This window comes from Vibrio sp. qd031 (assembly GCF_002100145.1).
Lineage (GTDB): Bacteria > Pseudomonadota > Gammaproteobacteria > Enterobacterales > Vibrionaceae > Vibrio.
In genome coordinates this window covers 805537-863207 of sequence record NZ_JXQD01000025.1, presented here as the reverse complement: position 1 = coordinate 863207, position 57671 = coordinate 805537, and the positions used below count along the sequence as shown (strand labels likewise).

Annotated in this window: 50 protein-coding genes and 1 pseudogene (2 of these 51 only partly in view); 32 read left to right on the top strand and 19 right to left on the bottom strand. The window is 44.3% G+C overall.

Translation table 11 applies throughout. The features are described 5' to 3' along the window. Positions 1–254, bottom strand: partial view of a class I SAM-dependent methyltransferase gene (locus ST37_RS15855; RefSeq protein ID WP_084888104.1) — the 5' portion only. The gene continues 940 nt to the left of window position 1, outside the view; only the first 254 of its 1194 coding nucleotides appear in the window; it begins with the start codon at positions 252–254; its stop codon lies beyond the left edge, outside the window. A gap of 71 nt (positions 255–325) precedes the next feature. Between ST37_RS15855 and yccX the strand changes: the two genes are divergently transcribed. Further along, a complete protein-coding gene (gene yccX / locus ST37_RS15850) occupies positions 326–598 on the top strand; it encodes an acylphosphatase (protein ID WP_084888103.1) in 273 nt (90 codons plus the stop codon). Between the two features lie 47 nt (positions 599–645). Here the strand turns inward: yccX and ST37_RS15845 are convergent, their stop codons facing one another. The 6 genes from ST37_RS15845 to ST37_RS15820 form a co-directional block, all read right to left on the bottom strand. Beyond that, positions 646–975 (bottom strand): TusE/DsrC/DsvC family sulfur relay protein, encoded by a 330-nt coding sequence (locus ST37_RS15845; RefSeq protein WP_084888102.1) that lies wholly within the window; start codon positions 973–975, stop codon positions 646–648. 93 nt (positions 976–1068) lie between these two features. Further along, positions 1069–1731 (bottom strand): Bax inhibitor-1/YccA family protein, encoded by a 663-nt coding sequence (locus ST37_RS15840; RefSeq protein ID WP_084888100.1) that lies wholly within the window; start codon positions 1729–1731, stop codon positions 1069–1071. 193 nt (positions 1732–1924) lie between these two features. Then, a complete protein-coding gene (locus ST37_RS15835) occupies positions 1925–2674 on the bottom strand; it encodes an amino acid ABC transporter ATP-binding protein (protein WP_084888098.1) in 750 nt (249 codons plus the stop codon). A 21-nt stretch (positions 2675–2695) separates the two neighbouring features. Continuing rightward, positions 2696–3793: an amino acid ABC transporter permease gene (locus ST37_RS15830; protein ID WP_084888096.1), complete on the bottom strand. Its 1098-nt coding sequence runs from the start codon at positions 3791–3793 to the stop codon at positions 2696–2698. 12 nt (positions 3794–3805) lie between these two features. Then, entirely contained in the window at positions 3806–5008 is a 1203-nt protein-coding gene (locus ST37_RS15825) for an amino acid ABC transporter permease (RefSeq protein WP_084888095.1), read from the bottom strand. 75 nt (positions 5009–5083) lie between these two features. Beyond that, positions 5084–6112 (bottom strand): amino acid ABC transporter substrate-binding protein, encoded by a 1029-nt coding sequence (locus tag ST37_RS15820; RefSeq protein WP_084888093.1) that lies wholly within the window; start codon positions 6110–6112, stop codon positions 5084–5086. 452 nt (positions 6113–6564) lie between these two features. Here ST37_RS15820 and ST37_RS15815 point away from each other — a divergent pair, with 452 nt between their 5' ends. After that, positions 6565–7512, top strand: coding sequence for a bifunctional precorrin-2 dehydrogenase/sirohydrochlorin ferrochelatase (locus tag ST37_RS15815; RefSeq protein ID WP_084888091.1), 948 nt, complete (start codon positions 6565–6567; stop codon positions 7510–7512). Between the two features lie 55 nt (positions 7513–7567). Here ST37_RS15815 and ST37_RS15810 read toward each other — a convergent pair whose 3' ends face one another. Beyond that, positions 7568–8050 (bottom strand): YajQ family cyclic di-GMP-binding protein, encoded by a 483-nt coding sequence (locus ST37_RS15810; RefSeq protein WP_084888089.1) that lies wholly within the window; start codon positions 8048–8050, stop codon positions 7568–7570. 11 nt (positions 8051–8061) lie between these two features. Further along, positions 8062–9117 (bottom strand): 3-deoxy-7-phosphoheptulonate synthase, encoded by a 1056-nt coding sequence (locus tag ST37_RS15805; protein WP_084888087.1) that lies wholly within the window; start codon positions 9115–9117, stop codon positions 8062–8064. Between the two features lie 175 nt (positions 9118–9292). On the opposite strand from ST37_RS15805, the gene ST37_RS15800 reads away from it, so the two are divergent. Together ST37_RS15800 and ST37_RS15795 are read left to right on the top strand one after the other, a co-directional pair. After that, positions 9293–9961 (top strand): hypothetical protein, encoded by a 669-nt coding sequence (locus ST37_RS15800; RefSeq protein WP_084888086.1) that lies wholly within the window; start codon positions 9293–9295, stop codon positions 9959–9961. Between the two features lie 87 nt (positions 9962–10048). After that, a complete protein-coding gene (locus ST37_RS15795) occupies positions 10049–10525 on the top strand; it encodes a DUF4442 domain-containing protein (protein ID WP_084888084.1) in 477 nt (158 codons plus the stop codon). Between the two features lie 23 nt (positions 10526–10548). Here the strand turns inward: ST37_RS15795 and ST37_RS15790 are convergent, their stop codons facing one another. Next, positions 10549–11919, bottom strand: a complete 1371-nt coding sequence (locus ST37_RS15790) for a hypothetical protein (protein WP_084888082.1) — start codon at positions 11917–11919, stop codon at positions 10549–10551. A 207-nt stretch (positions 11920–12126) separates the two neighbouring features. On the opposite strand from ST37_RS15790, the gene ST37_RS15785 reads away from it, so the two are divergent. Beyond that, positions 12127–12969 carry a S1-like domain-containing RNA-binding protein gene (locus tag ST37_RS15785; protein ID WP_084888080.1) on the top strand — a complete coding sequence of 281 codons (843 nt, stop codon included), beginning with the start codon at positions 12127–12129 and terminating at the stop codon, positions 12967–12969. Positions 12970–13177: 208 nt separating this feature from the next. Here the strand turns inward: ST37_RS15785 and rsmF are convergent, their stop codons facing one another. The 3 genes from rsmF to ST37_RS15770 all read right to left on the bottom strand — a co-directional run bounded on the left by rsmF (position 13178) and on the right by ST37_RS15770 (position 18620). Next, positions 13178–14605, bottom strand: a complete 1428-nt coding sequence (gene rsmF / locus ST37_RS15780; RefSeq protein WP_084888079.1) for a 16S rRNA (cytosine(1407)-C(5))-methyltransferase RsmF — start codon at positions 14603–14605, stop codon at positions 13178–13180. Positions 14606–14718: 113 nt separating this feature from the next. Next, entirely contained in the window at positions 14719–17352 is a 2634-nt protein-coding gene (locus tag ST37_RS15775; protein WP_084888077.1) for an MlaD family protein, read from the bottom strand. Further along, positions 17349–18620 carry a paraquat-inducible protein A gene (locus ST37_RS15770; protein WP_084888075.1) on the bottom strand — a complete coding sequence of 424 codons (1272 nt, stop codon included), beginning with the start codon at positions 18618–18620 and terminating at the stop codon, positions 17349–17351. Before ST37_RS15770 ends, ST37_RS15775 begins: the two co-directional genes overlap by 4 nt. A gap of 130 nt (positions 18621–18750) precedes the next feature. Between ST37_RS15770 and ST37_RS15765 the strand changes: the two genes are divergently transcribed. From ST37_RS15765 to rmf, 14 genes are all read left to right on the top strand, one after another. Next, positions 18751–19218 carry a GAF domain-containing protein gene (locus ST37_RS15765; protein ID WP_084888074.1) on the top strand — a complete coding sequence of 156 codons (468 nt, stop codon included), beginning with the start codon at positions 18751–18753 and terminating at the stop codon, positions 19216–19218. 131 nt (positions 19219–19349) lie between these two features. Beyond that, complete coding sequence (proQ, locus tag ST37_RS15760; RefSeq protein WP_084888072.1) at positions 19350–19970, top strand: RNA chaperone ProQ; 621 nt, start codon at positions 19350–19352, stop codon at positions 19968–19970. A 17-nt stretch (positions 19971–19987) separates the two neighbouring features. After that, positions 19988–21982 carry a carboxy terminal-processing peptidase gene (gene prc / locus ST37_RS15755; protein WP_084888070.1) on the top strand — a complete coding sequence of 665 codons (1995 nt, stop codon included), beginning with the start codon at positions 19988–19990 and terminating at the stop codon, positions 21980–21982. Positions 21983–22220: 238 nt separating this feature from the next. Beyond that, a complete protein-coding gene (locus tag ST37_RS15750; RefSeq protein ID WP_084888068.1) occupies positions 22221–22886 on the top strand; it encodes a hypothetical protein in 666 nt (221 codons plus the stop codon). 150 nt (positions 22887–23036) lie between these two features. Further along, complete coding sequence (gene pepN / locus ST37_RS15745) at positions 23037–25655, top strand: aminopeptidase N (protein WP_084888066.1); 2619 nt, start codon at positions 23037–23039, stop codon at positions 25653–25655. A 236-nt stretch (positions 25656–25891) separates the two neighbouring features. Next, positions 25892–26110 carry a DUF2835 family protein gene (locus tag ST37_RS15740; RefSeq protein ID WP_084888160.1) on the top strand — a complete coding sequence of 73 codons (219 nt, stop codon included), beginning with the start codon at positions 25892–25894 and terminating at the stop codon, positions 26108–26110. Positions 26111–26279: 169 nt separating this feature from the next. After that, a complete protein-coding gene (locus ST37_RS15735; protein ID WP_084888065.1) occupies positions 26280–31121 on the top strand; it encodes an NAD-glutamate dehydrogenase in 4842 nt (1613 codons plus the stop codon). 46 nt (positions 31122–31167) lie between these two features. Next, the gene (gene pyrD, locus ST37_RS15730; protein ID WP_084888063.1) at positions 31168–32178 is read left to right on the top strand and encodes a quinone-dependent dihydroorotate dehydrogenase; all 1011 of its coding nucleotides are present in this window, start codon (positions 31168–31170) and stop codon (positions 32176–32178) included. Between the two features lie 152 nt (positions 32179–32330). Continuing rightward, on the top strand, positions 32331–32873 hold the full coding sequence (locus tag ST37_RS15725; RefSeq protein WP_084888061.1) for a cell division protein ZapC: 543 nt from the start codon (positions 32331–32333) through the stop codon (positions 32871–32873). A gap of 504 nt (positions 32874–33377) precedes the next feature. Then, on the top strand, positions 33378–35513 hold the full coding sequence (gene rlmKL / locus ST37_RS15720; protein WP_084888060.1) for a bifunctional 23S rRNA (guanine(2069)-N(7))-methyltransferase RlmK/23S rRNA (guanine(2445)-N(2))-methyltransferase RlmL: 2136 nt from the start codon (positions 33378–33380) through the stop codon (positions 35511–35513). Continuing rightward, entirely contained in the window at positions 35513–35749 is a 237-nt protein-coding gene (locus ST37_RS15715; protein ID WP_084888058.1) for a glutaredoxin family protein, read from the top strand. Before rlmKL ends, ST37_RS15715 begins: the two co-directional genes overlap by 1 nt. Then, a complete protein-coding gene (locus ST37_RS15710) occupies positions 35727–37658 on the top strand; it encodes an ABC transporter ATP-binding protein (protein ID WP_084888056.1) in 1932 nt (643 codons plus the stop codon). Before ST37_RS15715 ends, ST37_RS15710 begins: the two co-directional genes overlap by 23 nt. A gap of 12 nt (positions 37659–37670) precedes the next feature. Continuing rightward, positions 37671–39605, top strand: coding sequence for a DUF3466 family protein (locus tag ST37_RS15705; RefSeq protein WP_084888055.1), 1935 nt, complete (start codon positions 37671–37673; stop codon positions 39603–39605). A gap of 137 nt (positions 39606–39742) precedes the next feature. Next, positions 39743–39916, top strand: coding sequence for a ribosome modulation factor (rmf, locus tag ST37_RS15700; RefSeq protein ID WP_084888053.1), 174 nt, complete (start codon positions 39743–39745; stop codon positions 39914–39916). A 227-nt stretch (positions 39917–40143) separates the two neighbouring features. Here rmf and fabA read toward each other — a convergent pair whose 3' ends face one another. Both fabA and ST37_RS15690 read right to left on the bottom strand, forming a co-directional pair. Beyond that, entirely contained in the window at positions 40144–40674 is a 531-nt protein-coding gene (gene fabA, locus ST37_RS15695; protein WP_084888051.1) for a bifunctional 3-hydroxydecanoyl-ACP dehydratase/trans-2-decenoyl-ACP isomerase, read from the bottom strand. A gap of 65 nt (positions 40675–40739) precedes the next feature. After that, complete coding sequence (locus ST37_RS15690; protein WP_084888049.1) at positions 40740–42398, bottom strand: S16 family serine protease; 1659 nt, start codon at positions 42396–42398, stop codon at positions 40740–40742. Between the two features lie 176 nt (positions 42399–42574). Here ST37_RS15690 and matP point away from each other — a divergent pair, with 176 nt between their 5' ends. Beyond that, entirely contained in the window at positions 42575–43024 is a 450-nt protein-coding gene (gene matP / locus ST37_RS15685) for a macrodomain Ter protein MatP (protein ID WP_084888047.1), read from the top strand. Between the two features lie 57 nt (positions 43025–43081). After that, positions 43082–43393, top strand: coding sequence for a DUF3634 family protein (locus tag ST37_RS15680; protein ID WP_084888045.1), 312 nt, complete (start codon positions 43082–43084; stop codon positions 43391–43393). Positions 43394–43606: 213 nt separating this feature from the next. Here ST37_RS15680 and ST37_RS15675 read toward each other — a convergent pair whose 3' ends face one another. The 3 genes from ST37_RS15675 to ST37_RS15665 all read right to left on the bottom strand — a co-directional run bounded on the left by ST37_RS15675 (position 43607) and on the right by ST37_RS15665 (position 46934). Then, on the bottom strand, positions 43607–45256 hold the full coding sequence (locus ST37_RS15675) for an ATP-binding protein (RefSeq protein WP_206780100.1): 1650 nt from the start codon (positions 45254–45256) through the stop codon (positions 43607–43609). A gap of 103 nt (positions 45257–45359) precedes the next feature. Beyond that, positions 45360–46568, bottom strand: coding sequence for an FIST N-terminal domain-containing protein (locus ST37_RS15670; RefSeq protein ID WP_084888041.1), 1209 nt, complete (start codon positions 46566–46568; stop codon positions 45360–45362). 12 nt (positions 46569–46580) lie between these two features. Next, complete coding sequence (locus ST37_RS15665) at positions 46581–46934, bottom strand: hypothetical protein (RefSeq protein ID WP_084888039.1); 354 nt, start codon at positions 46932–46934, stop codon at positions 46581–46583. Between the two features lie 277 nt (positions 46935–47211). Between ST37_RS15665 and ccoN the strand changes: the two genes are divergently transcribed. The 11 genes and pseudogenes from ccoN to ttcA form a co-directional block, all read left to right on the top strand. Next, entirely contained in the window at positions 47212–48639 is a 1428-nt protein-coding gene (ccoN, locus tag ST37_RS15660) for a cytochrome-c oxidase, cbb3-type subunit I (protein ID WP_084888037.1), read from the top strand. Between the two features lie 12 nt (positions 48640–48651). Then, positions 48652–49272: a cytochrome-c oxidase, cbb3-type subunit II gene (gene ccoO, locus ST37_RS15655; RefSeq protein WP_084888035.1), complete on the top strand. Its 621-nt coding sequence runs from the start codon at positions 48652–48654 to the stop codon at positions 49270–49272. 9 nt (positions 49273–49281) lie between these two features. Beyond that, entirely contained in the window at positions 49282–49455 is a 174-nt protein-coding gene (locus ST37_RS15650; protein WP_084888033.1) for a cbb3-type cytochrome c oxidase subunit 3, read from the top strand. Beyond that, positions 49452–50432: a cytochrome-c oxidase, cbb3-type subunit III gene (gene ccoP / locus ST37_RS15645; RefSeq protein ID WP_084888031.1), complete on the top strand. Its 981-nt coding sequence runs from the start codon at positions 49452–49454 to the stop codon at positions 50430–50432. The genes ST37_RS15650 and ccoP overlap by 4 nt, the downstream gene beginning before the upstream one ends. Positions 50433–50521: 89 nt before the next feature. Beyond that, positions 50522–51001 (top strand): FixH family protein, encoded by a 480-nt coding sequence (locus ST37_RS15640; protein WP_084888030.1) that lies wholly within the window; start codon positions 50522–50524, stop codon positions 50999–51001. Between the two features lie 3 nt (positions 51002–51004). Continuing rightward, on the top strand, positions 51005–53362 hold the full coding sequence (locus ST37_RS15635; RefSeq protein WP_084888028.1) for a heavy metal translocating P-type ATPase: 2358 nt from the start codon (positions 51005–51007) through the stop codon (positions 53360–53362). Continuing rightward, the gene (gene ccoS / locus ST37_RS15630) at positions 53362–53517 is read left to right on the top strand and encodes a cbb3-type cytochrome oxidase assembly protein CcoS (RefSeq protein ID WP_084888026.1); all 156 of its coding nucleotides are present in this window, start codon (positions 53362–53364) and stop codon (positions 53515–53517) included. Before ST37_RS15635 ends, ccoS begins: the two co-directional genes overlap by 1 nt. Then, positions 53517–54167 carry a sulfite exporter TauE/SafE family protein gene (locus tag ST37_RS15625; RefSeq protein ID WP_084888025.1) on the top strand — a complete coding sequence of 217 codons (651 nt, stop codon included), beginning with the start codon at positions 53517–53519 and terminating at the stop codon, positions 54165–54167. Before ccoS ends, ST37_RS15625 begins: the two co-directional genes overlap by 1 nt. Before the next feature lie 112 nt (positions 54168–54279). Beyond that, the gene (locus tag ST37_RS15620) at positions 54280–55029 is read left to right on the top strand and encodes an FNR family transcription factor (RefSeq protein WP_084888023.1); all 750 of its coding nucleotides are present in this window, start codon (positions 54280–54282) and stop codon (positions 55027–55029) included. A 127-nt stretch (positions 55030–55156) separates the two neighbouring features. Further along, the gene (gene uspE, locus ST37_RS15615) at positions 55157–56101 is read left to right on the top strand and encodes a universal stress protein UspE (RefSeq protein ID WP_084888020.1); all 945 of its coding nucleotides are present in this window, start codon (positions 55157–55159) and stop codon (positions 56099–56101) included. Positions 56102–56247: 146 nt separating this feature from the next. Further along, a pseudogene (ttcA, locus tag ST37_RS15610) lies at positions 56248–57099 on the top strand (tRNA 2-thiocytidine(32) synthetase TtcA); the annotation flags it as partial. Between the two features lie 156 nt (positions 57100–57255). Here ttcA and ST37_RS15605 read toward each other — a convergent pair. Then, on the bottom strand, positions 57256–57671 hold the 3' portion of the coding sequence (locus ST37_RS15605; protein WP_172401013.1) for a DUF2987 domain-containing protein. 223 nt of this gene lie beyond the right edge of the window; the window shows 416 of its 639 coding nt (coding positions 224–639); its start codon lies beyond the right edge, outside the window; the stop codon is at positions 57256–57258.

Genomic DNA, 57671 nt, shown 5'->3' with positions numbered 1-57671 from the left:
GCTTGTTGGATGCGATATTCAAAGAAATCGATATCAATATCACAATTATCAAAGCTCCAAACACGCGCACGAATTTGAGAATTAGGAGAGTAAGCGGCCTTTGCGAGCCAGCGTCCTTTAAAATCTAATACGTCTACGGTGTCGCCTAATTGAGGTTCGCCAATTAATTTTTCAATAGCACGAGAGAAAATCCACGGATGTCGACGGAGCAGTGATTTTTCACGTCCCTTGGCTAGTTTTATTGCTAAAGTCATGTTTGGATGCCTAAATTAAAGTGTCGCCATTTTTAATGAAAGGGCCAACAAAAGCAACTTTGGGAGGGAATATGACACAGAAAACAGCAAAAGCATGGGTGTCGGGCCGTGTCCAAGGAGTCGGATTTCGATATTTTACTGCGCATCAGGCGCAGACGTGGGGTCTTACAGGCTATGCAAAGAACCTTAACGATGGACGCGTTGAGGTTCTCGCAAGCGGGGATGAGCACTCTGTAGAGTTACTGCTGGACTGGTTAAAGACCGGCCCGCCAACCTCAACAGTCACCGAGATTGCTGTTGAGTACGTTGAATACGCACCAATGACTCGTTTTAGCATGTATTGAGGTCATATGCGGGGTGGTTAAACTGAAAAGGTCATGAGTTGAATATCCTATAAACACTTGGCAGGCTTGGGCAGTCCGGCAAGTTTCGTAGCTTGTTTCGCAGGGCCTTCTCTAAACAATGTAAACAAATATTTACTGCTGCCTTTCTCAGGACCATGGGCTTTGGCTACGGCTTTAACAAGCATTCTTACGGCCGGAGAAGTCTTAAATTCCAGGTAAAACTCACGCACAAACAAAATGATTTCTAAATGGTCATCGGTCAGAACAATGCCTTCTTGCTCGGCAAGCACAGGTATCATCGCTTCTTCCCATTGTGTGTAGTCTTTTAGGTAGCCTTCGGCATCGGTGGCTATTGACGTGCCATTGTAATCAAACATAGTCTGCTCATGTCATTTTTGATGGCCGATAGTGTAAACGAGAGCAAAAAAAAAGCCTAGACTAAGTCTAGGCTTTCTATGCAGTTCGACAAATTAGTCGTTGTTCATTACGCCAAGAATGCTCAGCAGGCTAATGAAAATGTTGTAGATGGATACGTACAGCGATACCGTCGCCGAAATGTAATTTGTTTCTCCACCTCGAATGATGTTTTGCGTTGTCAGCAAAATAACGCCCGTTGAGAACAGAATAAACATTCCGCTCATTGCTAGGTACAACATTGGCATTTGTAGGAAGATATTAGCAACCATACCAACAAGCAGTACCACAAGACCAGCCATTAGCATGCCGTTTAAGAACGATAGATCACGCTTGGTTGTTAGAGCGTAAGCAGATGCACCTAAGAAGGCTAGGGCAGTACCACCTAGTGCAGTGACGACGACGTCACCCATACCAGCGCCAACGTAAGCATTGAGAATTGGCCCGATTGTGTAGCCAAGGAAACCTGTGAATAGGAAGGTAAATACCAACCCCATACTGTTGTCGCGGTTCTTCTCAGTTAAAAATAGTAAGCCGTAAAAGCCAACTAGCATGATGATTAGACCTGGACGCGGCAGGTTGAAGGCCATTGAAATACCAGCAACAAGAGCCGACCATATCAGCGTCATCGAAAGTAAAAAGTATGTGTTACGCAGAACCTTGTTGGTTTGCAATACACTTTGCTGCTGCGCAGTGCGTTCTACCATTGGACTGTTCATTAGATTCCTCACAAATCTTAGTTGTTACTAGTTAAGTAGTGGCAAATGATTAGAATTTCAAGGGCCACGCATTATATAAGTACGAAATCATAAGCGATAAGTTTCAATCCGTTAACCCTAACATGTAACAAAGTATAACGCACAAGCACTGCGAATAAAAAAAGGGTGACTTGTGTCACCCTTTAATTACTACTTAGTGGTGCAATATTTGACTGAGGAAGTTTTGGGTCCGATCAGACTGAGGGTTTTCGAAGAAATCAATGGGGTTATTTTCTTCAATAATTTCGCCAGCATCCATAAAGATCACTCGGTCCGCGACTTCTTTAGCAAACCCCATTTCGTGCGTTACACACAGCATGGTCATGCCTTCTTCTGCAAGTTCCACCATAACGTCCAATACTTCGCGAACCATTTCAGGATCGAGCGCAGAAGTCGGCTCATCAAACAGCATGACTTGTGGACTCATACAAAGTGAGCGCGCAATGGCAACACGTTGCTGCTGACCACCTGATAACTGACCAGGGTATTTGTCTGCTTGATCGGGGATTTTAACGCGTTCAAGGTATTTCATCGCTACAGCTTCAGCTTCTTCCTTAGGCATTTTTTTCACCCAAATCGGCGCTAGCGTGCAGTTTTCCAAAACAGTTAAATGCGGGAAAAGGTTAAAGTGCTGAAAACACATACCTACTTCTCTACGAACCGCTTCGATATTTTTAAGATCTTCAGTAAGCTCAGTGCCCGAAACCATAATGTGGCCTTTCTGATGCTCTTCTAAGCGGTTAATACAGCGGATCATGGTTGATTTACCTGAGCCTGAAGGGCCACATATAACGATTTTTTCGCCTTTTTTCACATTAAGATTAATGTTTTTTAGTACGTGAAACTCGCCGTACCATTTGTTCATATCCTGTAACTGGATCATGTACTCTTGTTCAGTTGTCATAATACGTCCTTGACTAAATTCTTATCGCTTGTGACCAGTATGAAGCTTGTTTTCGAGCCAGATAGAGTATCTTGACATACCAAAACAAAATACCCAAAACACTAGCGCGACAAATACATAACTTTCGATGGCAAAACCTAACCACTCAGGGTCGGTGTTGGCTGATTGACCTATGCCTAGTACATCAAACATACCAATGATTAACACCAAGCTGGTATCTTTAAATAAACCGATGAAGGTATTTACAATCGATGGAATGGTAATTTTTAGTGCCTGTGGCAAAATAATGAGACGCATTTTTTGCCAGTAACTTAACCCTAGAGCGTCAGCCGCTTCATACTGGCCGCTAGGAATAGCTTGTAAACCACCACGAATAACCTCAGCCATATAGGCAGCACTAAAGAGTACTACACCTACAAGAGCACGGATTAGCTTGTCTGTTTCCATACCTTCCGATAGGAAGAGCGGAAGCATTACCGATGCCATAAACAAAACAGTGATCAGTGGTACGCCACGCCAAACTTCGATATAAACAGTACACATACTTCGTATAATAGGCATTTCGGAACGACGTCCAAGTGCCAGGAATACACCGATTGGTAGTGAAACAACAATACCGATTAATGCGATGATGAGTGTTACTAGCAAGCCACCCCATTTATGAGTTTCAACCACTTCTAGCCCAAATACGCCACCATACAGCAGAGTGGCAATCAAAAATGGATACACGTTTACAAAAAATAACCACAACCAAGTTCGCTTAGGGGTTTTTTCCCACATAAGCGCTGCGACAAAAATCGCAAGCGTCGCATAGAACAGGCGAGGGCGCCAAAGTTCAGCTTCTGGATAGAAGCCGTACATAAATTGTTCCCATCGCACACTAATAAATACCCAACATGCACCTGCACTTGTACAGTCATCGCGTGTTGTGCCAATCCAATCAGCATTAATAAATGCCCAGTCGACAACGGATAACACCATCGACAGGACTAGATAGCCTAAAATCAAACTCACAATAGAGTTGACTGGCCCGTTAAATAAATTTTTACGTAACCATCCTACTACACCTACAGAATTTGACGGTGGTGGTAGGTCTGGTTGAAATTGATGTATGCTCATCTGTTATCCCTCTTATCTCTCAACCAAGGCGACTTTCTTGTTGTAGTAGTTCATTAACGCCGACGTTACCAAGCTTAGTGTTAGGTAAACACCCATTGTCATTGCAATAATTTCAATGGCTTGACCTGTCTGGTTAAGGGTTGTTCCAGCGAATACTGACACCAAATCTGGGTACCCAATCGCCATAGCAAGCGACGAGTTTTTGGTTAAGTTAAGGTATTGACTGGTGAGTGGCGGGATAATTATTCGCATAGCTTGCGGAATAATGACCAATTTTAGCGTGCGAGTTCTTGGTAACCCAAGTGACATTGCTGCTTCAGTTTGCCCATGGCTAACCGCATTGATACCTGAACGTACGATCTCAGCAATAAATGACGCTGTGTAGATACTTAACGCCAATGTTAGGGCAGCAAGCTCAGGAATAATGCTAATCCCCCCTCTGAAGTTAAACCCTTTTAACACTGGCATTTCAGCGCTAATTGGCATGCCTGTTGCGAAATAGGCGATCAGTGGGAGACCGATAATTAGTCCAAGACTTATACTGACTACCGGTGTTTGTTGCCCTGTTAAGCTCTGCTTATTGCGAGCCCAAATATACAACACGATTGACGCAATGACTGCGGCTACAAAAGCGGCGATGACAACGCCACTTCCTGGCTCAAACACTGGAGCAGGGAAATAAAGGCCGCGGACATTTAGGAACACGGCTTCACCCAGACTCATACTTTCTCTTGGTGATGGCAACGCTTGTAATACAGCAAAGTACCAGAAGAAAATTTGTAGAAGCAGTGGAATATTACGGAAAATTTCGATGTACACAGCAGCTAATCGACTGACTAACCAGTTTGACGACAAACGTGCAATACCGACCGTAAAACCGAGTACTGTCGCCAAAAAGATACCCAATACTGACACTAAAGCCGTATTGAGTAGTCCTACGATAAAGGTTCGGCCGTAGCTGAAGGTTTCGTCGTATTCGACAAGCGTTAGACCAATACCAAAGCCTGCCTCTTGATTTAAAAAACCAAAACCGGTAGCGATCCCGCGAGAATCTAGATTACTCAGAGCATTGTTTACAATGGTGTAAAAAAATAGGCCGAGCAAGAAGATGGCAATGACCTGAAAGGCGACCGAGCGGAAGGTTGGATTATAAAGCAGGTTTGTGTTTTTAGGCGGTGCGCTGCGATCCGCCGCATCTGAAGAGTTAGGATTCATACAACTTTAACCTCAAATCCATGTAAGGGAAAAAGGGCGGTTTCCCGCCCTAGTGTTATTATTTTTAGATTCCCATTAACGCAATGGAGGAGCGTACATGAAGCCACCAGCATTCCACAGAGCGTTTACACCGCGCGAAATTTGAAGTGGTGAACCTGTACCAACCGTACGTTCAAAGCTTTCGCCGTAGTTACCAACTTGTTTGATGACTTGGTAACCCCAATCATCAGAGATATCTAGGGCTGTTCCTTTAGGACCGTCAACACCCAAGATACGCTTAATATTTGGATCGTTTGACTTAAGCATTTCGTCAGCGTTCTTAGAGGTGATACCGTATTCTTCAGCATTGATCATCGCGTTTAGCGTCCATTTTGCAACGTTAAACCACTTGTCATCACCTTGACGAACTACAGGGCCTAGAGGCTCTTTAGAGATAATCTCTGGAAGTACCACTGCTGAACTTGGATCTTTTAGGTTTAAGCGAAGTGCGTACAGACCGGATTGGTCGGTCGTTAGCACGTCACAACGACCGCTGTCGAATCCTGCAGACGTTTGAGCTGCAGTATCAAACACTACTGGATTGTATTTCATGCCTTTTGTACGGAAGTAGTCAGCTAGGTTAAGTTCAGTTGTTGTACCAGACTGAACACAAACTGCTGCACCATCTAGCTCAGTAGCAGATGAAAGGCCGAGCTCTTTCTTAACCATGAAGCCCTGACCATCGTAGTAGTTTACGCCTACGAAGTTGAGACCTAGAGCAGTATCGCGATGTAGTGTCCACGTGGTGTTACGTGACAATACGTCGATTTCACCTGACTGAAGCGCAGTGAAACGTTCTTTTGCTGTTAGTGGAACATATTTAACTTTAGTCTTGTCGCCTAGTACTGCTGCGGCTAATGCCTGACAATACTCAACGTCAATGCCTTCCCATTCACCTTTAGAGTTTGGGTTAGAAAAGCCTGGAAGACCGGTACTTACGCCACATGTAAGTGCGCCAGATTCTTTAACTTTGTCTAGAGTGCTATCGGCAGCAAAAGCGCTGTTAGACATAACAGCAGCTGATGCAGCAACAACTGAAGCTAGAATGGTGAGTTTATTGGCCATTGTATCCTTCCTGTTATTTTCCATGATGATTCAGTAAATTACTGAAATAACGTTCTACATGTTGTGTATGCAATTGTTTGTTAGTGATCCATTTCTATGCAAGATAAAAACCAATCATTTAAAAAACTAGATTAGGATTGTTGATTACACAAATTGTTAATTTAAAATGATTTTATGTATCTACCTAAGCTATGCACTCTTAGAATGCAGAAATGTTGCGCCCGTGTAAATAGTGCAACGTGCATGTTAATAGTGCAGAACGACATTAATGTCATGTTTGGCCTAATTAGTAGTCGTTTTAGTTGGTTTTTTGGTGTAAATGTAGCTTTAAATGTTAATTAGTATGATAATTTCACAGTAATAAACTAGTATTTTTAGAATTATGGAACGCTGGCAGCCCTTTGTTGCACTACTTTGGTGAGTCAGGCCAATTCTTAGGTTAAGGAGACCGTATGCAGTACTTTCCTCTATTTTTTGATCTTAATCACAAGCCAGTGACTGTAATTGGGGGAGGTGATGTCGCGTGTAGAAAAATAGAGCCTTTACTCAAAAGTGGTGCGAGTGTGACTCTGATTGCTCCTGAAGCACACCCAGATTTGCGGCAATTGGCGAAACAAAAACAGATTATTTGGATACCATCTACCTACGAGAAATCGTTGATTGATAATGCGGTACAAATCTGGGCAACCACTAATCAACCTAGCGTCAATCGACAAGTCTATAATGATGCAAAATCGTTAGGAATTATGGTGAACGTTGTTGACGATAAGCCCTATTGCGACTTTATAACTCCGTCGATGATTGAACGTGGTCCAATTCAACTCGCGATCAGCTCCGGTGGCGCTTCACCTGTATTGATTCGAAATGTTCGTAGAAACTTAGAAGCGGTGCTTCCGCAGAATCTTGCGCTACTGGCTCAATTTGCTCAAGATAATAGAGAGTGGGTTAAGTCAAATTACGCGACAGTCGAAAGCAGGCGACATTTTTGGGAAGCCTTTTTTGATATGACAGAGGTAAATAATGCATGTAGTGTCAAGCAGTTAGATGCAGCACTTCAAACATGTCATTCAAATATGCAGCCTCGTCGTTCAAAAGTGATTGTCGTCGAGTGGGGAGAAGATATCGAGTTATTGTCATTGAAGGCTGCAAGGCTTATGCAATTAGCTGATGTTGTTTATAGTCAACCTGACATTCCTCGTGAATACATAGAGATGTCTCGTCGAGATGCCGACAAAAAGAGTTTTTCTACGCTTCAAGAGTATCAATTTTTGCTTAATAAGCTTGAAACAAGCGATGATAGTGAGGGGCTGACACATGTGGTCTTTGTCGATAAGCGAAATCGAGACAGTTACCAGCCAAAGGCGACTCTAGTCGAGTACGTCTATTACGCAACCTACTAACAGTAAAGCCGGTCGTTAGACCGGCTTTACTTAATATTGATAGCGATTAAAGAGATCAGTCTCGAAAGTTATCGAACTGAAATGGCTGGCCTAATTCGGCACCACGTATCAACGCCATTGTAGCCTGTAGGTCATCACGCTTTTTACCGGTTACACGTACTTTCTCGCCTTGTATAGCCGCTTGAACTTTAATCTTTGCGTCTTTGATGGTTTTAACCACTTTTTTCGCCGTTGGTGTGTCTATACCTTGTTTAAATTCAACAACCTGGCTCCATCTTTTCCCAGACGCTGATGGTTCCTTAGACTCCATCGCATTTACGTCAACGCCGCGCTTAGTGAGGTTTCCGCGCAGGATGTCGCGCATCTGCTTTAACTGAAAATCGCCTTCAGCACTAAGCTTTACGTTGTCGTCGACTTTTTCAAAGCTCGCTTCAACGCCACGAAAGTCAAAACGAGTTGAGAGTTCACGGTTGGCGTTATCGACTGCGTTACTCAGTTCAACGGTATCAATTTCAGAAACAATATCAAATGAAGGCATGTTAACTCCTGCTATTTTTGAGTGCTTTTTACTGCATCCGCCAAGATATCTAGCATCGCAACGGTGTTATCCCAGCTTAAACATGGATCGGTAATTGATTTTCCATATTCAAGATTGTTAATGTCCGTCATCGGCTGATTCCCTTCTTTAATGAAGCTTTCAGCCATGATGCCACCAATTTGTGTGCTACCAGAGCGAATTTGCTGCGCAATATCTTTGGCGACATCGAGCTGCTTATTGTGCTGTTTTTGGCAGTTAGCGTGACTAAAGTCGACCACGACACGTGGAGGAAGGTCAAACTCTGCCAACGCTTGGCAAGCGTTTGAAACCGACTCACTATCAAAGTTCGTCCCAGTATCACCACCGCGTAGAATCACGTGGCCAAAAGGGTTACCGCTGGTGCGATAGACCGTCATGCGACCAGACTTATCTGGAGAATAAAAGTAATGAGACGCTTTAGAGGCGCGCACAGCATCGATGGCGATTTTTACATTACCATTGGTGCCATTTTTAAATCCAACCGGGCAAGACAAGGCTGAGGCCATTTCGCGGTGAATTTGTGACTCTGTGGTACGCGCACCGATTGCACCCCATGAAATTAGGTCGGTAATGTACTGACCAGTGATCATATCGAGAAATTCTGTGGCTGTTGCAAGGCCCAGCTTGTTAATATCAAGCAGCAGTTTTCGAGCTTTGCTTAAACCGGTTTCTAGCGCGTAGGAACCATCAAGATTTGGGTCAGTAATTAGACCTTTCCAACCCACAACAGTCCGAGGCTTCTCGAAGTAGGTACGCATCACAATGAAGATTTGATCGCGATACTTTTCCTGCAGCGCGTTAAGGCTTGCTGCGTACTCCATTGCGGCTTCAGTGTCATGGATAGAACAAGGACCGACAATAGCAAGCAAACGTGGGTCTTGACCCGTTAGGATCTGCTCAATAGTTTGGCGAGAGTGCGCTATGTGCTCGGCCACTTCATTTGTCAGTGGGTGAGTAGCGACAAGCTCACTAGGCGTTGGCATCGGACCTAGTGGCTGTGTGCGAAGTTCATCAGTTTTTAAAGGCATTGTTCTAAGCTTTTTCATTTGTGAGCGCATAAGATAGCGGAAAAAGCCGGTGGAATAAACACTTTAACTGTTGCAAGAGGCATAGGTACAAATGTTTGTTGATTGTCGCTAGGGTTTCGAGTCTGAATACGGTAATCTCGTCGTAACAGATTGAAAATGTAGTAAGGAGCTGACATTGAGCAACCAACAGTCTTGGTGTAAACCGATCGTACAACCAGAATCAAACGAAAGTGTAGGCAATTGGATCGATATTCCTACATTGCTTAGTGAGCATACCAGTGATTTAGCCACCCAAATTGAGCAAGTCACCACTCAAATGACGTCTCTGAGTCAAGACGAGCCGTTGTACTTGGTCTTCCCCAAAGCAGTGCCTCATGCTGAGCCATTGTGGGACGCATGTTGCAACATCGCCACTTCGCTTAAAGCAAAGGGGTACGTACTTAATGTGGTTGTCCCGTATGTTCGCTTAATGAGCGAAGCAGCATCGGCTATTGATGCGCTGGCGGCGCATGGGCTTCCTCGCGGGATCCCTGGGTTGAAGGTGCTGATGAGTGTCAGTAGTGCGGCGTCTGCGTTGGCGTTAATCAAGCTGATTTCGTATGTTGACGGCGTGGTTGTAGACGTAGAAGAGTTGGGGATGAGCACGTTCGCAACATCACAGCTTGATAGTCCAATGCAATCGAGCGCTGTGTTAGAACAGTTGGTGTATGACTGTATATTGTCGGCGTCAGAGGCTGGGAAACCTTGCTTTATCGGGCCTAACGCTTTAGTGACACCGTCACTAAAAGAGCGAGTTGCGGATAAGAAACTACACATATCAGGCGTGATCAACACATTGAAATAATAAACCTTTGTTAAAAAGTTGTTGTCTTGTTGTGGGTGGAGTAGGATAACTGGTCTAATCAGTTGTAAAATTTTTAGGGAACCCTGAATGCTTTCTCCACTCACTAAAGCCAATCTTGGTTTATTGCTATTTGCTTTTCGTAAAGTCCCCCTTATTTGGATGACACGTCCACGTTTGCTCGCCATTGACGGTGAACAAGTGCAAGTGAAGCTCCCACTTAATCGTCGCAATAAAAACCATCTTAACAGTATGTATTTTGGCGCGTTGGCCGTTGGTGCTGATGTAGCCGGTGGCTTTTTAGCGATGCATAAAGCGCAGCTGCTAGGCAAAAAAGTCTCGCTGGCGTTTAAGTCGGTGCAAGGTGAGTTTTTAAAGCGCCCTGAAGCTGACGCTGTGTTCGTGTGTAAAGATGGCGCGTTAATCGACGACATGCTTAACCGAAGTATCGACACGGGAGAGCGTATTAATGAACCGGTAGAGATTTTAGTTTATTGCCCAACGCTGTCTAAAGACGAAGTCATGGCCCGTTTCGCGTTGACGTTGTCGGTAAAGGTTAAGTCATAACTGTATCGTCTATGTGAGTCGCGTTAGGACGTCTTATTATCTAACGGTATTTTTTCTATATCGACAATTTTAGAACGGCTCACGATCAATTTAAATCTAGAGTAGATAGGCGCGCCATCGTGTCGATCTTCTTTTACGATCAGATTAATTAAGTGGCGCTTTTCGACGTTCTCACGGCTCACCTGCCCGTCATTAAGGCTATAAATTCGATTAGAGTTTCTATCCATGAAACGAGTAATAGGACGTAAATTAAACATCATGCTCTCGCGGGTCTGTTCATAACCACTGAGAAACAGTGTTGTCGAAAGGGCAGCTTTCGAATGGTAGTGCAGTACTTGTTCCTCACGCTGTGAAACTCGGGTTTTACGAATGGTTTTGATTCGATCTGGTAGTGATTCAAACCGAGTATAGTCAAGCCATTCTAGCTTTCCGCCAACACGTTTTTTTGTACTAGGGTCAATATAATCTTTACGCCATTTAGGCTTACCTTTACGTATCCAACGCCACATCACATCACGCAGATCGTCTTTGAAGATTTCTCGCAGCGCGTAAATAACACTCATAGCAAACACAAAAGAAGCGGTTATTTCACCCAAATAGTCCCGTGCAGCGATCAATGACAGCGATACAAACACCATGACCAGACCGGTTGCAATGCCTTTAATAGCGCGGCTTTGGTTTTTACCAACCGTTGAGGTTTTACTTTTAAGTACAATAGGATGCTCTATCAAGCGTCGAAGCAATCGCATTTTGTTGGACAAGCGAGTGACGTCTTCATTGACTTTTTTACTATTGTATTTATTTAGAACGCGATGCGCTTGTTCGCGCTCGCAAATGGTAATGAGTCTGTCACGCAATAGAGTGTATTCCTTACCTCTGGGAAGGTGCGCAACTAAGGCTAAAAACTTTTGTTCGGTGTACCAAGAGAGGTAATTGTCGATGTTGATGTAGTAGCGTACTTGGGCTTCTTCATACGGCACGGAGCGACGTAATTTTTTGAGAATATCAAGAGACAAGTGAATAACTTCGTCCACTTCATCTTCTGTGACGGTGTCAGTTGACTTAATCGAGGCGCGCAACCCGTTGACCGCTGAGTCAAGCGCAATCACGTACTGATAAGCATACAAGCTTAAACTGACACGGTATTGATTGTCCGATAGCTTACCACGCTTAGCCAATCGGCTATGCACCAGTGGAAGGTGAGTCTTATCACTGAAATAAGCTCGTTTTTCGGTCATGGCGCTGTAGTACAGCTCATTCTCGGATAAAACTTGGCTATTGATTCCTATTTCACTGGGGAAGAAAAAGTAAAAGTCTAAGTCTAAGCGTTTAGCCGATTCCATGACGTGAGAAACTTTGAGTGTTAATGCGTCTAATTTATCGACTGAAATCAAATGACTATCTCCTTTTTTGCTCTCTTTCCATGTTACGCAATTGCTCCAGCAGATACAATTATCTCTGGTCTTTTAAGCAATGCTTTTCAACAAAAAAGGGCAACACAGAGCGGGAACTAAGCATCATTAAACAAATGCTGCAAACTTATGTTCGAAAAACCCTTCTCACAGAGTATACTTAGCGCAAATAAGTAAGTGTGGCCAAGTATGATTAATGTAGGACAAATCAATCACCTCAAGATTGATAGACAAACCGATTTTGGATATTTCTTAGATGCAGCTGACTACGGCAGCGTGTTATTACCAAAAAACTTGGTAAAAACTCCGCTCAAAGTAGGGGAGTCCGTCGATGCGATGTTGTATTTCGATTCAGACAACCAACTTTGTGCAACCTGTGAAGAGCCTATTGCTCAAGTCGGTCAATGGGGGTTGATGAAGGTTGTGGGTGTTAACGCAACAGGAGCGTTTGTCGACTGGGGAATAAAAGCAAAAGATTTGTTGATACCGTTTAGTGAACAGCGCCGTCGTTTTGCTGAAGGCCAAACTGTGCTCGTTTATGTGTACACCGATAAAGCCAGTGGCAGAATTGTCGGCACTACCAAGTTCAATAAGCTGTTGGACAAAACGCCTGCGACTTACGAGAACAATCAGAAAGTGTCGATAGTGATCGCTGAAAAAAGTGACCTGGGCTATAAAGCCATCGTAGAGGGCACTCACTGGGGGATGATTTTTACATCGGATGTATTTGGAAAGCTGTTTATTGGTAAAACGTTATCGGCATACATTAAAGACGTACGCGACGATGGAAAAATAACCCTATCGCTACAAAAAATGGGTGTGGCGAAATTTGATGAGTTAAGTGAGCGTATACTCGATTTACTCAACAAAAAAGACGGGTATTTGCCTATAAGTGATAAATCGTCACCAGAGGCAATTTTCGATCTATTTAGAACTAGCAAAGGCACCTTTAAAAAGAGCATCGGCACATTATATAAAGCACGTAAGATCACGATTGAACGTGATGGAATTCGTCTTGCCGATAGCGAGTGATAAGCGCTGATCTTACCTATGTTATTTAGGTAACACCTTAGTAAAGAATTAAAACACCCTGCACTCAGCAGGGTGTTTTTTTTACCCAAAAAAGAGCCCAGAACTTATCCTGTTCTGGGCTTAGGGGAATGGCTCTTTTTCAGAGCCTGCGCTAATCGTTGCTTTTATTTTAGTACAGGCTGATAAGAATGCCATTTATAAGGCTTGGTTAGAATGATATACCGTCTCGAACCAGTTCTCGTGGCAATCCATTTTTAATACGATTGCCAACCCACTTGCCAAGCCCGATGGGTTTTCCATTGTGCAAAACAAATACAGAGCCTTTCCCTACAGTGGACTCGCTGGGTCTTATATCTTGTCCTTGATACCACTGTGATAATTCTTCGGGCGTTAACTCTATGCCCGTTAAGTGACTATTTTGAGCAAGGCTCACTACCGTTTGCGCAGACCATTTGATGCCTTTTTTGTGCAGCTCTCCTAGTTTACTGCCAATTCGTTGAAAGCGAACACAGTCTAGTAGTGGCGCGATCTCTGTGGGAAATAGCCACAGCTCTTTGTCTCGCTGCCAAAGATCCAGTTGATTCAAATCTATGTCTATTTTTAGCTCAGTTGTCAGGCGCTCGCGCGTGTCTAGAACGGTTTTCTTACTGCATCGTTCAAAGGGGAACTTGCCGCGTTTCTTACTCGATTTTGGCGCCGTAACGCTGTCCGTTTTGGTTAGCTTCGCAACAAAGAAGCCTTCGCTGTCGTAATGATGCGGGTAAACGTGTAACGCACCATTTACCGTGGCAGAGCGGCTAGCACCGTCAAATAGTGTCGTGAGATCGTCTATACGGATGCTCGATTCAAACGTTTGTAGTGCGTGTTCGACAACGTCTTGGTTTTCAAGGTGATTGAGTGTGCAGGTTGAATACACCAAACTACCACCGGGCTTTAACGCGTAAAAGGCACTCTCGATTAAACGTTTCTGTAGCTCAGCAATATCGTTGGTTGAAGAGAGACTCCAGTTTGCCATTGCGTGCTCATCTTTACGAATAGCACCTTCGCCGGAGCACGGAGCATCCAACAAAATAGCGTCAAACTGCTCGAAACAATATTCGCCAAATACCGTGGCATCAAAATGAGTGATTGCATGATTAAGAACACCGCAACGCTCAAGATTGTGGTGCAAAATTTTGATTCGAGAAGCAGACAGCTCGTTAGATACTAAAGAGCCTTGATTATTCATATATACCGCGAGCTGAGTCGACTTAGAACCAGGGGCGGCTGCCATGTCGAGCACTCGCGTAGGCTTTACTAGGTTGTTAAATAGAGCCACCGGCGGCATCATAGAGCTGGCTTCTTGGATATAAAACAGGCCCGTCATGTGCTCGATACTATTGCCCAGCGCACGCTCACTCTCGTCGGCCTCAATCCAGAACCCTTCTTTACACCAAGGAATTGACGTTAAGGTCCAGTCGTGTTGCTTAGCAATACGAGTAAACTCTTCAACGCTAGTTTTAAGCGTGTTAACGCGAATACTTTTTCTTAAAGGTTGTCGACAAGCTTGAATAAATGTATCGAGTTCATCTTTAGAAGAGAGTTGGGATTCAATTAGGTCGATGTAGTCATCAGGAATAAAAACGTTAGCGTGCACAATTAATCTCAGGAATCTAGCAGTATTGGCAGTAGTGTACTGAGTTTATCGATGCCAAACCACCACTTAGTCACGTTGCGCGGCCAAGTGGTGGGTGCTGATTGTCCGTTGTGCTATGGCTTAGGTATCGCGGTGCGCCACGCTAGCCATTTTGGATCGGCTTGAGGATGCAAAATAAAACTGCTGTTTTCTTTGGCAACCGGTCTCAACGCTTCATCTGGTGTCGCAAATGCGATACCACCGTTAATAATGCTGTCGATTGTACCCGCTTTGATGTTTGCACCACTGAGACCAATAGAGACGTCCAATCCAGATTCATTCCAAAAATAGGTGTTACTGCGGATCAGATAGGTGAATTCATTAGAGATTTCAACAGTAATGAGTATGCGGTCAGACAACGAACCAAGCTCAACATCGACGACTTGGCCGACAGAGAGGTTTCTAAAGTGGACCGGGGTGCCAATATTTACTGAGCTTCTGTGCGGCGTTTGCAAAACATACTGCGTGGATTGTTGCTCCTTGCTCGTGTAATCAAGGTCAAACGTCAACTGCTTGGCACCACCCGATACAGGACTAACATCAATGACAGGCACAATGGCCGCAGATAAGTTTTTAACCCCTTCAAAACTTATTTGTGGCTGTCTTACCGTATAGCGCGTGCCAGCGGTAGCGAGTGCGCGAGCGTATTCTGGATAAAGACGTGCTGTATAGCTAATTAAGCCAGTATTAAAGTTAGGATGCATCTGCGTAACTTCGCCGACCTGAACACTTTGGTAATGAATAGCCGTTCCCACGTTTATATTGTTCGCCACACCCGAGGTTAACTCGATCGTTGTACCAAAACTTACCGCAGACTTGTAGCTGTCGAAAAGCGTGTAATAGCGCCCGGTTTTATTGCTGATTTGTGGTCCGTTGTCAAAGGCGATGGCACCTTGCAACAGCTTGCTAAGCGGTTGGGCTTCAATTGATACTCCCGCGAGCGAGGCATCAATGGCTACGCCAGAATGATTCCAAAAAACAGTGGTGTCTTTAATGAGATGTTGATAATTTTTGTCGACTAACAGATCAACCACCATGCCTTGGTCTGTGAGTTGATACGATTTCACCTGCCCAACAGGTAAATTGCGATACAAAAGGGGGCTTCCGACACTAACAGAAGGCAATGTGCTGCTTAGTAGCTGCACTTTTTGTTGGCCAATAGCGCCGTAATTTGCAAGCTCTGCCAATTGCTGGTTCTGATACAGCGTAAATTGATTTTTACCCGAAGCGGTGCCTTGGCTGGTAAAACCGATCGATCCCGCTAGCAATTGTGGAACGGGTGGTATGTCTACATTTAGAGCACCATCGGTAAATTGTGCTGATATTTGCGAGTTAAGGTAAAAGCGATTGCCGTTTTTAATTAAAGACGAGAACTCTTTTTCTACCAGTACTTCGATGGCGACTTCGTTGCCGGTTAATGAGACGTTGCTCACTTCGCCAACTTGAATGCCTTTATAGACGAGTGGGGAGCCGCTGGATAAACCAAAGCTTTGATCCGCAATAAGAGTGATGAGTTGCGCGTTGTTGGTTTGGACGCTAAGTTCATTTTGACCTATAGCAACAAAACGTCGTGCTTTTTCACCTTCTCCAGCAATCAAACTCAAGTGATTGCCTTTGATTAAGTTGGACAAATTTTCTAGTTTGGTCACCGACAATTTTGCTTCTTCAATTACCCAACTTGAGCCTGTATTGAGTAAATCAGCAAACATAGGTTCGACGGTGGCCTTAGCAAATATTTGCTCACGGTCTTCGGACAAATAGACGTTATTAATCACGCCAATCTCTAAACCTTTGAACAGCAGAGATGCGCCATTGTTGGCGATTCCGTGAGACTCAGGTAGGGCGATGGTAATCGATATTCCTCGACCGGCTGTTTCTACATCAGGATATAACTGGAAGCTGTGCTTTGCATCTATGGCGTCCCCTTCTTCTGGTAGATCGACGGCAATGGCACCACTGATCAGTGCAGATAGAGACTCCATTTTAATATCGACACCATTTAGGCCAAATGATGTTCGAATACCACTGACATTCCAGAATCGACTATTTTGATTAATGAGGTTTTGATAGCGTGGGTAAATGACCGCATCTATATGAATGTCTTTGGACTGTCTATCCAGCTCATAGTTGTATACTTCGCCAATAGGGATTTTTTTGTACAGTATTTTAGATCCAATATTGATCGAGCCTAAATCCCTTGACACCAGTTCAATAGGCAAACCTTGCTTTAATAATGCGTCGCTAGGACGTTCACTCAGTGCGGTATAGACATACTCTTTTCGTTTTTCGGGCTCACTACTGGGCAAAATGGATATGTAATTACCCGAGACAAGGGCATCTAAGCCAGTCACACCCGAAATCGACGCCGAAGGCTTCACTAACCAAAATTGAGTATCCTCACCGAGCAATTTAGTTGCTTCGGGGTAAATATCAGCATCGACATAGATCTGGCTCAGATCGTCTGCAAGATTAATGTCGCGGACCATCCCTATCTCTAGGCCTTGATAACGAATCGCGGTGCGGCCCGCAATCAGACCTTGGGCATCTGCAAAATAGATTTGTACCTGTTGGCCAGCCTCTTGTATGGCTTTAGTCACAAACCAACCTGCAAGGATGAGTGTCAGTGCTGGAATTATCCATACCGGTGACATACCACGGTCTTTACGAAGCGTAGGTTTCGCGGGAGAGTGGTTGGCAGGAGTGGTCATTGATTCACCTTTTCATTGATATTACGCCAAATGAGATTGGGCTTGAGAGATTCGGTTGCCAGCATAGTAAAAAACACCACAACGGCAAAAGCAATAGCGCCTAAACCAGGTATGAAGTTAAGAATTTGTCCACGGTCGACCAATGTTAGCATGATGGCGATCACTAGAATGTCCATCATAGACCACTTGCCAATCCATTTAACGGCAAAGTAAATAGTCATTCGTTGTCGATGAAATCGTTGTCGATCAAACTGAATGGCTAACAATATATAAGCAATGCCGATGATCTTAAAAATCGGCACAATAATACTGGCGATAAAAATAATAGCTGCAATACCTGACATATCATTCTCAATGAGTGAGGCTATTCCTGACAAGATCGTATCTTCAAGACGCTGCCCGTTAGTAAAGAGAATCGAAATGGGGATGAGATTCGCTGGCACAATTGCGACAGTAGCGATAAGCAAGAATCCCCAGGTGTTGCGGACCATTTTATAGTCGTTACTGGGCTTAATGAGACTTTCACATCGCTCACAATGCCCGTGCGCTGTTTGGGTTAAGTGGCAATGTGGACAATCAACTAGGATTTCTTCGTTACTGTGCTCGCTTACAGTGACGCTACTGTGCTCGTGTGAAAAGTCGGCATGTCGCGTTTCAAACACTTCCCAATATCGCCGGCTGCTTAAGCGTGTAATGAGCAGTAGTATAAGAATCTGCAAAAGGGCGAGAAATAAGAGTCCATGGCGAAAATAGAGATCAGAGTAATCTTGAAGTTTGAAGGCCGAAATGGCTATTGAGATTAAAAATACATCCAACATCATCCAATGCTTAAACCATTGAATGGCGGTTAAGCTACGTTTCAACCAACGCCTGCTTCTATAGCGAATAGCCCACTCAGCCACAAAGGTGGCAATAAGAACAACAGCTGGAGTCATTATGGTGGTTAGCCCTACAAATAACGCCAGGCTTGTAAAACCATCGTGATAAAGCGCAGCGACGCCTCCCCATAAACTAGCCGTGATCCATTCACCTATTAATCGAATGGATAAAAAAGGTTCGAAAAGAGCAGGGTAGAATAGCACTGCGCAGGCAATCGCAAGAGGAAGGTTTCCTGCAACATTAATTGACTTTCCTCGATAAAGCTGAGTATTGCAGCGCGGGCAATAAGCACTCTCTTGTTCAGGCAGTGACAACCATTCCACTGGGAGATCGCAGTGCTGGCAAACTCGAGTTTGCGATTTCAATGATGTAGAGGCTTGAAAACTCACTCATTAGTACCCAGATAGTGATTATTACACTCTCAGTGTATAGTGCTTTGACATTGGTGCGAACCTATTTGTCAAAAATTGCAACAAAACAATTATTAAATCAAGCAGATGTAAGAGAATTAAAGTCATCATGGAAAGACCTGATTATAACAGTATTACGGCACAAGCGGTCGCACTTACAGAAGGCGAAACCAATTTAATCGCTAACCTATCCAACCTGTCAGCTATTTTGGATATGGCTCTTGCCGACATCAATTGGGTGGGTTTCTACCTGTTTGAAGAGAGCAGTAAACAATTAGTGCTGGGACCATTCCAAGGCAAACCAGCGTGCGTAAGAATTGAGCCCGGTAAGGGGGTTTGCGGTACGGCATTTGCCACGCAAAGTATTCAACGTATTGAGGATGTCCATCAATTTGAAGGGCACATCGCCTGTGATGCTGCAAGTAATTCAGAAATAGTACTGCCGCTATGGGTCAATGGAGTGTGTATCGGTGTACTCGATATAGACTCGCCAAATTACAATCGCTTTACTGCAGATGACGAACAAGGTCTACATCACTTTATTACTCGAGTTGGTGAAACTTTGTCCAACATCTAAGGTGTTTTTCAAGAGAAGTGTAATTAATTCTACTTAAACACACTGATGACGGTGGTTTTTGATTCCTTTCTCTCTATAATACAGCCCAGATTTTAAATAAAAATGCGCAACGAGAGTTACCAGGATCCAAAATGGAAAACACAGATAAATTGAAAACTACCAACGAAGTTATCGCTTATGTTGCTGAATGCTTCCCTAAATGCTTTTCTTTAGAGGGTGAAGCGAAACCTTTAAAAATTGGTATTTTTCAAGACCTTGCTGAGCGATTGGATAATGATCCAAAAGTAAGCAAGACCCAACTTCGTCAGGCGCTTCGCAAATACACGTCTTCTTGGCGCTACCTACACGGCGTTAAAGCAGGAGCCATTCGTGTTGACCTAGATGGCAACGACAGTGGTGTACTTGAAGAAGAGCACGTAGAACATGCGAAAAAAGCTCTAGCAGAAAGCAAGGCTCGAGTTGTTGAACGCCGCAAAGAGAAAGCGGTTAAGGCGAAACAAGAAAATCGTACTGCGAACGCTGAACCAAAAAAGAACAAACCACGTAAGAACAAGCCTAAGCAAGAGAAAAAGCCAGAAGTGACTCGTGCACCAATGGAACAAAAGGATGTTGTTGCTGGTAAAACCGTTCATGTGAACATGGGCAAAGGTGATATGCCAGCGACAATCGTAGAAGTCAACAAGGATGACGTACGTGTTCAGTTAAACAACGGCCTTCAAATGGTTGTAAAAACGGAGCATTTACGCGCCTAGCGGAGTAATTCTCACTGATGAAAATTCGTTTTAAGCGTACTATGATCGCAGCCAGTTTGTGTTTGGCTGCGAGTAGTTATGCGGTTGAGTCTGAGCTGTCAAAGTCAGACCTTCCGATCCTTTCACCAGAAGTACAACATCAGACTGCGGCCAAACGTGTCACCTCAAGGTTTACTCGTTCTCATTACAAGCATTTTAGTCTCGATGACGAATTTTCTATTCGAATTTTCAATCGTTACATCGATATGCTCGACTACAATCGCAGTATCTTTACTGAGGTTGACATTGAGTCGTTTGCAGAACAATCGACGACGCTTGATGACGAGTTAAAAAGTGGCACTAACAAAGTCGCTTTCGATATCTACAACTTGTCGATGCAGAAACGCTTTGAACGCTTCCAGTACGCATTAGCGTTGTTAGATGACGAGATCACTTTTGATGGCGATGAGACGATTGAATTGGATCGCTCTGAAGCGTCATGGCCATCCAGTCAAGCCGAACTGGATGAGTTATGGCAAAAACGAGTCAAGTATGACGCGTTGAATTTGGCTCTGGCGGGTAAAGAGTGGGAAGAGATTAAGGATGTTCTAACCAAGCGCTATAACAACGCTATGAAACGTTTGACTCAGTCTCAAAGCGAAGATGCTTTTCAGTTGTACATGAATGCCTTTGCCCGTGAAGTGGATCCACATACGAGTTACTTATCGCCACGTAATGCTGAAACTTTCCAGGCCGAGATGAATTTGTCGCTGGAAGGTATTGGTGCAGTTTTACAAATGACTGACGATTACACCGTCATTCGTTCATTGGTTGCTGGTGGTCCAGCGTCTAACAGTAAAGCGCTTAACGAAGGTGATAGAATCATCGGCGTTGGCCAAGATGGCAAAAACGTTGTGGATGTCATTGGTTGGCGACTTGACGATGTGGTAGCGTTAATTAAAGGGCCTAAGGGCACCAAAGTTAACCTGCAAATTTTACCTGAAGGTAATGATGCAAAAAGTCACACTGTCACTATTGTCCGTGACAAGATCCGTTTAGAAGATCGAGCTGTAAAATCGGAAGTCATTGAAAAAGAGGGTAAAAAGTTTGGTGTTTTAGAAGTACCAAGTTTTTATGTCGGCTTAGCTAAAGATACCGATGCGCTAATCAGCGAACTGAAGAATGATAATGTAGACGGTATTATTGTTGATCTACGTAACAATGGTGGCGGGGCATTGTCAGAAGCCACTGCGCTGTCAGGTCTATTTATTACCCAAGGACCTATTGTTCAAGTTCGAGATAGTTATGGACGAGTAACGGTGAATGCCGACAATGGCAATACCATTAGTTATGACGGGCCATTAACGATTCTTGTTAATCGATACAGTGCTTCAGCCTCTGAAATTTTTGCGGCTGCGCTTCAAGATTACGGACGAGCAATTGTTGTAGGTGAAAATAGTTTTGGTAAGGGTACGGTTCAGCAGCATCGTTCTTTGAATCACATCTATGATTTATTTGACAAAGAATTAGGGTACGTGCAATACACTATTCAAAAATTCTATCGGATTGACGGTGGAAGTACTCAAAATAGAGGTGTTGTTCCTGATATTGCTTATCCGACAGCGATCGATCCTGCTGAAACAGGTGAAAGCGTAGAAGACAATGCATTGCCTTGGGATCAGATTGATGCTGCAAAATATCAAGTGCTTGCAGATCGTTCTCAGCAAATCATATCGTTGACCTCGCAACACCAAGCGCGTATAGCGGATGATTTGGAATTTCAGTTTATCGCTGAAGATATAGAAGATTACAAGACCAAGAAAGAGAACAATGTTCTTTCTTTAAATCTGGAGGCACGAAATGCCGAAGATGATGGTGAAGAAAATCTCAGATTGAAACGCATCAATCAACGCCGTGTATTAGAAAAGCAAGAGCCTTTTGACTCGCTCGACGACGTACCCGATGACTATGAAGCGCCAGATCCATATTTAGATGAAACCGTAAACATAATGTTAGACATGATTAAACTGTAACTATCATTGTAAAATGACGGATTGAATTAAACCCTTAACTTAGGTTAAGGGTTTTTTATTGTTTATTCACTAGGTATCTATGAGTGCTTGCCAATGCAGATAAGGCTAAAAATTAAAAAAGTGCTGCTACGTAAATCACATGTTTTTGATAACCCCAAAGTGTGATATTGATCCAAAAAATTGCGAAACACGTATATATCAACCAAACTAATTACAGTAAATCGGGTGAGGGGGATCTATGCATAGGGCCTTTAATGCGTTTTTTATAACCATCGTTCTGACACTGGTATCTTTTACTAGCGCTGCAGAAAAAAACCGTAATACGTTCGATTACCCCTTTTTGCTGGGGGATTGGTATTTGCTAAACCCTAACGTAGAAAACGGAAATGACGATTTTAGAACCATTCGACTTTCATTTACTTCCAATTTCGATTTCTTAATTCAGATTCAAAAGCGCGATTATAGTGTAGACCAGTGGTCGGGCAGCTATAGTGTCGGGGATGAAGCCATTGTTCTTGGGCTAAACACTGATATTCCTCAATATTACGAGTATAAGATCAGTCACAACAGACTGTTGCTGAATGGAATTACCTTCTACAAATTGCTGAACAAAGAAATGGCGGGCATTTGGACCAGCGAAAGCTTGTCCGGAGACGATATTTTGGCGAGCAATGTGTCAAAAATGGATTTGGTTCTACAACCCGATTTTGTTTTCTTGTTCCGTTCGAGTAATGATAATGGTGCTCAATCTGTACACCATGGTGTTTACTACATTGAAAACGATCAACTGATTTTGCTCTACGAAAATGGTGAGCATGAATCAACCTTTACCCTTGAAGATGACCAGCTGACTTTAGAGGGTGAAGAGAGTGACATGTTTGCGGTACTAAATAGAGTGAAATGACATGATATTTTAACAACTGATTGATTTACAGACAGAATGCGAGGTATGGCGGTGGCTATGCCTCGCTTTTTTGTTGTTAAAGGTTGAATTTATAACAGATTGCCCTTATCAATAAGGGTATTGTATGGAAACAAGTGTTTAGGAAACAGAATGACCACTCAGTCAAACGAAAACAAACCGCAAGCGAAGTACCGCAAAGATTACCAAGCGCCATCACATCTAATTCAAAAAACCGATCTCTACTTTAATTTAAATGAAGCGCAGACTCGCGTTATTGCTACCTCAACGGTTACCCAAAATGGTGAAAGTAATACTTTGTCATTGGTTGGTGAGCAGCTTAATTTAGTCAAATTGCTCGTGAACGATGTTGAGCATTCTGATTTTGAGAACAAGGAAGGCGGTCTAGACATTTTTTCCCTCCCTAAAGAGTTCACGCTTACCATTGAAACAGAAATAGACCCTGTGAGTAATACCGCGTTGGAAGGGTTGTATAAATCTGAGGGTGCTTACTGCACTCAATGTGAAGCCGAAGGTTTTCGCCGAATTACCTATTTCCTTGACCGACCGGACGTATTGGCCATTTACACTACAACCATTGAAGCTGACAAAAAAGCGTACCCCTACTTACTCAGCAATGGTAACAAAATTGACGCTGGTGATTTAGACAATGGTCGCCACTGGGTTAAGTGGAACGACCCGCATCCAAAACCAAGTTATCTGTTTGCGCTTGTCGCCGGAGATTTTGATGTGGATCGAGACGTTTTTGTTACCCGCTCTGGTCGTAAAGTTGACCTAGAAATATTTGTGGATAAAGGCAATTTGGATCGTACACCTCATGCCATGCTGTCTTTGAAAAACTCAATGAAATGGGATGAAGAACGATTTGATTTGGAATATGACCTCGACATTTACATGATTGTTGCCGTCGACTTCTTTAATATGGGGGCGATGGAAAACAAAGGGCTAAACGTCTTTAACTCCAAATTTGTGCTCGCGAATAACCATACCGCCACCGACGCCGATTACCTCGACATCGAACGCGTTATTGGTCACGAATATTTCCACAACTGGACGGGTAACCGCGTGACGTGTCGCGACTGGTTCCAACTAAGTTTAAAAGAAGGTTTAACAGTATTTCGTGATCAAGAGTTCTCATCTGATCTTGGCTCTCGCGCAGTTAATCGTATTTCGAATGTTCGCACCATGCGTGGACCGCAATTTGCTGAAGATGCTAGCCCAATGTCACATCCAATTCGCCCTGAAAAAGTGATTGAGATGAATAACTTTTACACCCTAACGGTGTATGAGAAAGGCAGTGAAGTGATCCGTATGATGCATACGTTGTTGGGTGAGGCTCGTTTCCAAAAAGGGATCAAACTTTACTTCGAACGTCATGATGGTACTGCGGCGACGTGCGACGATTTTGTTGCAGCGATGCAAGATGCATCTGGCGTAGATTTGTCTCAGTTTAGTCTTTGGTATAGTCAGAGTGGGACACCGCAACTTTCGGTTACCAGTCGCTTTGATGAGCAATCAAAAAGCTTTACGCTTACGGTGAGTCAAACGACGCCGTCGACTCAAGATCAGCAAACCAAACGTCCATTACACATCCCATTTGATGTTGAGCTTTACTCATCGACTGGTGAGATCATACCAATGGTGATAAATGGCCAGGAGGTGGACAATGTTCTCAATGTTACTGAAGAGTCTCAATCCTTCGTCTTTGAAAATATCGATGAAGCGCCGATCCCTTCACTGCTTCGTGAATTTTCTGCGCCGGTTAAACTGGACTATGATTATTCCGATGCGCAACTCGTTACCTTGCTGAATCACGCGACAAACGCGTTTGCAAAGTGGGATGCAGGGCAGATGTTGCTGGCAAAATACATTAAGTTAGGTGTAGAGGCTTATGCTAAGCAAGCAGAATTTGCCTTAAGTCAGGACGTGCTTGATGCATTTCGAGGCATCTTGCTCAACCCAGATCTAGATCCTGCATTTATTAGCGAGGTACTCACAATTCCATCACACAATGAAGTGTCTGGATGGTTTGAGACGGTCAATGTTGATGCTATTGCCTCTGTGCTAAAAAGCATAAAAGTGCAGTTGGCCACTGAGCTAGAAGATGAATTCAGCGCCACGTACCACAGTTTGGTGCAGCACAATTACGATATTTCTCATCCGAGTATTGGTAAACGTGCGCTGCGAAATCTAAGTCTAAGTTACCTAGCGTATTTGCCAAAGTATGGAGAGACTGTGAAGGCACATTATGAAAATGCGAACAACATGACTGACAAAACCGCTGCACTATATTGCGCTAACAGTGCGTCATTGCCAGTGCGACAAGGCTTAATGGAACAGTTTAGTTCTGAATGGTCCCACGATGGTTTGGTCATGGATAAGTGGTTTATGCTGCAAGGTTCTAATCCAAGTTCGACGGCGTTAGAAGGAATCAAGCACGCTATGACGCACAGTGCGTTTAGCTTAAAAAACCCTAACCGCACTCGAAGTTTGATGAGCAGTTTTTTCAATGCAAACCCTGTTAACTTTCATGCAATCGATGGTTCCGGTTATCAATTTGCAGGTGAGATCATCGCGCAAATGAATACTATCAACCCGCAAGTTGCGTCTCGACTGATCGATCCGTTGCTTAAATTCAAACGCTTTGATGCTACGCGCCAACAATTGATGAAACGTGAACTTGAAAAACTTCGTAGCATGGATGGTTTAGCGGCAGACTTGTTTGAAAAAGTCACCAGTGCACTGGCATAATTCTGGGCTGGACTCATACCAATCGAAGAAGTTTACTGGTCAGAAATTTGCGACGGAAAAATCGCTGAGAACAGGGCAAAGATTGCCGTAGATAGTTGCTCTACCAACAAGATCTTTAACACTGTTATCAGTGATTTCAACCAGCAAGAATGATCAGGTCATTGCGTTGGTATAAGAGTGGGTAAGGGGAGTGACTGCTCCTCTTACTTTTTTAAATGGTTAAACACGCGTTAATAATGAAACAGTTTCACTTTTCAATCAGCCTCACTCCGCAAGAATTTAAACTGGCGTACTCCGGCAGTGTAAAACATGTGATCGTTCTAACGGACGAGGGAAGTCGCGTGCAAATTCCAGTGATGCGATTACAACCTTTTTTACTTCCTAACGGCGTGTTTGGACGCTTTCGCCTTATTATTGACCACAACAATAAGTTTGTTCGGTTAGAAAGGCTATAGAACCTTCAGTACAAAGATAGATATTTAGCACCTCGGTCACATTCCCAAATATTCACCTATTAACACCCCACAAAAATCTAACCTTTAGGCAATAAACCCATTACAATATTGCTATCGACATTGTGTTGATTTGCCTACAATAAAAGATAAAGATTTAGTGGAGCGTAATATGCCTGCACGTGAAACCCTAGTTCCTGTCCTACTTGAAAAAGTTTATCATCTAATCGAAACAAAAATCGATGATGACCAGAGTCCGCTCGTCTTAAAGCTCGCAAAGCATCTATTTAGTAATATTTCACACGACGATTTGTTACAGCGTAACGAATCCGATCTGTACGGTGCCATAGTCAGTATATGGAAACATCTGTCAGATACACCCAATGCACAGCCTTCTGTAAAAGTATTTAATCCAACGGTGGCACACCACGGTTGGAAGTCTACCCACACCATTGTTGAAATTGTTATGCCTGACCAACCGTTTTTGGTCGACTCTATCAAAATGTGTTTGGCACGTTTAGACATTACCTCGCACCTTATGCTTCATGGCCCAACGGTTATTCAATACGAAGAGGGTGCAATAACTGACATCGACAAAACCTCGCAAGGATTTAAGCATTCGATTTTTCATATAGAAGTCGACAAAATGAATGACAAACAGTCAATGCAAGCGTTAGAGCAAGAGTTGAATGAAATTATCGCTGATACTGATCTCGTTGTTCGAGATTGGCAGCCGATGGCCGATCGTTTGCAAGAGGTGATCACCGAAGTTGAGACTTATACCGAAAACGTCAATATAGACAATCAACATGTCGCCGAGACGGTGAGCTTTCTGCGCTGGTTAAGCGATCATAATTTTACCTTTATGGGGTACAAAGAGTTTCGACTTTTAAAAGAGTCAGATGAAACGGCGTTGACGCCAACAGAGGAAAATGGATTAGGGTTATTTAGTGAGCCTAAACGAGTAAGAGCGGTCAAGCTGTCTGAGTTTTCGGCAGCCGCACGAAGCGAAGCTCGCAAACCTTACTTGCTGATCTTAACCAAAGGTAATAAACCCTCGCGGATCCATCGACCGGCTTACACCGATTATATCGGAATTAAGATCTTTGATGATAAGGGTAAGGTGATCGGAGAGCATCGATTTACTGGGCTGTATACGTCTGCGGTGTACAACCAAAGCGTGGCAAATATTCCTCTGGTTAAAGAAAAAGTCTCTAGGATCCTTGAGTCTAGCGGGTATTTAGTGGGATCGTATTCTTACAAAGCGTTAAATAATATTCTAGAAAACTACCCGCGTGATGAGCTACTTCAAGCCAAAGAAAAAGAGTTGTTAGACACTGGAATGGGCGTGGTGCAAATGCAAGATCGCGATTTAATTCGAGTGTTTGTACGTAAAGACCCGTTTGGACGATTCCTCAGTTGTATGGTGTATGTGACCAAAGATCGCTACAACACAGAGTTGCGCAAGCAAACTCAAAAAGTGTTAAGTCGTTATTTTGGCACACAAAAAACGGTAGAGTTTACGACTTACTTCTCGGAAAGCCCTCTTGCGCGCACGCACTACATTGTGCGTGTTGACGATAACAGCATGGATGTGGACGTAAAATTGATTGAACAGAACTTGATGGAAGCCTCTTCGAGTTGGGACGATCGTCTCAAAGAAAGTATTGTTGCAACCTACGGCGAAAATGACGGATTGGCATTGTCTAAAGAATACATGCATGCCTTCCCACGTTCGTACAAAGAAGCGATGCTACCCGGTTCGGCAATCGCTGATATTCAAAAACTTGAAGCACTCAGCAATGATCAACGTTTGGGCATGCTTTTCTATCGATTACAAGAAGAGCGCAGTAGCTCGAACGCCGTTCGTTTGAAACTGTACAATTTGAATGAACCATTGCACCTTTCTGACGTGATGCCGATGTTGGAAAACTTAGGATTGCGTGTGATCGGTGAGTCTCCTTACGAGATCGAGCGAGGCAATGGAGAAACAAGCTGGATCTTGGATTTTTCGATGCTGCATAAGTTTGATACTGCCATTGATCTTGAGCAATCAAGAGATCGTTTTCAACAAGCTTTCGCGGCCATTTGGAACGGGCAACTGGAAAATGATGGGTTCAATCAACTCGTACTCGGTGCGGATCTTAATGCGAGAGAAGTTACCATTTTACGCGCGTACGCTCGTTACATGAGACAAGTGGGTTTCCCTTTTAGCCAAAGCTATATAGAAGAAACATTAGTAAGTCATACTGATATAGCGCATATGCTGGTCGAGTTGTTCCATGCCCGCTTTGATCCAAATGTCGGTCAACGAGAAAACAAGCAGCAGCAGATCATAGAGCAGATCGATACGGCGCTTAATGAAGTCGAAAGTTTGGATGATGACAGAATCATACGCCGCTATTGTGAAATGATGCTTGCAACAGTTCGAACTAATTATTACCAGACTCTCAATGGGCAACCAAAAGCCTCTCTATCTCTCAAGTTATTACCTAATGAGATCCCAGAGATACCGAAACCTGTTCCCGCATTTGAAATTTTTGTGTATTCGCCAGACATTGAAGGTGTGCATCTACGAGGCGGTAAAGTAGCGCGGGGTGGTTTGCGTTGGTCGGACAGACAAGAAGACTTTAGAACAGAAGTGTTGGGCTTAGTAAAAGCGCAGCAAGTAAAAAATACAGTGATAGTGCCAGTAGGAGCTAAAGGCGGATTTGTGTGTAAACATCAGCACAAATTTAAAACTCGTGATGAGGTATTTGCTGAAGGGCAGCGCTGCTATAAGCAATTCATCCGAGGCCTACTGGATCTTAGTGATAATTTTGTCCAAGGAGAATTAACACCTCCAACCAATGTGGTTCGTCATGATGAAGATGATGCTTATTTCGTGGTTGCCGCCGATAAAGGTACAGCAACATTTTCGGATCTCGCGAACTCAGTATCTGAAGAATACAATTTTTGGTTAGGTGATGCGTTTGCCTCTGGAGGATCAAATGGTTATGACCACAAAGCCATGGGGATCACAGCCAAAGGCGCGTGGGAGTCGGTAAAACGTCACTTTAGAGAACTTGGCATTAACTGCCAAACCACCGACTTTACCGTTATGGGTATTGGTGATATGGCGGGGGATGTATTTGGCAATGGCATGTTGCTATCGAAACACATTCGTCTGCAGGCGGCGTTTAACCACATGCATATTTTTATCGATCCAAATCCGGACTCTGCCAGCAGTTGGATCGAGCGTGATCGTTTATTCAAATTGCCACGATCGTCGTGGGAAGATTACGATCAAGCGTTGATCTCGACGGGTGGTGGGATCTTCTCTCGAAGAGCAAAATCGATCCCGCTCTCTGTAGAGATCCAGCAAATGTTAGGCACAGACAAAACCAAAGCGTCTCCAAACGAATTGATCCAAATGATTCTAAAAATGGAGGTTGATCTCCTTTGGAATGGTGGGATCGGTACTTACGTGAAAGCGTCCACAGAGACTGATTCGGAAGTTGGGGATCGGGCCAATGATGCACTGCGGATAAATGGTAGAGAGCTCAGAGCTAAAGTTGTCGGTGAGGGCGGTAATTTAGGACTTACGCAACTTGGGCGAATAGAGTACGCATTAACTGGGGGGCGCGTAAACACTGATTTTGTCGATAATGTTGGTGGTGTAGACAGCTCAGATAACGAAGTGAATATAAAGGTGCTGCTAAACAGTGTAGTTGCGGCTGGTGACATGACAATGAAACAGCGCAACCATTTACTTGAAGAAATGGAAGAAGAAGTCGGCCAAATTGTGCTCGAGCATGCTTATTGCCAATCTGAGTCGATCTCTATTAGTGATACCTTGGGCGCATCGGGTGTGAAAGAACAACTTAGATTCGTGCATCAACTAGAAAAGTCAGGGCAATTGGATCGCCAATTGGAATATTTACCTGACGACGAAGAATTCGCAGAGAGAGAAAAGTCTGATATCGGTTTGTCTCGACCAGAGCTGTCAGTATTGGTCGCGTATGGCAAGATGGGGCTAAAAGAACAGTTGGCGTGTGATGAAGTTGCAGCTGATGAGTACCATGCGGCGCTATTGACCAACTATTTCCCCACTAAGTTACGCACCCAGGAGTTACAGCGTAACATGTTGGCGCACCCGTTACGAGCAGAGATTGTCGCAACCGCACTGGCGAATCAAATTGTCAATGAGATGGGATGTAATTTTGTTGCGCGCCTGCAAGAAGAGACAGGTGCTAAAGTTGTCGACATTGCCAACGCTTATGCTGCGGCTAGGCATGTTTTTGGCATGGGACATTGGATTGAGAAGATTCGCCGATTAGATAATGTGATTTCTACAGAGGTTCAATATGAGCTGCTGTTTACCATTCGCAGTGTGTTGCGCCGATTATCTAAGTGGTTATTGCGAAATCGTTCGCACAAATTGTCCGTCGTCGAAATTATTGAGCAATACCAAGCCGATGTCGATAAAATTGTTATCAATCTAGATCGGTTCTTAGTTGAGACTGAGGTGAATGAGCACGAGCAAGTTGCCGAGAATTGGCAACAGCAAGGTGTCACTGCCGATATTGCTCATTTCGTTTCTCGCTTGTCATCGTTATACAGTAGCTTTGATATTTCAATCGTCGCTAAGGAATGTGGTCACTCAATAGAAGTGGCAGCCAAACTCTACTTTACATTGGGTGATCGATTGTCACTTCACTGGTTCTTAAATCAGATCAACAGTAAGGTGGTCGACAATAATTGGCAAGCGCTCGCAAGGGCAGCGTTTAGAGAAGACTTAGATTGGCAACAGAGACAATTATCGAGCCAGGTATTGCGCAGTCAATGCATCGATAATTTTGACGATGTAGCGCAAGTCATCGAATGTTGGATTGCGTCGAATTCAGAGCCAGTAGCACGTTGGATGAGCACTTTGGATGAGTTTAAAGTCGGTTCTACACATGAATTTGCAAAATTCTCGGTCGCAATGCGCGAGTTAGTGCTATTAAATTTGAATTGCGAGTCAAAAGAGTAAATAATAACGCCCCGTTTATACGGGGCTTTTTTTTATCGGAGGCACAATGCTCTACCGTCTAGCCAGACTTGGCTTGTTTCAATTTGACGCCGAAAAGGCGCATGATCTTGCAATTCAATATCTTCCTAAAATCACCGGAACACCGTTAGATTTCGCCTTTCGTCAGCGCTTGCCGCAACGCGAAGTTGAATGTATGGGGTTAACGTTTAAAAATCCAGTTGGCCTCGCGGCAGGGCTGGATAAAAACGGTGAATGTATCGAGGCATTTGGCGCTATGGGTTTCGGCTTCGTAGAAGTTGGAACGGTGACACCGCGTCCTCAACCGGGTAATGACCAACCTCGCATGTTTCGATTAATCGAAGCTGAAGGCATCATTAATCGCATGGGTTTTAATAACCTTGGCGTTGATAACCTTGTTGAAAATGTTAAACGCGCCAATTTTGATGGTGTTCTTGGGATCAACATTGGTAAGAACAAAGACACACCTATTGAAGAGGGTAATCAAGATTACATTATCTGCATGGAAAAAGTGTACGCACATGCAGGTTACATCGCGGTTAATATTTCTTCACCGAATACTCCAGGGCTTCGCAGCATGCAATATGGTGAAGCGTTAGATTCCCTGTTGTCAGAGCTGAAAGAAAAGCAACAAGAACTAGCGGCCAAACACGGTAAATACGTACCGGTTGCATTGAAGATCGCACCAGATCTTGATGATCATGAAATTGAGCAAATTTGTGAGTCTTTGCTTAAGCATGATATCGACGGTGTGATTGCAACTAACACGACACTTGACCGCTCAATGGTTTCTAATTTGAAGCATGGACAAGAGTCGGGCGGATTGAGTGGCCGACCTGTTCAACTGCGAAGCACGGAAGTGGTTAAACGTCTAAGCGAGCTATTGAAAGGTGAAATTCCAATTATTGGAGTAGGTGGGATCGACTCTTACGTTTCGGCAAAAGAGAAAATGCAAGCAGGGGCCAGTTTAGTACAGGTTTATTCCGGCTTCATTTATCACGGACCAAAATTGGTCGCTGATATTGTAAAAAATATTTAAGTATTAGCCTAAACGAACGTCATAAAGAGGAAGCTTGCTTCCTCTTTTTTTTTGCCAGTCCCTTTGTAGAATTATCGATGCAGTGACATGTTGTACAGATTTTTTGAGCGTCACTCTCGTTGTTTGATAATGAGCGAAGTAGAGAAGGACCTATGCTGAAACTTAGCGATACATGGAATTGGTATTACGACCATTCAAAATCCGCACTGATGCTGGACCTTGATGACGGCATGTTATTCAAAGCCAACCTTAAGACCAAGGATCTTATTCCTTGCGCATTTCAAACCAATCAATTCAATGTCGAAGATGCACAGGCGTTCCATACGTTTCGTGATTCGATTGCGACACTTCCCCTCAATGAGCCTCGCCAAGCAGAGCTCAATTTAAACTGCGTCGCGGCAAAGCGCTTCCACAAGCCTGTTCAACCCAAAAGCTGGTTCTTTGATGCCGGTAATGGGGTAGATATTCCTTGTGAAGGTATGTTGGTGCAGATGCAAAATAGCTTAAACCAGGGCATTTTTATTGTTGTAGAAGCAGGCGACAATGCGAGTATCTGTGCGTTGGTTGATCTAGAAGACTTTCAACTTAACGGCTATAAAACGCTAAAGTTTGGTGACATGGTCAAAGTGATGCACGATAGAATGACGCACATCGAATATGTTGAAGTGGCACAGCCCATTTCTATGGTGTCGTAATTCCGCCCTTACGTTTAACCCATTATTCTCCAAACCGAGCGCTTATCCTCATAGGTTAGTCCCTTCTTTGGCCACTTGGCTGTGTTCACAATGGCAACTTGCCCGTCTTCTTTAGCTGTGATTGTCTAAATCGTGAGCTAAGTCGCTACTATTTCTAATTAAATTTTTACTCATCTGATTCCAATTCATCTTGGTTTGCTAGCATTATTTCCCTGTTTTGAGCGTTTGTGTTGCTTTTTATGTGCGCATAAAACCGCCTGGTCTATACCAGTTTCACGGTAAATAATTATGCATTCACAGGTGAGAGCACCATGAGTAAAGGTTATAACGTATAGTAAGTGGTCACTTATGAATTATTGAACTTGAACGGGAGAATTTGTCGGGGCATTGATGAACACTTAGCCAGATACGAGGATTTATCGAATTTCTGCTGTGAAAACTGTGCCTAATAGATCGGTTTCGGGATATAATTGTCCGATTAAACGCGCACCAATTAAGAGCACAATGAAAAAGATATTAGCGATTACCGCCAACGGCTTAGAGCAACTGCTGGCCGATGAACTGACCGACTTGGGTATTACAGACTATAAACTTACTCAGGCGGGGGTATTTTTTAAGGCGGATTTGGCTACGTTATACCGTTGTTGCTTGTGGAGCCGAATCGCGTCCCGATTTGTTGAAGTGCTCAGTGAGTTTGACTGTCGTGACGATATGGATCTATACCTGTCTGCTTCTTCAGTTTCGTGGAGCAAGCATTTTAGTGCTGCTAAAACATTTGTTGTTGATTTCAACGGAACCAACCGAGAAATTCGTAACAGCCAATACGGTGCAATGAAGGTAAAAGATGCGGTTGTTGACCATTTTGAAAAAGTGGGCGATCGACGTCCGTCGATCAATAAAGATCAGCCGGATCTGCGTATTCACTGTCGTTTGCACAAAGAAAAAGCTCTTATTGGTCTTGATCTAGTCGGTGGCGGGTTACACCATCGTGGCTATCGTTTGCAATCAGGCCGAGCGCCATTACGTGAGACGCTAGCCGCCGCAATTATTAGTCGCAGTGCATGGCAAAAAGGCCTGCCTTTGTTGGATCCTATGTGTGGTTCAGGCACTTTGTTGCTTGAAGCGGCGATGATAGCGTGTGATATGGCACCGTCTGTAAACCGAGAGCAGTGGTGCTTTGAATCCTATAAAGATTTTGACTACGAATTATGGGCTGAGATTAAGAGTGAAGCTAAGGTAAAAGCGCGCAAAGGCATCAAAGCGTGTGAGTCAACATTTTATGGCTATGATATGGATAGCTATGTCATCAAAACCGCTCGTGATAACGCACGACGGGCAGGATTGGACAGCCTGATCGATTTTCAAGTCGCTGACGCGACTCAGATTGATAAGCCGGAAGAGTTTGAACACGGTGTTATTGTATGCAACCCGCCTTATGGTGAGCGACTCAGCAGTGAACCAGGCTTGATTGCGCTGTATACCGAATTAGGTGTTCGCCTAAAGCAGCAGTTCTCTGGCCATAAAGTATCGCTGTTTTCGAGCTCTGAAGAGCTGTTGAGCTGCGTGGGCATGCGTGCAGATAAGCAATTTAAGATGAGTAACGGCGCGTTACGTTGTCACCTGAAAAACTATTCCATTTCCGAAACCGCTGCGCAGCAAGTCCAAGACAAACAAGGTCAATCCGCAGAGGCGCCGTTGGTGGCAGCAGAGTTTGCCAATCGATTGAAGAAAAACATCGGCAAACTGTCTAAGTGGGCCAAAAAAGAGCAGCTTCAATGCTATCGCTTATATGACGCGGATCTGCCCAACTATAATGTGGCGATTGACCAATATGACGATCACTTAGTGATCCAAGAGTACGCGGCGCCAAAAACGGTACCAGAAGAAACCGCAAAACGGCGATTGACTGAAATCGTACGAGCGACCATCGCTGTTACTGGGGTACCCGCTACCAATGTTGTGCTTAAAGTACGAGAGAAGCAGAAAGGGCGCAGTCAGTATCAAAAACTATCGACCAATAATCACTTCATGGTCGTTGAGGAGTATGGCGTAAAACTTCGCGTTAATTTACACGACTATCTCGATACTGGGCTATTCCTGGACCATAAACTGACCCGCAAGCGCTTAGGGGAAATGGCAAAGGGACGCTCTTTCCTTAACTTGTTTGCTTACACAGGCTCTGCCACCGTACACGCTGCCGCTGGTGGCGCGACATCGACCACCACAGTGGATATGTCCAACACCTACCTTAATTGGGCGCAAGAGAATATGGCTGAGAACGGCCTTAAAGGTAAGGAGCATCAATTTGTACAAGCTGATTGCCTTAAGTGGCTTACTGCAGAACAGAATCAATACGATCTCATCTTTATCGATCCGCCAACGTTTTCTAACTCAAAACGCATGGAACAGACATTTGATGTCCAACGTGATCATATTGCGTTGATGACCGATCTTAAGCGTATTCTTAGTGCAGAAGGGACCATAGTGTTCTCTAACAACAAGCGCCACTTTAAAATGGATCTGGATGCACTTAATGAGCTTGGACTGTCGGCAAAGAATATTTCGTCGCAAACCTTGCCACTGGATTTTGCACGTAACAAGCATATACACAACTGCTGGATCATTACTCACGCAAGCTAATGGTCACGTTATACAGTACTCAAGGCTGTCACCTATGCGAACAAGCACTTCAGATTTGCACTGAGCTTGGACTATCGCCAGAAGTGGTTGATATCGCGTTTGATGAGACTCTCTTTAAACAGTATGGCTGGGTTATCCCAGTCGTAAAGGTTGCGTCTAACGAGCTAAATTGGCCGTTTGACGCTCAACAATTATCTCAATGGTTAACAATACATGGCATTACTCACCATTCATAATGGTCAATTGGCTTACGGCGATACTCCACTGCTTGATAGAGCAGACTTTACACTTGAAGACAATGAACGAGTATGTCTAGTGGGCCGAAACGGCGCGGGTAAGTCCACGCTGATGAAGGTTATCGCGGGATTAACCCAAATGGACGACGGCAAACTGCAAATTATGCAAGATGTAGTCGTGTCTCGCCTCGAACAGGATCCGCCTCGCAACGTCAGTGGGACGGTGTTCGATTATGTCTCTGAAGGGCTCGCAGAAGTTGGTGCTATTTTAAAGCGCTATCATGACCTCCTTGATGTCGTTGCTGTGGACCCAAGTGAAAGTAACTTTAAAAAACTGTCCAATGTACAAGAGCAACTGGATCATCTTGGTGCGTGGCGTTTTGAAGATCGGATCAAAAATGTGATGGCGGCGCTTAAGCTTGAAGGCGAAACATTGCTTGGCGATTTGTCTGGTGGTTGGCAGCGTAAAGCGGCGCTTGCTCGAGCCCTGGCTTGCGATCCCGATGTGTTGCTGCTAGACGAACCAACCAACCACTTGGACGTAGATACTATTGAGTGGCTCGAGAACTTTCTAAAAGACTTCAAAGGCTCAATTATATTTATTTCGCACGATAGGGCGTTTATCCAGTCTATGGCAACTCGAATTGTCGACTTGGATCGCGGTAAGCTAGTGTCTTTCCCAGGGGACTATGCAAAGTACCTATTAGAGAAAGAAGAGCTGCTTCGTGTAGAAGAGCTTCAAAACGCCGAGTTTGACAAAAAACTTGCGCAAGAAGAAGTCTGGATAAGGCAGGGCATTAAGGCCCGACGTACTCGCAATGAGGGGCGCGTTAGAGCGCTCAAAAAACTTCGCCAAGAGCGAAAGGAGCGCATTGAAGTACAGGGCCGCGCCAATATCAACATTGATGAAGGTGTTCGAAGCGGCAAAATTGTCTTTGAAGCACAGAACCTCAAGTTTGCTTTTGAAGGCAAATCGATCATTGATGATTTCAGCTTTAATATTATGCGTGGCGACAAAATTGCGCTTATCGGACCCAATGGCTGTGGTAAATCGACTCTACTTAAACTGTTGCTGGACAAACTGGAGCCAACAGATGGGAAACTTCGCTGTGGAACCAAGTTAGAAGTTGCTTACTTTGATCAATACCGTGAAATTCTCGATCCAGAAAAGAGCGTGATCGATAATCTTGCAGACGGCAAACAAGAAGTCACGGTTAACGGACGGGAGCGGCATGCGTTAAGTTACTTGCAAGACTTTCTATTTTCGCCACGACGTGCCAGAACGCCAGTAAAAGCGTTGTCTGGGGGCGAAAAAAACCGCTTACTATTGGCCAGAATATTCCTAAAGCCAAATAATTTATTGGTGCTTGATGAACCAACTAACGATTTAGACATTGAAACGTTGGAACTTTTGGAAGATTTACTTGCCAATTATAATGGCACTTTACTTCTCGTTAGCCACGATCGTGCATTCGTTGATAATACAGTGACGTCCAGCTGGATTTTTGAAGGGCAAGGACGTGTTGGTGATTATGTTGGTGGCTATCACGATGCACGTCGTCAACAGCTTCAGGCAGCAAAGGCTCGTGGTGAATACTTGGTGACAGCGTCACAGAAAAAGGTCTCCAGTGAGAAAAAGGACAAGCCTAACGCACAGAATGTCCCAGTAGAGCCTGTACAGAAAGCGAAAAAGCTGTCATACAAGTTACAACGTGAGTTGGACGAACTGCCACACAAATTAGAAACACTCGAACAAGACATCGAAGCGCTGCAAATACAAGTGAATGATGCGCAATTTTTCTCCCAAGATGTTACGTTGACGCAACCGGTTCTCGATGAACTGGCTGCCAAAGAACAGGAACTCGATATTGCCTTTGAGCGCTGGGAACAGCTCGAAGCAATGAAATAGGATTATTTTGTTTTGATTAAGAACACCTTTAAATTAAGTACCATCGCAATAGCCTTATTCGCCGCGACCAGTGCGCATTCTGCTCTATATAAAATTGTTGAAGTTAACTTGGAAGGTCAGGGCAACGAGGCTTTTGGCGTTGCAGTCACCGAAATTGATGGCATCGAGAATTGCTTTGAAACCACGTGTACAAGCTTGGATGTTCAGACCGGTAACGAAATACGAAATGGTACCGATGGCTTTCCGTTTAAAGATGAAGCACCGCTGGCTTACGACAATCGATTTCATATCCTCGATCAAGATGATCTAGAGTACTACTGTGACCGAGAGCGCGGTTACAACAGTTGTGAAAACTGGGCGATCTCGCAGTGGTGGGGTTCAAATGGTTTTGGTGGACTGCGACGTGAACGTCAAGCTTACTATGAAGGGTATACTGCGAATGCGAAGGGCTTTGTTGATACAACTGAGCAAATGATCGACCCTCTACGCTCGTCTGCAGTGAATGATTCTGCACCATTTATTAGGGGTAGCAATAATGTCGTGATTACTAATTTCACTAGCGATGGCGATGTTATCGGAACCACAAGCAGTGGTTACTATGATTTGGGAAGTAACTATGGTTTTGGATATCGTGAACGCGCATTTGTAGGAAATACGATATTGCTTCCAGATCAAAGCGATTCTTTGAGTGAGAAAATGGGTCGTACCATGGCGTTTGATTCTTTTGAATTAGATACCGTGACCTACGTAATTGGCAGCGCATCTGTCGAAAGTTTTGAAGTCGATGATGGAAACAAAGATTATGGTGGTGATTTAAGCAATTGTCGTGGCGCAACGTATCCAGGTGAACGGCGCGAATGTCAGCATTTAGCGTTTGCGACTAAACCTTATATTTGGGCTCTTGGCTTTGAAGCTGAAGAAGACGCCGTTGAAGGGGCCCATATATCTGGGTGGGCACATGGAGAGGGCGAGCGTGCGGATCGAAATGATTACACTGCAATGGCCAGCGCACGAGGAGCTGCTATCCCTACTTTTGGTGTTTATAAAGATAAGCCTGTTTTGGTTGGTTACAATGTAGTTAAGCCTCACAACGATAATAATTATGGAATGCAAGCAGGCATTTATTATCCTAGCGAAGATTTCTCTTTAACGTTAAGTGAATCAGTTCCATCCAATCAATGGCAGTTCCAATCTATATCCGGCGCTACTATTTATGACTCTGGTGAAAATGCTTACATTTATAGTAATTCAAGAGCGACTGGTATCAGTAATAACTTGGTCGCTATTGGTGAATCTAAGCTTCGATATAAACGCGCGCTAAATGGTGCGTTAGCAAATAGATTGTTCTGGAGCGACGCAAGCGCATCTAGTCCTTCTGCAAACTACTTTTCCAACGACATCTTTTTTAGTGGAGCAGGTGGGAAGGCTAATTCCATCAATAACTATAATGAGGTTGTTGGCCAAGTAGACGCTGAAAATGCTCGAGAAGATGGTGGTAAGCAACGTCGAAAGCGAGGTTTTATTTATCCACTCGGTGATATTAATAATCGAGCCGGAGATATGGCAATAAAAATCACAGATAGACGAGCTATATTCAATAACAAATCTTGGTGGCTGGACGATTTAACTAATGGCGGTGAATATAGCGATGCAAACAATGCTTACCGTATTATTGAAGCTGGAGCGATTAACGACGCAGGTGTAATTAGTGCTACCGCGATTAAGTGTGTTGGTGGCTACGATACAACAGCGCATAACTCATATTGTGGTGGCGGGACGCAGACTGAACAGGTTGTTGCAGTTACATTGATTCCGATTGCAGGAGCGACTTCCGCCAGTATCGTTGAGCGCAGTTCAGACATTGCCCCTGTAGAACGTCAAGGTGCTGGTTTGGGCGCTTGGCTCATCGGCATATTCGGGATCTACATTTTCAGAAAGCGCCACTAATTACTAACAGAACTTTAGCGCAGCTCACAATAAGTGTTGCTGCGCTTTTTTGTTTCTTGAGTATTACGCTTTTATGAACAATTCTTAATAGGTGGAGACATCCACAGATTAGTAAAGCTCATACAGAGGGAATGACTATGAAGAGACAGAAAAGGGATCGTCTAGAGCGCGCCCAATCTCAGGGTTACAAAGCTGGTGTTAATGGCCGTTCAGCAGAAACGTGTCCTTACCAGCAAGTGGATGCCAAATCCTATTGGCTAGGAGGATGGCGTGATGCAAAACACGACCGGGATTCAGGGCTAATCAAATAGATATCCAGCTCTTCGTATTTTGGCCCGAAAGGGCCATTTTCTTACACCTATAACGCACTATAACTAGATTTATTGGATTGAATTGACAAGCAAGTGCAGTGATTAAAAATAGAGGGTTAGGGGATTTTATCTGTTAACTAAGGACCGTCGACGTGAACTTAGTCATTCAATCAAAAAAATAGGCCACCTTCTTTAGGTGGCCTATTTACAAACAAAAAATCAGTTTCTTAGAAAGCGGATGTGTCTTTAAACAGGCCTACTTTAAGATCTTTGGCGACGTAAATCTCTTTACCATCGACCAATACACGGCCGTCGGCCATACCCATCACGAGTTTACGATTTACAACACGCTTCATATGAATTTCGTAGGTGACTTTTTTGGCAGTAGGCAGTACTTGGCCGGTAAATTTAACTTCGCCTACACCCAATGCACGTCCTTTACCTTCGCCACCGATCCAACCAAGGAAAAAACCCACTAATTGCCACATTGCATCAAGTCCTAAACATCCTGGCATGACTGGGTCGCCTGGGAAGTGACAGTCAAAAAACCAAAGGTCTGGCTTAATGTCTAGCTCAGCCACAATAAGGCCTTTGCCAAAATCACCTTCAGTTTGAGACATCTTCAATACGCGATCCATCATCAGCATATTAGGTGCTGGCAATTGTGGTCCTTGAGGACCAAATAGTTCGCCGCGGCTAGACGCGAGAAGATCATCTCTGTCGTAAGAGTTTGCAATATCGCAAGGTTTTTGAGTCATTGTAATCTTTTCTCCATATTGGGTTTAGGCATCTTAGTGAACACGTGTAAGCCAAACAACTCCGATCAGTCCATCTTAAGCCATTGCTTAAACTTTTGTAACACAGTTTGTGATGGGTGTGGGTTATCTAATTGGTGGATCCTATCCTCAATTTTATTGACCACAGATTGTTCCGCGTTTTTAAACGGCATGCCAATCAAAATGTCTAACGCTTGGTCTACATTGTCGACACACCAAATGTGGAAGCGTCCTGCGCGAATGGCTTCGATAACGTCTTTGTGCAAGGCTAAGTGACGCAGATTCGCTGATGGCATAATGACGCCTTGCTCACCGGTTAGCCCCTGGTGATGACACACATAAAAGAAGCCTTCTATTTTTTCGTTAAGGCCGCCTACGGCTTGTACTTGTCCAAATTGATCCATAGCTCCGGTTATTGCGATGTGCTGCTTGATCGGTGATTGTGATAAGGCGCTAGACAGCGCACAAAACTCAGCGAGTGACGCGCTATCGCCATCCACTTCGCTATAGGATTGCTCAAATACGATAGAAGCAGAAAACGGTAAAGGCTCATCAAGTTTCATTTCACTGCTAATGTATGCTTGCATGATCATCATACCTTTAGCGTGTAAATTACCGCCTAAATCGGCCTTGCGCTCTACATCTGCAATGTCACCATCACCAAAATGGACCACACACGAAATTCGCGCTGGCTCACCATAACTAACTGGGTGGCCTGGGATATCAACAACCGTCAAACCATTCACTTGACCAATTTGCGAGCCTTTGGTCTTAATTACGACCTGACCATCCAGAATATCGTCTAGAGCTCGATTGACCAGGTAAGACTCACGATAAGCTCGCTTGGCAAGAGCTGCTTCAATGTCTGAAGCAGAGATTGACTTGTTTTGGCTTTGCAGTAATGACTCCGACAATAGACGCTCGATCCAAATTGGGCACAGTGGGGTGTAGTGCTGTTCTTCACACGCGCGAGCGCCTGCGGTGAGCACTTTAGTTACCGCGTCACTATTAGCTAAGCTTATATGAAGAGGCTCCGCAAGGTGTTTTAACCACCCTACGTAGGGGGCGACATTGTCTTGGTCTAATTTAATCTCTAGTTCAATCTCGCTAAACAGTGTCATTGAAGACAGAGCCGCCGAATCATGGTACTCAACATCGGAGATTTGGGTTCGGTCGCCAACAAAGATCAGTTTAGCGTTGCTAGAATACGTAATTGGTGCTGACAGAGAAGGCCCATGCAAATGACATTTAGTCACGGGCTCACCTAATATTAGCGATTTAATCTTTTCCCACGCGCCAGGTTCTGTCATGAGAGTTCGGATAGGCAATACAATAATACTCTCTGGGTGCGACTCTAGTAACCCTATGCTTTGGTTCAGTATTTCGCCATTTTCGGCAACAGAGTAATGCCCAAATAGGTGTGCCAGTGAACTCGATTCTGTGGTGATTACATCGATGTTGTGATGTGATGATGACACCGTACGTCTTGCGGCTTCTGTTACTAGTTGGCGGTAACGAGTGTTGTCGAGCCCGCACACCCACATTAAACGGCAGTGGCGCTGGAGCTCTATGAAATCGGATAGTGCTGCGGCGAACCTAGGCTGTAGCTGCTCAAATGATGTGTGAGGTATTGACGAAACGTCTTCGATTATCGGTGTTAACTGAAGATAACTAGGAGTGACTTTTTCCCAAGAAATTGACTGCATTGTGGTGTTTTATCCTTTTAGCTTGCGCACAGTATATCAGAGCGCGACGCATTACCTAGTAAAAGGACAAAAACCGTCAAATTTGTGAGATCGTTAGGGCACTTTATGGTTCAAAATATTGAGAAATCGTACAACATGGGTTACGCTGTCACCCATGACCTCAAGGAAGATTAGTGATGAAGTATCAGCAACTTGAAAATTTAGAATCCGGTTGGAAATGGAACTACCTGATTAAAAAATGGAAAGACGGCGTTTCAGTTACTCGTCACATAGACTCCAGCATTCAGCAAGCGGCCATAGAAGAATTACGTTCGCTCGAAAGTGATCCTACTCAAGTCATTGAGTGGATCGATGAACATATGTCACCAGAACTCGATGTTAAATTGAAGCAGGCAATACGTGCAAAGCGTAAACGCCACTTTAATGCCGAGCAAGTTCACACCAAGAAAAAGTCGATCGATTTGGATTATCAGGTTTGGGAAAAGCTGTCACACCGTGCCAATGAGCTTGGTTGTACGCTGTCTGATGCTATCGAATATCTTTTGTCAGAAGCATCACGAAGTGAAAAAGCGAGCCAAACGGTCACGTCACTGAAAGAAGATCTCACTAAATTATTGGCGCCTTAACGAGCAGTTTCGTCTGCTTACTATTGCCAAGTTTTACCTTGTTAGAGGAATGAAGTTATGTTGATGACCACAATTGCAATTGCAGCTGTTGTAATATTTCTTATGGTGTTTATCGATCGCCCAAACAGTAAGTTTGTGTTTAAAAATGGCGAACTGGTTGCGAAAAGAGGTCAAGTGGGTTCTAAGTTACTGCATGACTTTAAAGAAATCGCTGAACGCAATGACGTAACTGGCACTATTAAAGTGTATCAGCGCAAGTCCAACGACAAATTAGTGATCTCCAAATCCGTACCGAACAAAATTCAACAACGTTTTAGAAATGTGTATCCACACCAAGTGGCTAAAACCAAAGGTAAACGCCGAGCTTAGTAGAAGCTCTGAAGTTAGAGGCTACTAGGCTAATCGTGTGTCAAATTCAGTCATATACACAAGTTAAATGGCGTATTTTGCAATAAACTTAATTTCGCTTAATGTATATTATGTTAAATGTGGTTTATGTGGATACTGTAGTTTTAGACCTTCAGCTCCACTGTTCACTATAATCCCTACTTTTAATTAATGTTGGTCGATTGATAATTAAACCTAATTGGTTGTAGTACCATTATTGCCAGAAATAAGATGTTGGTTTATAAGGGCCTGTTTAATTTCATTAAGTCGCACAGGCTTACACATAAAGCCACTCATCTTAGCGTGCATACACTTTTGTCTATGAACTTCGTCGTTGTGCGCTGTCAACGCAATGATTGGTGCGGTAACGCCCATTGTGTTGAGGATTTGCGTCGTTTCAATGCCATCCATTTTCGGCATCGAAAGATCCATAAATATCAGATCGTAATAGTTCACACCTTTTTCTTGAACCAGGTCTACGGCATCAAAACCGCTCGCGGCTTCATGGCAGTTTACTTCAAGTTTTTCAGTCATTAACTTAATGAGTAATCGATTTGAGTCACTATCATCAACGACCAACACCGTTGGTGAGTCAATTTCATCGCTATCGCTGGTTTCGACAAAATCGTTTGATTCGTTCACTTTCAATTGATGATCGCACGGTAAACTGACGCAAAATGTACTGCCCACGCCGTATTGACTGGTGACGGTAATTGCCCCACCTAATAATTCGGTCAATTGCTTTGAAATCGATAGCCCCAACCCTGTACCGTCATATTGACGCGTAGAGGTATTGTCGGCTTGGCCAAAAGGCTTAAAAATGGTCTGTAGGTCTTGCTCCGATATGCCAATACCCGTATCAGAAATAGATAAATGTATCTGTTTATTGGACTTTTTTGCTACTACTTTGATGGTTCCTCTGTGAGTAAACTTGGTTGCATTGCCAATCAAGTTGAACAATATTTGCTGTAAACGACTTTTGTCAGTGATGAATTCGCTTGGGAGGTTGTCTGAAAATTTGATGTCTAGCGTTACGCCTTTTGCCTCGAGCTGAGATCGAAAGTGCGATGCACTATTGGTGACGGTGTCACGCAGATTTACAGTGTTAAATTTAACCGATAAAGTGCCCCGCTCCAGCTTGGTTATGTCTAGTAAGTCATTGATTAATTGCAATAAAAGCTCACTTGAGTCTTCCATGGAATTAGCCAGTTGCAGCAACCTGGCTTCTTGATTTTCAACCTTTAGGATGTCAAGCATGCCCAATATAGAATTAAGCGGGGTACGCAGTTCGTGCCCCATCATGGCGAGAAACTCTGATTTAGCCTTATTGGCCTGCTCAGCGTCCAGTTTAGCTCGGTTTAGCGCGAGCGTTCGGTGCTCAACCATCGTCTGCAGGCGCATTTTATAATCGAAATCGAGCATGGCGCGCTCAAAAAGTGGTTTAAGCCGATGCAATGCGTCTCTTAACCGCGGAGAAAACCGATGCTCAGGAGAGTCGATGAGGAATATGATCGATTGGCTTGATGTCGACGATACACCGGTCATAAGCACTAGACTTTTCTTCGTATCCAGGTGATGACAAAGACCGGGAATTTGCGTGTTATCAAACAGAAAAAGCGTCTCACCATTCAATACGCGTTCAAATTTTGTCTGCATGGGCCAATTAGCAATGGTAAACAGCGTTTTGTCGGTGGATAGTAGCGTGGTAAAAGCGTTGGCGTTGGTTCGAGAGATGACGACCGCTTCTTTGAATTCGATGAAGTTTTTAAGGCCAGTAACCAATTGGTTAAAGATTTCGGACGGTGTTGACGCTTCGCCGATAGCAGACAAAGATGAATGTATCATCATGTTTTCTTTAATTAATTGCGACTCACGTGCCCTACTTCTTTGCAGTTCGTGCAAAACTTGATTGTACTTTTCTTTTAGACTATCCAAATTGCGTTACCTTCTAAGAAAATGCCACCGTAGAGATCATTAAGTTGCCATGTGCATTCTTGCCTTCGACAGTCATTCCCTGTTCACCGAACGTAAATGGACACAAAAAAGGTACGTTGTTGTATGTGGCGTTTAGTTGTTTAGCAATATGCGGTAAATGGTCATAAATGCTATACATTGAACCTGCGCAAAACATGGAAAGATAAGCGGAAGGCCCAAGTGGCGACATTAAAGATGCGCTGGCGTCGCCGACAATTCTCGCTACTCTGTCTACCATATGCTCATGGCTACCAATCATTAACTTAATATTCACGCCTTGCGGCATTTCTGCAAACAGCTCAATGGAACCATCGTCACACAAGCGAACTGGGTGAAACAGGTGATAGTATATTTCATTTTCGTTGCTGATGTATTGAACGCCGAGCGGAACATGACCTGTATGTTGCATCAAATCCTGATATTGGTCATCGTGCAGTATCGACTTTGTCCAGGCTCGATACACTGACGCTGCGGGCATGTCGTCTATAGTGAGAACAAATCGCCCGTTTGCTGATGTAACGACACCATTTTTTCTAGTGGTGATATAACCCGTCCCAAAAGAGGTATTTAGATTAGCGTTGCCATAAATAAACGTGAGGGATACACCTTGGGTTACCACGCTTTCTTGCGTGAAAATGCTCCATTTTCCTTCAATATAATCGTCCGCAGCAGTGCCCCCCAATACAGGAACCTGTAGACCAAAATAGTTGTCGATACATTCAAGGACACCTTCTTCTGTCCCTACAGTCCCATGCATCAATATGAGTCCGGGAACTTCGCCTTGACGATTTGATTTTTCTATCGCTTTATCAATCGCTTTAGTTGTTTTGCTACAAACCTCTTTTCGATCGATAGTGTCAAACGTCGTTATGGCGTTACAGGTCGAGAAATGGGGGTCTAGTGTATAAGACACCCCAACAACAGGGCCTTCAATGAACCCTTTATTAGTCAGTACACCGCGACAAGTGGAGCAGCCATGAATTGGGGTGTTTGGGTAGTGTTCACGAAGGAGTTGTTGCAGACGTTTTGCGTCATAGTGCTGGGTGTAGTAGATCAACATGGATTGAGCCCTGATAGGCCCAATCTCGGCTACAAGTTCGTCTACAGCGAGTTCTACTGTAGGGTGAGCACTGACAGAAATACGGTGTGACTCTTGCGGCATTAATGCGGCTAAATTGTCCATTACACCATCACCTTATTGAGGGAGTTGATTAATAGTAAGTCGTTGATGACCAGATTCCAACACCAACCCCTTGGTATTGGGTGTAAAGTTCAATTCTGATGGGTTAGTAGTGAGGTCCAATGGTTGGCCGTCTATTGCGGTCACCGAAAAGTCTATTTTTTGCGAACTTTGTAATTTTAGACCTACTTTAGACCATTTTAACGTCAATTTGTGCTGTTCAAACTCTAAGTTACAAACTTGTTGCGCAGTACAATTGAGTTGTTCATCACTAAAAATGACGGTACGCCATACGAATGCAACAATGAGCAACAACATTGTCAAGAGTATTTGTATGAGTCTTGCTCGTGTTAGAGGCTGTGCAGCCATATATTTTGTTCCTTTGTTACTAAGTTCAAAGTTTTAGAAATAAAACGTAAATGCCGCATTAACTGTAAGGTTAAGCCACTGTCATTGATTTGTTAATTCCAGTATCATTTAGCATGAAAATGCCATTTTTCTAAAACGGATTTTGTAAAATTATATTATTTAGTCAGTTTTTGCTGCTTAAATCAGCATTTTTACAGTTTGGATGGCATTACGACATAAAAACAAATGATAGTGTCGTGTTGGAAAGTGTAGTTAATAAGAAATTGGAAGCATGCAAATGAGCCAAGAAGCGCAGCTTGAACAAAGCTACAACTATACTGTCGTACGTCAATTTACCCTTGTCACCATTTTGTGGGGTATTGTCGGAATGGCAGTTGGGTGTTTAATCGCCGCTCAACTCGTATGGCCACAGCTCAACTTTGATACGCCGTGGTTAACTTACAGCCGATTGCGTCCACTGCATACCAATGCAGTGATTTTCGCGTTTGGTACTAGTGCCCTTTTTGCCACCTCTTACTATGTGGTGCAAAGAACCTGTCAAACCCGCCTATTTGGTGGTCCACTGGTTGCCTTTACGTTCTGGGGATGGCAAGCCATCATCCTAGCGGCAGCAATCACCCTACCCCTCGGTTTCACTTCTGGTAAAGAGTATGCGGAACTTGAGTGGCCAATCGATATCGCAATTGCATTGGTATGGGTTTCATACGCGGTGGTGTTCTTCGGAACACTAATTAAACGAAAAACTTCGCACATTTATGTCGCAAACTGGTTCTTCGGTGCGTTTATCCTTACTGTTGCTGTGTTGCATATTGTAAATAGCATGGCGGTACCTGTGTCATTAGGTAAATCATATTCTATTTACTCTGGTGCTGTGGATGCGATGGTCCAATGGTGGTATGGCCACAACGCTGTGGGTTTCCTACTTACTGCGGGTTTCCTTGGCATGATGTACTATTTCGTACCCAAGCAGGCTGAGCGTCCAGTTTATTCATACCGTTTATCCATTGTTCACTTCTGGGCATTGGTTTCCCTTTACATCTGGGCGGGTCCTCACCACCTGCACTACACAGCACTACCTGACTGGACACAGTCATTAGGTATGGTGATGTCTTTGGTTCTGTTCGCTCCGTCTTGGGGTGGCATGATCAACGGTATTATGACGCTGTCTGGCGCATGGCATAAACTCCGTTATGATCCAATTCTTCGATTCCTCATCGTGTCACTGTCTTTCTACGGCATGTCGACCTTTGAAGGTCCAATGATGTCAATCAAGACGGTGAACGCACTTTCTCACTACACGGATTGGACCATAGGTCACGTACACTCTGGCGCATTGGGTTGGGTAGCCATGGTATCTATCGGTTCTGTGTACCACTTAGTGCCTCGCCTATTCGGTCAAGAACGTATGTACTCCGTTAGCCTAATCAACGTGCACTTCTGGCTAGCCACTATCGGTACAGTGCTTTATATCGTGGCGATGTGGATCTCTGGCGTTATGCAGGGTCTGATGTGGCGCGCAGTAAATGCCGACGGTACGTTGACTTATAGCTTTGTTGAATCAGTACAAGCTTCTTACCCGTATTACACGGTTCGCTTTATTGGCGGATTTATTTTCCTAGCTGGCATGTTCTTAATGGCGTACAACACCTACAAGACCATCGCAGCTCCGAAAAATAGCCTAAAAGCTATTCCACAACCGGCGTAAGGAGAGAGCAACATGGCAAATAATTCAAATAACCGCCACGAGATCGTCGAGAAAAACGTCGGCTTGCTGGCTATTTTGATCATCATTGCAATCAGCTTTGGTGCTTTGGTTGAAATCACACCATTGATTTTCCAAAAGCAAACCACCGAGCCTGTGGATAATCTTCGTGTTTATTCCGCTCTCGAAATGGAAGGTCGCGATGTTTACATTCGTGAAGGTTGTAACGTATGTCACAGCCAGATGATCCGTCCTTTCCGTTCTGAGACAGAACGATACGGCCACTACTCTGTAGCGGGCGAGAGTGTTTGGGAACACCCATTCCTTTGGGGCTCTAAGCGTACTGGACCAGATCTGGCTCGTGTCGGTGGACGTTATTCTGACGAATGGCACCGTGTTCACTTGATCGACCCACGTGAACTGGTACCAGAGTCAAACATGCCTGGCTTCCCGTGGTTGGAAGAAAATGTTTTAGACGGTAAGTTGACCCAGCAGAAGCTTGAAGTATTCAAGAATCAGTTTGGTGTTCCTTACACTGACGAACAGATCGCTAACGCGAAGTCAGACGTAGAAGGTAAAACAGAGATGGATGCCATCATTGCTTATCTTCAATCTCTTGGCCACGCGATGAAATAAGGAGCGACTATGGATATTGGAACTATTCACAGTATTTGGACTGTCCTTCTTTTTGTTAGCTTCTTCGGCATTGTCTGGTGGGCTTACGGCAAAAAGCGCAAAGCGCGATTTGAAGAAGACGCCAATCTAGTGTTTGCAGATGAGCAGCAATCATCGGAAAATCAGGGAGAAGATAACAAATGACTACATTTTGGAGTTTATGGGTCATCATCATCACCGCGGTCTGTCTGATCGGTGTGTTTGCCATACTTGTGTGGTGTCTTAAAGACGACATGGGAGTGAAAGACGGTGAAGATATGGGCCACGAATACGATGGTATTCGTGAGCTTAACAACCCACTGCCTAAATGGTGGACATACTTGTTCTTTAGTACAGGTGTATTTGCGGTTGTCTATCTTTTGCTGTTCCCAGGTATGGGCAACTTCCCTGGCCTACTGGGGTGGACAAGTTCGGATCAAACCGTATCTAACATTGAACAGTCCCGTGCATCGATTGCACGTTCCCAAAGTGAAAAGACGCTTAATAAGTATGCCAAAGAACTTGATGATGCCGAAGCCTATTTTGGTGAAGCATTTAAGCGCTTAGCGTATGAAGAAGATGGTACAACTTTCCGCTCTATCCCTGCGATTGCAGAGAACGAAGAAGCGATTAAAGTTGGCCAACGCCTTTTCCTACAAAACTGTTCGCAATGTCATGGTTCGGATGCACGTGGCCAGAAAGGCTTCCCTAACCTAGCGGATGCCGCTTGGTTATATGGTGGTGAGCCTGCCGCGATCAAAACAACGATCATGGAAGGCCGCATTGGTCAAATGCCAGCGTGGAATGACGTACTTGGCGAAGACGGTGTTCGTGAAGTGGTGAGCTACACCCTAAGCCTTTCTGGGCGTAAGGTGAATGCGCGTGAAGCCGCAGCAGGTAAAGCGAAGTTTGCGGTATGTGCCGCGTGTCATGGTACCGACGGTAAGGGTAACCCATCTGTTGGCGCACCTGATCTTACAGACAACATTTGGTTGTTTGGTGATTCACGCGCTGAAGTAACACAAACCGTTGCCTACGGCCGCTCAGGCGTCATGCCCGCTTGGAAAGACATTTTAGGTGAAGAGAAAGTTCAGCTTCTCTCTGCTTATGTCTGGAATCTTAGCAACCAAGAAACAAAATAGTAAAACGATATTAACAGCCCCTTCTCTAGGGGCTGTCTTTTCCCTACTCTACACACTTCATTACAAATTAAACTTAAGAGAACTTTTTTATGGTACAGCCTTGGTATAAGCAGTTTTGGCCCTGGTTTCTTATTGCACTGCCGCTGACGGTGGTGGTTGGGACTTTATATACCGTGTTTATCTTCTCCCAAAATTCAGTGTCACTCGTTGCTGAGGATTACTATAAAAAAGGTAAAGGCATTAATGTCGATATCTCCAAAGTTCGCGTAGCCAATGAACTTAACCTATCTGCACAAATCAAAAGTAGTGATGGGGCAATTATCATCTTGTTTAATAAAGGCGATCTAGAACACTACCCCGCGCTCAATGTTACTGTGACACACCGTACACTGGCAGACAGAGACTTTAACGAGTTGGTCAGTGCCAGCGCAAATGGTGAGTATCGTTTAGCGCTGACACAGGATATTGACGGTCCATGGTTCATTGAACTGTCTCCACACAACCATGAATGGTTAATTCAGGGGCGTGTTAGCTTCCCTACTTCTGAATTTACGCCACTGGCAAACTAGGCAATGACAAAAGAGTGTTATCACTGCGGGGAAGATGTCCCCGCAGGCAGTGATTTTCATGTAGAAATATTGGGTGAAGATCGCGAGATGTGTTGCGTGGGCTGCGAAGCCGTTGCGTCCACTATCGTTGAAAGTGGTCTAACGTCCTACTATCAGTACCGCACAGAGTCTGCAGAGCGTGTCGACTTAGTTCCCAAAGAGCTTGTTGAGTTGTCACTTTATGACAATAAAGACGTTCAAGCCGAGTTCGTGCAGCACCAAGATGGCGTGTTAAAAACAACGCTATCGTTAGAAGGTGTGTCTTGCGCGGCCTGTGCCTGGTTAATAGAGAAACAGCTCAATCAAAAGCCAGGCATTGCGTCTATTCGTGTAAATACGTCGACTCATCGTGCCATGGTTGAGTGGCAAGACGATGCCATTGAGCTGAGTGAAATACTCACGGCTCTACACCAAATTGGCTATAAAGCCGCTCCCTTTGAAGCTGATGCTCAAGAGCGCGATTACCATAACAGTATGAAGCAATACCTATACCGATTAGGTATTGCAGGGCTTGCAACGATGCAAGTTATGATGCTGGCGGTGGCATTATACTTAGAAGTCTTTGGTAGCCTTGAGCCAGAGTTTAAGCACTACTTTAGGGTTGTGAGCTTAATCTTTGCCACGCCTGTCCTACTCTATTCGGCACTGCCTTTTTATATTAACGCTTATCGCAGTCTAAAAGGACGGACGTTGGGGATGGATGTGCCCGTATCACTGGCACTTATCTTTGCGTACGTTGCAAGTTTGTGGGCAACAGTGACACAGCAAGGCGAAGTCTTTTTTGAATCGATCTCGATGTTTACCTTCTTTTTGTTGCTGGGTCGGTTTTTGGAGATGCGTGCAAGACGAAAAGCGGCTGCAGCCAGTGCAAACCTTCTCAAGCTCGTCCCCACATTGGCAACCACCATTGATGGTGAACAAGTGCCAGTGAAAAGTTTGCAAGTTGGAGACAAGTTGCGAGTATTACCAGGAGAGCATATTCCCGCTGACGGTGCGTCGTTATCCCCGGTTGCACATGTTAACGAATCGATGCTGACCGGTGAATCGATTCCTGTAAAGAAAGCCTTCGGAGACCCTGTATTTGCAGGTTCAGTAAACGGTGAAAGCGTCATTGAACTTGAAGTGACAGCGTCACGAAATGACAGCGTACTTTCCAATATTGTTCGCCTTCAAGACGAAGCTCAATATACCAAACCTAAGATTGCTGAAGTGGCCGATGTCGTCGCTCGTTACTTTGTCGCCGTGATATTAGTTATATCTGCATTAACGTACACGTATTGGACCATAAATGGTTCTGATGACGCATTTTGGATAATGCTGTCGGTGCTTGTTGCCACCTGCCCCTGTGCATTATCTTTGGCAACACCCACCGCTCTTACCTGCGGCGCCTCTCAACTTGGGCGCCAAGGGTTGTTGATGAGAAAGTCGCACGTTATAGAAACGCTTTGTAAAGTGAACCACGTCGTTGTTGATAAAACCGGCACACTGACCCATGGGGAATTTACTATCTCTAAGATCGAGTCAGTGGGCGAATTCTCAGAGCAACAAGTGATTGCGCTTGCAAGTGAGCTAGAACGTCATGCTAATCACCCTATTTCTAAAGCGTTCACCGCCTTTGGAAGCCAAGTCAAATTTGACGAAGTGGAAAATGTGGTTGGTAGCGGGGTAAAAGGGATCATAGGTGAGCACGAGTATCGCATTGGCTCTATGGCGTTTGTTCTAAATGGCGAACACCAAAGCGACCCCTCGGTAATATACCTGTCGTGCAATGGTCGCCTCATAGCACGCTTCCATTACAGCGATCCTGTGAGAGAGCAAAGTGCTGACTTTGTCGCTCAACTCCAATCGCTAGGGATTAAAGTAACGTTATTGACCGGAGATATTGAACAAAATGCCCAGCAAGTTGCTCACGAAGTTGGGATAGCTGCGGTTGTGAGTGAAGCCAAGCCGCAACAAAAACTTGAGTATCTACGACAGTTGCCTACAGATGATGTGACACTAATGGTCGGTGATGGTATCAACGATGCGCCAACATTAAGTGGTGCTCACCTGTCGGTGGCTATGGGCAGTGGTACCGACATCGCAAAAACCTCAGCCGATATGGTATTGCTGGGCGATAAGCTTGAAAAGATACTCAGTGGGCGTACCATTGCGTTAAAGACACGTCGTATTATCCGTGAAAACTTGGCGTGGGCATTGGGGTATAACCTCATTATTTTGCCGCTTGCCGTTATGGGGCTAGTCGCGCCATACATTGCGGTCGTAGGTATGTCGGCAAGTTCGCTGATTGTTGTTACTAATTCATTGAGGTTATTGAAGTAATGGAAAGTCTCTACATCCTCATTCCTATTGCAATAGTATTAGTAGCCGTTGCTGTCGGAGTATTCCTTTGGGCAGTTAAATCAGAGCAATTCGAAGACCTTGATCGTCAAGGACATAACATTTTGTTTGAAGATGACGAGAAAAAACAACCTTAATGGACCTTGATTTAGCAGGCGCGTTTGCGGTTGGACTCTTTGGTACTACACACTGTGTCGCTATGTGTGGTGGTATCTCAACAGCGCTCGCAGCCACCACTCAAAAACCAGTCGCGCTCTTTCTATACAGCGTGGGTCGGTTATTTAGCTATTCGCTATTTGGCGCTCTCATCGGTGGCGCTGTTGCAAGCTCGGTAGAGCTAAGTGGTTGGAACCAAGCGCTCAACATACTTCGGGTCTTTGCGGGCATTTTAATGGTTCTATTAGGCTTGTATATTGCGGGTTGGTACAGAGGCATCTCAGTCATCGAAAAAGCCGGTCGTGGACTGTGGCGCCTGCTATCCCCGCTAGCTCAACGCTTGTTGCCACTCAAACATTCTATCTATGCACTTCCGCTGGGTATGTTGTGGGGATGGCTGCCTTGTGGGTTGGTTTATTCGATGTTGAGCTGGGCTGCGATGTCGGGCAGTGCTAGTGGTGGCGCTCAAACAATGTTAGCGTTTGGGATAGGCACGTTGCCTGCAATGTTGTCTCTTGCGTTTTTTGCGCAATACGTGCATAAGCTCACTTCGTCGTCATGGGTACGTAAAACTGGTGGCATATTTCTTATCTTGTTGGGTCTTTATACCTCACTCAACGGTGTGATTTAACCGCTGTTTTTAGCAATTTCCTGCTCTGTTCTGGTGCTCTTAAGTTAAAAACCTATCCATTTTTTATTTAGTTTGGTAAAATATTGACGTACATCAATTATCAGTTAGTACTATGATTTCAGAAAAACCGGCAACAAATCGCGTACAATCAGGTGGCTGTGCCATCCACTGTCAAGATTGCAGCATCTCTCAACTTTGTATCCCTTTCACGTTAAGTGACAGCGAGTTGGATCAACTCGACCAAATTATTGAGCGCAAAAAACCAATTCAGAAGAGCCAAGAGCTGTTTAAAGCCGGCGACGAGCTGAAATCCCTGTACGCTATTCGTTCAGGAACCATCAAAAGCTACACCATCACCGAGCAAGGCGATGAGCAAATCACAGCGTTCCATCTTGCAGGCGATTTGGTAGGGTTTGATGCAATCAATCAAAACAAACACCCAAGTTTCGCGCAAGCGCTGGAAACCTCAATGGTGTGTGAAATCCCATACGAAATTCTAGACGATCTTTCAGGCAAAATGCCTAAGTTACGTCAGCAAATCATGCGATTGATGAGTAATGAAATCAAAGGCGATCAAGATATGATCTTGCTGCTGTCTAAGAAAAACGCTGAAGAGCGTCTTGCCGCGTTTTTGTATAATTTGTCAGAGCGTTTTTCTCAACGTGGTTTCAGTCCGCGTGAGTTCCGTCTTACTATGACGCGCGGTGATATTGGCAACTATCTTGGTTTGACGGTAGAAACCATTAGCCGATTACTTGGTCGTTTCCAAAAAGCCGACATACTGTTGGTAAAAGGCAAGTACATCACGATCAACGATCACGATGCATTAATGACTCTTGCTGGCGTATCAAAAGAGTCGTAATCCCCTATCAAAGTGGCTCACTTAGTGAGTCACTTCAATAAATCCCCAATTTCTTTCTTAAACATATAAAAATTCAACGCTTATTCAGCTACAGTTAAACTAGATCCTACGACATAGTGGTGACTGTATGAGTATTTATAACAACATCTTAGTGGTTGCGGACATCAATAATGATGAGCAACCTGCATTGGCAAGGGCCATGCAATTAGGGCGCAAGAGTAAAAGTCCCTGTAGTGTCACTTTTTTCCTGTCGATATACGATTTCTCTTATGAGATGACCTCGATGCTGTCGAGTGAAGAGCGCGATGCAATGCGCGCAGGCGTTGTGCACCAACGTACACAATGGATGAAAGAAGTTGCTGAACCATACCTGGATAATAACATTACTCTAGATATTAAAGTGATTTGGCATAACCGACCTTACGAAGCAATCATAGGGCAAGTCTACGCGGCAGGGCATGAAATTGTGATAAAAGCGACTAGGCAACACGCCGCTTTAGAATCTGTGCTGTTTACCCCTACCGATTGGCACCTCTTGCGTAAATGCCCTACTCCTGTTTTGCTGGTTAAGAATCATGACTGGCCGGAAAATGGGCATATCGTTGCTTCGGTTCATGTTGGCTCAGAGCAAGAGTCTCACCAAAAGCTCAATCAAGCTATGGTCGAACAGGCGCTGGATTTGTCAGAGCGCTTAAATGCGACACCGCACTTGGTAAACGCTTATCCACTTACGCCGCCCAATATTACGGTCGAATTGCCTGAATTTGATCCTACGCTGTACTCCGACTCGGTTAGAGGCCATCACCTTAAAGCTATGAAGGAGCTTAGGCAGCAGTATGGGTTGCCTGAAGAGCAAACCAGTGTAGAGCAAGGGTTAGCAGAAGACGTGATTTCCAAGTCGGTCGCCGATTTGAAAGCTGGCTTAGTGATTTTGGGAACAAGTGGTCGTTCTGGCTTGTCTGCGGTGTTTATTGGCAACACAGCAGAAAATGTCATTGATAAGGTAGATTGTGATCTCTTGGCGCTCAAACCCGAGGGATACATCAGTCCATTAGATCCTAACAGTGTGTAAGTGACGCAAGGCACTACTTTAGGGGAGCTTTGCTCCCCTTATTGTTGCCTAAATTTTTCTGGACTCGATAGGTATTCTGCGTATCATACCGACTCACTTTTGCCGCAGCTGCGGGTGCACAACTTTAGAGTCAAGGTAACAACATAATGTCAGAGCAACAGACTGAGCTATCGAAAGCGCAACAATACAACTTCAATAAGCTTCAAAAGCGCATACGACGCAATACTGGTCAAGCCATTGCAGATTTCAATATGATTGAAGACGGCGATCGCATTATGGTGTGTTTGTCTGGCGGCAAAGACAGCTTTACCATGTTGGACATCTTATTGAGCTTGAAAAAGAGCGCCCCCGTCGACTTTAGCTTGATCGCAGTTAACCTCGATCAGAAACAACCTGGCTTCCCTGAAGATGTTTTGCCTCGCTATTTAGAGTCGCTAGGCGTTGAGTACAAGATTATCGAAGAAGATACATACTCAATTGTTCAAGACAAAATTCCAGAAGGTAAAACAACCTGCTCGCTCTGTTCTCGACTTCGTCGCGGTATTTTATATCGCAATGCCAAAGAGTTGGGTGCGACAAAAATCGCTCTTGGCCATCACCGCGATGACATCATCGAAACACTCTTTCTAAACATGTTTCACGGTGGAAAAATCAAAGCGATGCCACCAAAACTCGTGTCTGACAACGGCGAGCACGTGGTTATCAGACCGCTCGCATACTGTCGTGAGAAAGACATCATTAAATACGCTGATCTAAAACAGTACCCAATCATTCCATGTAACCTATGTGGCTCACAGCCAAATTTGCAGCGTCAAGCCATCAAGCAAATGCTTAACGGTTGGGACAAGCAGTTTCCTGGGCGTATTGAAACGCTCTTTAGGTCGATTCAGAATGTTGTGCCTAGCCATTTAGCTGACTTTGAGTTGTTCGATTTTAAATCGATTGACCGAGATTCAGGGGTAATTAATGGTGGTGATATTGGCTTTGATAAAGAAGAGTTTAACGATGTATCGCCAGCAGATGACGTCGGTGTACAAGCGTTCGTACCCGGTGAAATGCTCAATGTGACACAAATCGATTAACAAAAAGGCCAGTTCATCAATGAACTGGCCTTTTTGGTTGTTTACGCATTCTGATTCTATGAACTGCGCGAGCTACTGCTGTATGTACGGCATAATACGCGATGGAGATGTTGGCAACGTTGCGACCACCCCATCCTCCAAGTCCGCTAATGTAATGTGCGCTCGATGGCCTGTTATTGGCAGAGTCTGATTGTTGCTAAGCGTCACTTCGCCAGTTTCAAGTTTGATAAACTCTAGAGTAATGCCTGAAATTGTTGGTGCGAACCAACTAGAGAACATCCCACTGATGTCTTCCAACAACAACTGAAATTCTGGAATGACAACTTCAAGGTAGTCCGAATGAATGTCTAGTGCATAGGGTTCGTTGGCGACCAAAGCAACTGAGTAATCACACTGAGTTGTTGAGTCCGTATGAACATAGACTAACGGGTTAGCGCTTTTTAAATTGCCATCCAACGGCAGCGGTAACTTCCCACTTTCTGGGAATG

Excerpts from the sequence above, each read along its gene's own strand:
- yccX (WP_084888103.1), top strand. The coding sequence starts at position 326 with ATGACACAGAAAACAGCAAAAGCATGGGTGTCGGGCCGTGTCCAAGGA.
- ST37_RS15845 (WP_084888102.1), bottom strand. The coding sequence starts at position 975 with ATGTTTGATTACAATGGCACGTCAATAGCCACCGATGCCGAAGGCTAC.
- ST37_RS15840 (WP_084888100.1), bottom strand. The coding sequence starts at position 1,731 with ATGAACAGTCCAATGGTAGAACGCACTGCGCAGCAGCAAAGTGTATTG.
- ST37_RS15835 (WP_084888098.1), bottom strand. The coding sequence starts at position 2,674 with ATGACAACTGAACAAGAGTACATGATCCAGTTACAGGATATGAACAAA.
- ST37_RS15830 (WP_084888096.1), bottom strand. The coding sequence starts at position 3,793 with ATGAGCATACATCAATTTCAACCAGACCTACCACCACCGTCAAATTCT.
- ST37_RS15825 (WP_084888095.1), bottom strand. The coding sequence starts at position 5,008 with ATGAATCCTAACTCTTCAGATGCGGCGGATCGCAGCGCACCGCCTAAA.
- ST37_RS15820 (WP_084888093.1), bottom strand. The coding sequence starts at position 6,112 with ATGGCCAATAAACTCACCATTCTAGCTTCAGTTGTTGCTGCATCAGCT.
- ST37_RS15815 (WP_084888091.1), top strand. The coding sequence starts at position 6,565 with ATGCAGTACTTTCCTCTATTTTTTGATCTTAATCACAAGCCAGTGACT.
- ST37_RS15810 (WP_084888089.1), bottom strand. The coding sequence starts at position 8,050 with ATGCCTTCATTTGATATTGTTTCTGAAATTGATACCGTTGAACTGAGT.
- ST37_RS15805 (WP_084888087.1), bottom strand. The coding sequence starts at position 9,117 with ATGCCTTTAAAAACTGATGAACTTCGCACACAGCCACTAGGTCCGATG.
- ST37_RS15795 (WP_084888084.1), top strand. The coding sequence starts at position 10,049 with ATGCTTTCTCCACTCACTAAAGCCAATCTTGGTTTATTGCTATTTGCT.
- ST37_RS15785 (WP_084888080.1), top strand. The coding sequence starts at position 12,127 with ATGATTAATGTAGGACAAATCAATCACCTCAAGATTGATAGACAAACC.
- ST37_RS15775 (WP_084888077.1), bottom strand. The coding sequence starts at position 17,352 with ATGACCACTCCTGCCAACCACTCTCCCGCGAAACCTACGCTTCGTAAA.
- ST37_RS15765 (WP_084888074.1), top strand. The coding sequence starts at position 18,751 with ATGGAAAGACCTGATTATAACAGTATTACGGCACAAGCGGTCGCACTT.
- proQ (WP_084888072.1), top strand. The coding sequence starts at position 19,350 with ATGGAAAACACAGATAAATTGAAAACTACCAACGAAGTTATCGCTTAT.
- prc (WP_084888070.1), top strand. The coding sequence starts at position 19,988 with ATGAAAATTCGTTTTAAGCGTACTATGATCGCAGCCAGTTTGTGTTTG.
- ST37_RS15750 (WP_084888068.1), top strand. The coding sequence starts at position 22,221 with ATGCATAGGGCCTTTAATGCGTTTTTTATAACCATCGTTCTGACACTG.
- pepN (WP_084888066.1), top strand. The coding sequence starts at position 23,037 with ATGACCACTCAGTCAAACGAAAACAAACCGCAAGCGAAGTACCGCAAA.
- ST37_RS15740 (WP_084888160.1), top strand. The coding sequence starts at position 25,892 with ATGAAACAGTTTCACTTTTCAATCAGCCTCACTCCGCAAGAATTTAAA.
- ST37_RS15735 (WP_084888065.1), top strand. The coding sequence starts at position 26,280 with ATGCCTGCACGTGAAACCCTAGTTCCTGTCCTACTTGAAAAAGTTTAT.
- pyrD (WP_084888063.1), top strand. The coding sequence starts at position 31,168 with ATGCTCTACCGTCTAGCCAGACTTGGCTTGTTTCAATTTGACGCCGAA.
- ST37_RS15725 (WP_084888061.1), top strand. The coding sequence starts at position 32,331 with ATGCTGAAACTTAGCGATACATGGAATTGGTATTACGACCATTCAAAA.
- rlmKL (WP_084888060.1), top strand. The coding sequence starts at position 33,378 with ATGAAAAAGATATTAGCGATTACCGCCAACGGCTTAGAGCAACTGCTG.
- ST37_RS15715 (WP_084888058.1), top strand. The coding sequence starts at position 35,513 with ATGGTCACGTTATACAGTACTCAAGGCTGTCACCTATGCGAACAAGCA.
- ST37_RS15710 (WP_084888056.1), top strand. The coding sequence starts at position 35,727 with ATGGCATTACTCACCATTCATAATGGTCAATTGGCTTACGGCGATACT.
- rmf (WP_084888053.1), top strand. The coding sequence starts at position 39,743 with ATGAAGAGACAGAAAAGGGATCGTCTAGAGCGCGCCCAATCTCAGGGT.
- fabA (WP_084888051.1), bottom strand. The coding sequence starts at position 40,674 with ATGACTCAAAAACCTTGCGATATTGCAAACTCTTACGACAGAGATGAT.
- ST37_RS15690 (WP_084888049.1), bottom strand. The coding sequence starts at position 42,398 with ATGCAGTCAATTTCTTGGGAAAAAGTCACTCCTAGTTATCTTCAGTTA.
- matP (WP_084888047.1), top strand. The coding sequence starts at position 42,575 with ATGAAGTATCAGCAACTTGAAAATTTAGAATCCGGTTGGAAATGGAAC.
- ST37_RS15680 (WP_084888045.1), top strand. The coding sequence starts at position 43,082 with ATGTTGATGACCACAATTGCAATTGCAGCTGTTGTAATATTTCTTATG.
- ST37_RS15675 (WP_206780100.1), bottom strand. The coding sequence starts at position 45,256 with ATGATACATTCATCTTTGTCTGCTATCGGCGAAGCGTCAACACCGTCC.
- ST37_RS15670 (WP_084888041.1), bottom strand. The coding sequence starts at position 46,568 with ATGGACAATTTAGCCGCATTAATGCCGCAAGAGTCACACCGTATTTCT.
- ST37_RS15665 (WP_084888039.1), bottom strand. The coding sequence starts at position 46,934 with ATGGCTGCACAGCCTCTAACACGAGCAAGACTCATACAAATACTCTTG.
- ccoN (WP_084888037.1), top strand. The coding sequence starts at position 47,212 with ATGAGCCAAGAAGCGCAGCTTGAACAAAGCTACAACTATACTGTCGTA.
- ccoO (WP_084888035.1), top strand. The coding sequence starts at position 48,652 with ATGGCAAATAATTCAAATAACCGCCACGAGATCGTCGAGAAAAACGTC.
- ST37_RS15650 (WP_084888033.1), top strand. The coding sequence starts at position 49,282 with ATGGATATTGGAACTATTCACAGTATTTGGACTGTCCTTCTTTTTGTT.
- ccoP (WP_084888031.1), top strand. The coding sequence starts at position 49,452 with ATGACTACATTTTGGAGTTTATGGGTCATCATCATCACCGCGGTCTGT.
- ST37_RS15640 (WP_084888030.1), top strand. The coding sequence starts at position 50,522 with ATGGTACAGCCTTGGTATAAGCAGTTTTGGCCCTGGTTTCTTATTGCA.
- ST37_RS15635 (WP_084888028.1), top strand. The coding sequence starts at position 51,005 with ATGACAAAAGAGTGTTATCACTGCGGGGAAGATGTCCCCGCAGGCAGT.
- ccoS (WP_084888026.1), top strand. The coding sequence starts at position 53,362 with ATGGAAAGTCTCTACATCCTCATTCCTATTGCAATAGTATTAGTAGCC.
- ST37_RS15625 (WP_084888025.1), top strand. The coding sequence starts at position 53,517 with ATGGACCTTGATTTAGCAGGCGCGTTTGCGGTTGGACTCTTTGGTACT.
- ST37_RS15620 (WP_084888023.1), top strand. The coding sequence starts at position 54,280 with ATGATTTCAGAAAAACCGGCAACAAATCGCGTACAATCAGGTGGCTGT.
- uspE (WP_084888020.1), top strand. The coding sequence starts at position 55,157 with ATGAGTATTTATAACAACATCTTAGTGGTTGCGGACATCAATAATGAT.